Below are 57671 nucleotides of genomic sequence, written 5' to 3' on the forward strand. Positions count from 1 at the left end.
CAGGATAAACTGACTTTCGCTACCCTGTTGCGCTCAAAAGTTTACCGCGGAAACGTGCTGATTTATGCCGCCTGCTCCGCGAGCTTCTTCGCGTGGCTGACGGGTTCCCCGTTCATCCTCAGCGAAATGGGCTACAGTCCGGCGGTGATTGGCCTGAGCTATGTTCCACAAACCATCGCTTTCTTAATTGGTGGTTACGGCTGCCGCGCTGCGCTGCAAAAATGGCAGGGCCGTCAGTTGCTGCCCTGGTTACTCATTCTGTATGCCTTTAGCGTAGTGGCCACCTGGGCAACCGGCTTTATTCACCATGTTGCGCTGGCTGAAATCCTCATTCCATTCTGCGTTATGGCGATTGCCAATGGAGCAATCTACCCTATTGTTGTGGCTCAGGCGTTACGTCCTTTCCCACAAGCTACGGGACGCGCAGCGGCATTGCAGAACACACTGCAACTGGGTTTATGCTTCCTGGCAAGTCTTGTGGTTTCCTGGTTGATCGCCACCCCGCTGCTCACCACCACCAGCGTGATGCTGACAACGGTGCTGCTGGCGGCCGCGGGTTACAAAATGCAGTCGCAGAAGGCTAACGCCCCGCACACAGATGATCGGGCGCAAATTGCCCACGGTGAGTCTCACTAGTAATCATCTTTGATAATTAATTAGCCTGCTAATGTTTATTGGTTGAATCATCAAAAATTCAGGCCTATACTGATTTCCGGTTGTTAAAAAAACGATAATTGTTATGTGTTAACGGGGACAAGAACGTTCCCGTTTTCCCATGGATGGTCTTTTCGGCAAGGGTTCCTCCCTTCCTCTGTTCTACGTCGGATTATAGATTCGCGGATTAATTCCGTGAGAGTTCTCACAAAGCCCAAAAAAGCGTCTACGCTATTTTAAGGTTCTGATCACCGACCAGTGATGGAGAAGCTATGAGTTCATCGTGTATAGAAGACGTCAGCGTACCGGATGATGACTGGTACCGCATCACCAATGAATTATTAAGCCGTGCAGGTATTACCATTAATGGTCCGGCACCGGCAGATATTCGCGTAACGAACCCCGATTTTTTCAAACGCGTACTGCAGGAAGGATCGTTAGGGTTGGGCGAAAGTTATATGGATGGCTGGTGGGAATGCGACCGGCTGGACATGTTTTTTTGTAAAGTCCTGCGCGCCGGTCTTGAAAACCAACTCCCCCGCCACTTTAAAGATACGCTCCGTATCGCCACGGCTCGCCTGTTCAATTTACAGACCAAAAAACGTGCGTGGGTCGTCGGCAAAGAACACTACGATTTGGGCAACGATCTCTTTACCCGCATGCTGGACCCTTATATGCAGTATTCCTGCGCCTACTGGAAAGATGCCGATACCCTGGAATCTGCCCAACAGGCGAAGCTAAAAATGATTGCCGAAAAACTGCAGTTGAAGCCAGGCATGCGGGTGCTCGATATTGGCTGCGGCTGGGGCGGCTTATCCCAGTTTATGGCGTCACAATATGGCGTTAGCGTGGTGGGCGTGACCGTTTCGGCAGAACAGCAGAAAATGGCGCAGGCGCGTTGTGCGGGGCTGGATGTCACAATTTTGCTGCAGGATTATCGCGACCTGAACGACAAATTTGATCGCATTGTCTCTGTCGGCATGTTTGAGCATGTGGGGCCGAAGAACTACGCGACTTATTTTGAGGTGGTTGATCGTAATTTAAAACCCGACGGCCTCTTTTTGCTGCATAGCATCGGCTCTAAAAAGACCGACAATAACGTTGATCCGTGGATCAATAAATATATCTTCCCGAACGGCTGTTTACCGTCAGTTCGCCAGATTGCCAACGCCAGCGAGCCGCATTTTGTGATGGAAGACTGGCATAATTTTGGCGCGGATTACGATACAACGTTGATGGCCTGGCACGAGCGTTTCATGAGATCCTGGCCTGAAATCGCCGATAACTATACCGAACGCTTTAAACGGATGTTCAGCTATTACCTGAACGCGTGCGCCGGTGCGTTTCGTGCTCGCGACATTCAGCTGTGGCAGGTGGTTTTTTCCCGCGGCGTTGAACACGGCCTGCGCGTTCCCCGCTAATCGTTATCACCCCCGTGCCAACGGGGGTTTTACACTCTGGCTTAGGCTCCCGCCTCACCCGTTACGGTACTGATGGCGCTTTCACGCGCCGCCAGTACGCGCTCAACGGTATCAACCACCGCCTGGGTTTGAGGATCGATTTCGATATTGACCCGCGCGCCTAACTTTTTCTTACCCAGCGTCGTACGTTCCAGCGTTTCCGGGATCAAATGCACACAGAAACGCGTCGGAGTCACCTCACCGACCGTCAGACTGATGCCATCAATTCCGATAAATCCTTTGTACAAGATGTATTTCATCAGCGACGGATCCTGAACTTTAAACCACACCTGGCGGTTGTTCTCCGAGGTCAGAATTTTCGACACTTCGGCGGTCGTCATAATATGGCCCGACATTAAATGTCCGCCAATTTCATCACTGAATTTTGCCGCACGCTCAACGTTGACCAAATCCCCAACCTTCAGGTCACCCAGATTGGTGATACGCAGCGTTTCTTTCATCAGATCAAAGCTTATCTGGTTACCGTTGATTTCGGTTACCGTCAGGCAGCACCCATTGTGGGCAACCGATGCGCCGGTCTCCAGCGCATCCAACATATATTCAGGTAACTCCACAACATGCGTACGAAAATTTGGTTTTTCATCAATGGACACCAGTTTCGCGGTGCCCTGCACAATACCCGTAAACATACTTCTAACTCCTGAACTGAATTAAGACATCTCTGCACAGCACAATAGCAGGTGGAAATTCAGGTTGCCAGCAATGCGCCGCTACTGCCTGTTTTTTCACTGGAGAATTACGTATTCCTCGCTACAATAGACTGAAATTTCCCCTGCTTTTTCTCCTTGCTGCCATATAAGGCGGCTTTTTTAGTCTCTCAAATAACAACAATATAGTGGTGTACACGTGCAAAAGTATGTAAGTGAAGCGCGTCAGTTATTAGCTCTGGCAATTCCGGTGATTCTTGCGCAAATCGCTCAAACCGCAATGGGATTCGTTGATACCGTCATGGCGGGCGGATACAGCGCCACGGACATGGCGGCCGTCGCCATTGGCACATCTATCTGGCTGCCGGCCATTCTGTTTGGTCACGGACTGCTGCTGGCCTTGACGCCAGTGATTGCGCAACTCAATGGTTCCGGGCGCCGCGATCGCATTGCCCATCAAATACGCCAGGGTTTCTGGCTGGCGGGCAGCGTCTCCATTCTGATTATGATCGTGCTCTGGAACGCGGGATACATTATTCGCTCCATGCATAACATCGACCCGGCGCTGGCGGATAAAGCCGTCGGCTACCTGCGTGCGTTGCTGTGGGGCGCGCCGGGGTATTTGTTCTTCCAGGTAGCCCGTAACCAGTGTGAAGGTCTGGCCAAAACCAAACCGGCGATGGTGATGGGATTTCTCGGCCTGCTGGTGAACATTCCTGTTAACTATGTTTTCATTTATGGGCATTTTGGCATGCCGGAGCTAGGCGGCGTGGGCTGCGGCGTGGCAACAGCGGCGGTTTACTGGGTGATGTTTATCGCCATGCTGTCATACGTTAAACGCGCACGCTCGATGCGTGATATCCGTAATGAGCGTGGTTTCCAGAAACCGGACACCGCCGTAATGAAGCGCCTGGTACAGCTGGGTTTACCTATCGCGCTGGCGTTATTTTTCGAAGTGACGCTGTTTGCTGTGGTGGCGCTGCTGGTTTCCCCGCTGGGGATTGTCGACGTGGCCGGACACCAGATCGCGCTCAACTTCAGCTCGTTAATGTTCGTCCTGCCGATGTCTCTGGCTGCGGCCGTCACCATTCGAGTCGGTTATCGTCTGGGCCAGGGTTCCACGCTGGATGCGCAAACCGCAGCCAGAACAGGTCTGGGCGTCGGCGTCTGCATGGCGGTTGTGACGGCGATTTTCACCGTGACATTCCGTGAGCACATTGCCCTGCTCTACAACAATAACCCGGAAGTTGTCGCTCTGGCAGCGCAGCTCATGTTACTGGCCGCGGTGTATCAAATATCGGACTCTATCCAGGTTATTGGCAGCGGTATCCTACGTGGTTATAAAGATACGCGTTCCATTTTCTTTATTACCTTTACGGCATACTGGGTACTGGGTCTGCCGAGCGGTTATATTCTGGCGCTGACCGATCTGGTGGTTGACCGGATGGGACCGGCAGGATTCTGGATGGGCTTTATTATCGGCCTGACCTCTGCGGCCGTGTTGATGATGCTGCGGATGCGTTTTCTGCAGCGCCAGCCGTCAGCGGTTATTTTACAACGCGCCGCACGATAATCCCCAAATAGCCGCCATCTGGCGGCTTTTTTATATCCTCAAAACGGGCTGGCGTTTTGGGCCGTCATCCATTCCTGACTGACCGGATGCCTGAAATGCAGTTCACTGGCATGCAGCATCAGTCTCGACGTCCGTTCGGTGCCTGGCAGCAGACGCCCACCATATAAATCGCACCCCAAAATGGGATGCCCCAACTGCTGACAGTGGATCCGCAACTGGTGGGTACGCCCGGTTTCAGGCGTCAGCCGTACCCGCGTCAAAGCGAGTAACATCCCATCTTGCTGGCGATGATGAAAACGCTCAATAACCGGGGTCTGACGCTCAGTGGAACGAAAACTCACGTTAAGCAATTGTGGCTGAGAAAAACCAAAGGATCCGGCGAGGATCCTTTGGTGTGCTGACATGACCAGTTTCTTTTGGGATATTTTTTCCCTGCATGAAGTCCTTTATGTCCTGATCATAATGCCATTAAAAATTCTATGCTATGGCTTCGCTATTTTAGACATTGGGGTCTGAGGGCCAATGGAACGAAAACGTACGCTAAGGAAATAACCAATTGTTATAATTGATATTATTCATTCTTCTCTATGAACTGAAAGCCCGCACTAAGCAATGTTTTAGCCTCAAATGACTTTTTTACCTACCCAACTAACGTAACGATCGCACATCAGGTCGTTTTTCAACCGCATAGTGACACCTGCACTCACATGCGAGAAAACACATATGATTTTGACTTCTTGTTTTGGTGGAGAGACAATACCCATTCATAGCAGGAGTACATAATGCCAGAAATTGCATCCCTACAACTTTTCAAAATACTATCTGATGAAACCCGCCTGGGTATCGTGCTACTGCTCAGGGAGATGGGGGAGCTGTGCGTATGCGATCTCTGCACAGCGCTGGAACAATCACAACCCAAGACCTCCCGCCATCTGGCGATGCTTCGGGAAAGTGGCCTGTTGCTGGATCGCAAGCAGGGGAAATGGGTTCATTATCGCTTATCCCCGCATATTCCTTCCTGGGCTGCCCTGGTGATTGAGCAGGCCTGGTTAAGTCAACAGGACGACGTACAGGCCATCGCCCGTAAGCTGGCATCGGCCAACTGCTCTGGCAGCGGTAAGGCTGTTTGTATCTAAAAATTTTGCCTGTACATATATGTTTTTACGAATATGAGGTGTTAAAGATGAAAATGTTAACGGTGTTTGATCCGGCGATGTGCTGCAGTACCGGCGTTTGTGGTTCAGATGTCGATCAGGTTTTGGTCAATTTTTCTGCTGATGTGCAATGGCTGAAAGGGCGTGGGGTTCAGATCGAACGTTATAACCTGGCGCAGCAGCCTATGAGCTTCGTTGAGAACGAAAAAGCGAAAGCATTCCTTGAGGCTTCTGGAGCTGAAGGGCTTCCGCTGCTGTTGCTTGATGGTGAAACGGTGATGGCCGGGCGATACCCAAAACGCGCTGAACTGGCTCGCTGGTTTGGTATACCGCTGGAAAAGGTGGGTTTAGCTTCCACCAGTTGCTGTGGTGGTAAAACTTCCTGTTGTTGAGTATGTCAGGAGGACATATGAAATTCTTAGAGAATATCCCGTCTTACCTGTTTTTCACCGGTAAGGGAGGTGTAGGCAAAACTTCGATTTCCTGCGCAACGGCTATACGTCTGGCTGAACTGGGAAAGCGTGTTCTGCTTGTCAGTACCGACCCGGCTTCCAATGTCGGTCAGGTATTCGATCAGACTATCGGTAACACTATCCAGCCCGTGACTGCTGTGTCTGGTCTTTCGGCTCTGGAGATTGACCCGCAGGACGCCGCCCAGCAATACCGCGCCAGAATCGTTGACCCTATTAAAGGTCTTTTGCCTGATGACGTTGTTAACAGCATCAGTGAACAGCTTTCAGGAGCTTGTACGACAGAGATCGCTGCATTCGACGAGTTTACTGGCTTACTGACTGACGCTTCTCTGCTGACCCGCTTTGATCACATCATTTTTGATACTGCCCCAACTGGCCACACTATTCGCCTTCTTCAGCTTCCCGGAGCCTGGAGCAGCTTCATCGAAAGTAACCCGGATGGTGCTTCCTGTCTTGGTCCAATGGCTGGGCTGGAAAAACAACGCGAGCAATATGCTCATGCGGTTGAGGCATTATCCGATCCTGAACGAACTCGCCTTGTGCTGGTCGCGCGATTGCAAAAATCAACACTGCAGGAAGTCGCTCGTACTCATGACGAATTATCAGCTATTGGCCTTAAAAATCAGTATTTAGTCATTAACGGTGTCCTGCCTGCGAGCGAAGCAGAACGTGATGCACTGGCCGCTGCAATATGGCAACGGGAGCAAGAGGCGCTGGCAAATCTTCCTGCCGGGTTATCTGATTTGCCGACAGACAACTTATACCTGCAGCCGCTGAACATGGTTGGTGTATCCGCATTGAAAGGCCTGCTCAACGAACACGCTGAGATAACATCGCTTACTGAACAAAGCCCACAGAACAAGCCAGAGAATATGTCGTTGTCTGTCCTGGTTGATGATATCGCCCGCAGTGAACACGGTTTGATTATGCTGATGGGCAAAGGTGGTGTGGGCAAAACCACAATGGCTGCGGCTATCGCCGTCAGTCTGGCGGATAAGGGTTTTGATGTGCATCTCACCACCTCAGATCCTGCTGCACATCTCAGTACAACGCTCAATGGCAGCCTCAAAAATCTGCAGGTCAGCCGAATCAACCCTCACGATGAAACTGAACGCTATCGTCAGCATGTTCTTGAGACGAAAGGCAGGGATCTGGATGAGGCTGGGAAACGGCTGCTCGAAGAGGATTTACGTTCTCCTTGCACAGAAGAGATTGCGGTGTTCCAGGCGTTTTCACGCGTAATTCGTGAAGCTGGCAAACGGTTTGTGGTCATGGATACGGCACCTACCGGGCATACGCTATTACTGCTTGATGCTACCGGGGCTTATCACCGTGAGATTGCCAGGAAGATGGGGGATAAAGGTCATTTTACCACTCCGATGATGCAGCTTCAGGACCAGGAACGTACCAAAGTTTTGCTGGTCACTCTGCCTGAAACCACACCTGTACTGGAAGCGGCAAACCTGCAGTCCGATCTTGAACGTGCGGGGATTCATCCCTGGGGCTGGATTATCAATAACAGCCTTTCGATTGCACAGACGCAATCGCCGCTGCTTTGCCAGCGCGCCCTACAAGAGCGTCCTCAAATCGAGGTTGTGAAAAACCAGCATGCAAGCCGCATAGCGTTAGTACCGGTAATGGCTGCAGAGCCCACTGGCATCGAGAAACTCAGAGAGCTGGTTGTTTAATTTTTTTTGTATATACAGGGCGGCAAAGCCGTCCTGTCTGGAGGATTTATGTTACTGGCAGGCGCTATTTTTGTCCTGACCATCGTTTTGGTTATCTGGCAACCGAAGGGATTAGGGATCGGCTGGAGTGCGACGCTGGGCGCGGTACTGGCGCTGATCTCTGGCGTAGTCCATTTTGGTGATATCCCTGTAGTGTGGAATATTGTCTGGAATGCGACGGCGACCTTTATTGCCGTGATTATTATCAGCCTTCTGCTCGATGAATCGGGCTTTTTCGAATGGGCGGCGCTGCACGTTTCACGTTGGGGTAACGGTCGCGGGCGTTTGCTGTTTACCTATATCGTTTTGCTCGGCGCAGCGGTGGCGGCACTGTTTGCCAACGATGGTGCGGCATTGATTCTGACGCCAATTGTTATCGCCATGCTGCTTGCATTAGGTTTCAGCAAAGGCACTACGCTGGCATTTGTCATGGCCGCCGGGTTTATTGCCGATACGGCCAGTCTGCCGCTTATCGTGTCCAACCTGGTTAACATCGTTTCTGCAGACTTCTTTGGGCTGGGTTTCACTGAGTATGCGTCGGTAATGGTGCCGGTGGATATCGCAGCCATTATCGCCACGCTGGTGATGCTGCATCTGTTCTTCCGCAAAGATATTCCGCCAACTTACGACCTGGCTCTCCTGAAAGCACCGGCAAAAGCGATTAAAGATCTGGCAACCTTCAGAACCGGCTGGATAGTGTTGATCCTTCTTCTGGTTGGCTTTTTCGTCCTTGAGCCGTTGGGTATCCCGGTCAGTGCGATTGCTGCTGTAGGGGCTGTCATTCTGTTTGCGGTGGCGAAGCGAGGTCATGCCATTAACACTGGCAAAGTGCTTCGCGGTGCGCCATGGCAGATCGTCATATTCTCTCTGGGAATGTATCTGGTGATCTATGGTCTGCGTAATGCCGGACTAACAGAATACCTCTCCGGTGTGTTGAACGTGCTGGCAGATAAAGGACTTTGGGCCGCGACGTTTGGTACTGGCTTCCTGACGGCTTTCCTCTCTTCCATCATGAACAATATGCCTACCGTGCTGGTTGGTGCTCTCTCTATTGATGGCAGCACTGCAACAGGCGTTATCAAAGAGGCGATGATTTTTGCCAACGTGATTGGCTGCGATCTTGGACCGAAAATTACACCTATTGGTAGCCTGGCAACGTTGCTCTGGCTGCATGTCCTTTCACAGAAGAACATGACCATCACATGGGGATACTATTTCCGCACCGGGATCGTCATGACTCTGCCTGTGCTGTTTGTAACGCTGGCCGCGCTGGCGCTACGTCTCTCTTTCACTTTGTAATGAGATACTGATATGAGCAACATCACCATTTATCACAACCCAGCCTGCGGCACGTCGCGTAATACGCTGGAGATGATCCGCAACAGCGGTATCGAGCCGACCGTTATTCTTTACCTTGAGACTCCACCTTCACGCGATGAGCTGGTCAAACTCATTGCAGATATGGGCATTTCCGTCCGTACTTTGCTGCGTAAGAACGTCGAGCCGTATGAGGAACTGGGTCTTGCAGAAGATAAATTTACTGACGACCAGCTCATCGACTTTATGCTACAGCATCCGATTCTGATCAACCGTCCGATCGTAGTGACGCCACTGGGAACTAAACTTTGCCGTCCTTCAGAGGTTGTTCTCGATATCCTTCCAGATGCCCAGAAAGCGGCTTTCACCAAGGAAGACGGTGAAAAAGTCGTTGATGATTCAGGTAAAAGACTGAAATAAAGACGAAGGGGGCATTTGCCCCCTTCATTATTACTTCGCCATTTCTTCCAGCAGGTCAATACCAACCGGCTCTTCGCTCTGTAGCGCTGTTAATGCAATACGCTTTGCATACTGCTCTTCCACATCAGAGATGAGAGGCAGCTCGCGGTTCGCCCTGATCTTCAGGAAAGGCGAAGACGGTTGAGCAGCTGCCAGGCTGTTATTAACGACCCATGCCCACGGCTCGATGCCAGCTCGGCGTAGATCCTGCTGCAGGTTAGCGGCTTCCAGTACAGGTGTCGTTTCGGCAAGCGTCACGATAATCACCTTCGTCTTCTCCGGGTCTGCTGCTTTTTCGCTATCACCTGTCTTCGATGTCAGAAAGCGAGAGAATTCGGCTTCATGCTGTCGCCAGAACACACTCATGCAATTGTTGAATGCCTTTACATCACTCATGTTCGTCCTCAAATTTTGCTCAGATTAACCCGGCTCTCATCTTCCAGAATTTTATAAACAGTGGAACGGGCAATACTGAGCCGGCGGGCAATATCTGTTGCACCAGTTCCCTGCTGATGAAGTGCCAGTACACTATTTCTGTCGATGATGCGCTTTCGGCCAAACCGGATACCTTTCAGCCTGGCCTCCTGCCGTCCTTCGTTCGTACGCTCCAGAATCCTCCTGCGTTCGGCCTGGGCTACAGCTGAAAGAATGGTCACAACCATTTTCCCCATTTCACCGTCGGTGCTGATCCCGTCGTCTATGAATCGGACCGCGACTCCCTGAGCGTCGAATTCTTTTATCAGTTGGATCATATCGGCAGTGTCGCGGCCAAGCCGGTCGAGTTTCTTCACCAGGATGACGTCACCTTCCTCCACCTTCATTCGCAGCAGATCCAGTCCTTTCCTGTCGGTAGAACTGCCGGATGCTTTGTCGGTAAATATGCGACTGGCTTTCACCCCCGCCTCTTTAAGCCCCTTGATCTGAATATCGAGGGACTGCTGGCTTGTTGATACCCGTGCGTAACCAAAAAGTCGCATAAAAATGTATCCTAAATCAAATATCGGACAGTGGGTGTCTGTTATAACAAAAAATCGATTTAATAGACACCTAGACAACACCATTTTAGTGTGTCCGAGAATTTATAACATTTCGGACGGTTGCAAAAATGTTACTAAATGCCCGTCAGGCAGGGAGGCCGATATGCCCGTTGACTTTCTGACCACTGAGCAGACTGAAAGCTATGGCAGATTCACCGGTGAACCGGATGAGCTTCAGCTGGCACGATATTTTCATCTTGATGAAGCAGACAAGGAATTTATCGGAAAAAGCAGAGGTGATCACAACCGTCTGGGCATTGCCCTGCAAATTGGATGTGTCCGTTTTCTGGGCACCTTCCTCACCGATATGAATCATATTCCTTCCGGCGTCCGGCATTTTACCGCCAGACAGCTCGGGATTCGTGATATCACCGTTCTTGCAGAATACGGTCAGAGGGAAAATACCCGCCGTGAGCATGCAGCGCTGATACGTCAGCACTATCAGTATCGTGAATTTGCCTGGCCCTGGACATTTCGCCTTACCCGTCTTTTATATACCCGGAGCTGGATAAGCAACGAACGTCCTGGCCTGCTTTTCGATCTGGCGACAGGGTGGCTTATGCAACATCGTATTATTCTCCCCGGAGCCACTACGCTGACCCGGTTGATTTCAGAGGTAAGGGAAAAGGCGACGTTGCGCCTGTGGAACAAACTGGCACTGATACCGTCAGCCGAACAACGTTCACAGCTGGAGATGCTGCTGGGGCCAACTGATTGCAGCCGCCTGTCTTTACTGGAATCACTGAAAAAAGGCCCTGTGACCATCAGTGGTCCGGCGTTTAATGAAGCAATTGAACGCTGGAAAACTCTGAACGATTTTGGCTTGCATGCTGACAACCTGAGTACACTCCCGGCTGTGCGCCTGAAAAATCTCGCACGTTATGCTGGTATGACTTCGGTGTTCAATATTGCCAGGATGTCACCGCAGAAAAGGATGGCGGTTCTGGTTGCCTTTGTCCTTGCATGGGAAACGCTGGCGTTGGATGATGCACTGGACGTTCTGGACGCCATGCTGGCCGTTATCATCCGTGACGCCAGAAAGATTGGGCAGAAAAAACGGCTCCGCTCGCTGAAGGATCTGGATAAATCTGCATTGGCGCTCGCCAGCGCATGTTCGTACCTGCTGAAAGAAGAAACACCGGACGAATCGATTCGTGCTGAGGTGTTCAGCTACATCCCCAGGCAAAAGCTGGCTGAAATCATCACGCTTGTCCGTGAAATTGCCCGGCCCTCAGACGATAATTTTCATGAAGAAATGGTGGAGCAGTACGGGCGCGTTCGTCGTTTCCTGCCCCATCTGCTGAATACCGTTAAATTTTCATCCGCACCTGCCGGGGTTACCACTCTGAATGCCTGTGACTACCTCAGCCGGGAGTTCAGCTCACGGCGGCAGTTTTTTGACGACGCACCAACGGAAATTATCAGTCGGTCATGGAAACGGCTGGTGATTAACAAGGAAAAACATATCACCCGCAGGGGATACACGCTCTGCTTTCTCAGTAAACTGCAGGATAGTCTGAGGCGGAGGGATGTCTACGTTACCGGCAGTAACCGGTGGGGAGATCCCCGAGCAAGATTACTACAGGGTGCTGACTGGCAGGCAAACCGGATTAAGGTTTATCGTTCTCTGGGACACCCGACAGACCCGCAGGAAGCAATAAAATCTCTGGGTCATCAGCTTGATAGTCGTTACAGACAGGTTGCTGCACGTCTTGGCGAAAATGAGGCTGTCGAACTCGATGTTTCTGGCCCGAAGCCCCGGTTGACAATTTCTCCCCTCGCCAGTCTTGATGAGCCGGACAGTCTGAAACGACTGAGCAAAATGATCAGTGATCTGCTCCCTCCGGTGGATTTAACGGAGTTGCTGCTCGAAATTAACGCCCATACCGGATTTGCTGATGAGTTTTTCCATGCTAGTGAAGCCAGTGCCAGAGTTGATGATCTGCCCGTCAGCATCAGCGCCGTGCTGATGGCTGAAGCCTGCAATATCGGTCTGGAACCACTGATCAGATCAAATGTTCCTGCACTGACCCGACACCGGCTGAACTGGACAAAAGCGAACTATCTGCGGGCTGAAACTATCACCAGCGCTAATGCCAGACTGGTTGATTTTCAGGCAACGCTGCCACTGGCACAGATATGGGGTGGCGGAGAAGTGGCATCTGCAGATGGAATGCGCTTTGTTACGCCAGTCAGAACAATCAATGCCGGACCGAACCGCAAATACTTTGGTAATAACAGAGGGATCACCTGGTACAACTTTGTGTCCGATCAGTATTCCGGCTTTCATGGCATCGTTATACCGGGGACGCTGAGGGACTCTATCTTTGTGCTGGAAGGCCTTCTGGAACAGGAGACCGGGCTGAATCCAACCGAAATTATGACCGATACAGCAGGTACCAGCGAACTTGTCTTTGGCCTTTTCTGGCTGCTGGGATACCAGTTTTCTCCACGCCTGGCTGATGCCGGTGCTTCGGTTTTCTGGCGAATGGGCCATGATGCCAACTATGGCGTGCTGAATGATATTGCCAGAGGGCAATCAGATCCCCGAAAAATAGTCCTTCAGTGGGACGAAATGATCCGGACCGCTGGCTCCCTGAAACTGGGCAAAGTACAGGCTTCAGTGCTGGTCCGTTCATTGCTGAAAAGTGAACGTCCTTCCGGACTGACTCAGGCAATCATTGAAGTGGGGCGCATCAACAAAACGCTGTATCTGCTTAATTATATTGATGATGAAGATTACCGCCGGCGCATTCTGACCCAGCTTAATCGGGGAGAAAGCCGCCATGCCGTTGCCAGAGCCATCTGTCACGGTCAAAAAGGTGAGATAAGAAAACGATATACCGACGGTCAGGAAGATCAACTGGGCGCACTGGGGCTGGTCACTAACGCCGTCGTGTTATGGAACACTATGTATATGCAGGCAGCCCTGGATCATCTCCGGGCGCAAGGTGAAACACTGAATGATGAAGATATCGCACGCCTCTCCCCGCTTTGCCACGGACATATCAATATGCTCGGCCATTATTCCTTCACGCTGGCAGAACTGGTGACCAAAGGACATCTGAGACCATTAAAAGAGGCGTCAGAGGTAGAAAACGTTGCTTAACGTGAGTTTTCGTTCCACTGAGCGTCAGACCCCTAACCTGATAGCGCGAGCGCGCGGGTTTACCGTTAATGGCGCAAATCGACATCCGTGGAAACAGCGCCGGGTCCTTGGCAATCGCTGCGTCTATAACGCCTTCATCGTTTTTCAGATGCCCGCACAACAACGCACTATACACCTTGCTTACCGCGCGCTGACTGAACTGCTGGCAAAGCGCGGCGTTGATAGCCTTGTTACGGGCAATCACCATCAGCCCTGACGTCCCAAAATCAAGCCGATGTACCAGCGTACAGCCGGGATAAATTTGTACCAGCCGGTGATGTACCGAATCGAGATTCTGCGGGTTTTTCCCCGACAAACTAAGCAGTCCGGTGGGTTTATTGATAAGCACCAGATGCTCGTCCTGATAGAGGATCGCTATCTCCTCATGACAAGGCGGGGCAATAAAGGTATCAAGGATCGTAGACATGAGCGGCCAGGATGAAGTGTGGAAACGGATGATAGCGAATTTTTACCACGCAGGCGAATCAGGGCGCTTAACCAATGACAATCATTGCATGATAGAGTGTGGGATATCCTGAGTGCGATGAGAGGGTTACACCGTGCAACAAATCGATTTCTACATGGTAGATGCCTTTACCACTACGACGTTTGGCGGTAATGCCGCAGCAGTATGCCCGCTCGATGATTGGTTGCCCGATGAAATATTATTAAAAATGTCACAGCAGCATAACCAGTCGGAAACCGCTTTTTTTGTCGCTAGTGAGAATGGCTTCGAGCTGCGTTGGTTTACCACGCAAGGCGAAATTAATCTGTGTGGGCATGCCACGCTTGCCGCCGCACATGTCATCTTTGAACATCTGGATTACCCGGAAGCGACCATCCATTTTGCCACCCGTTTTGTGGGGCCACTGACGGTCACGCGCAGCGGTGATTGGCTGACGCTTGATTTTCCTGCCTGGCAAAGCGAACCTGCCGAACCGCCCGCCTTATTGCTGGAAACATTGGGCATCACCGAATATAAAGAAGTGCGCGTCGCGCGCGATTACATGGTCGTGATGGAGAATCAACAGCAGGTTGAGGCTGTGCGCCCGAATATCCACGCCTTGATTCCCCTCGGGAAAATGGTATGTATCACCGCGCCGGGTGACGGGGAATACGATTTCGTCAGCCGTTTCTTCTGCCCAAGTGAAGCGGTCGCGGAAGACCCGGTCACCGGTTCGACGCATAGCATGCTGATTCCTTACTGGGCTGCAAAACTGAATAAAACGCAGATGCTGGCGCGCCAGGTCTCTGAACGCGGCGGCGATTTACGCTGCCAACTGACAGGAACGCGTGTTTATATTGGTGGACAAGCAGTAACTTATCTGACGGGTAAAGTGCTGTTACGCTAGCAGCCTTACCCAAATTAACCAATCCATGGAGGATTTATGGCGAACAAACTCGTGCAGATACACTTTGATTTTCCTGGTCCGTTTGGCGCTGAGATGTCACATCAACTTGTTGAACTGGCCGAATCCATCAACCAGGAGCCGGGTTTCATCTGGAAAATCTGGACCGAGAACGCAGCAAACCACGAAGCGGGTGGCATCTACCTGTTTCAGGATGAAGACAGCGCTCTGGCCTATATCAAAAAACACACGGTCCGCCTGAAGCACCTGGGTGTGGATGACGTGACGTGCAAAATCTTCGATATCAATGAACCGTTAAGTAAGATTAACCACGGCCATATCGGCTAATTTTTGGCTTTAACGCCCCGCCCCGGGGCGCTTCTTCACTCCCCTGCTTTCCCCTCATCAAAAGCGTTCCCCTTCTTTCACCGCACCAGGATAGCTATATAACGTGGGTCACGTTTGCCATAGTTCACAAAATCATCACCTGTGAAAACTATCACTAGCCGAACGCGGTTTGAAAGCGTATAAAATAATACAAACAGTATTATTTTATACAAAATGAATTACCACTAACTACAGGAGATTCTCTTATGTCCGTGGACATTACATTGAACTCATCTGCAGGAGGTTTTCCGCCTGCAGGTCATTACTCGCACAGTACAACGGCTGGCGGATTCGTCTTCATTTCTGGTCAGTTGCCGGTCACAAGTGATGGCGAAAAAAAAACCGAGGCCTCTTTTGAAGAGCAGACGCGGCTGGTACTGCAGAATATTGATGCCTGCCTGGCTGGCGCTGGGGTTTCTCGACAGCACCTGGTGTCAGTACGCGTCTATGTAACAGATATCAACCAATGGCCAACGTTTAACAAAATCTATGGGGAGTGGATCGGTGATTTCCGGCCCTCCCGCGCGGTAGCGGGCGTTGCAGAGCTTCATTATGGTTTCGCGCTGGAAGTTGAAGCTATTGCCCTGGCCCCACAAGCATGACGTTTAACGACATACAGGTGAACAACAATGACTGAGATGACACTGCCTGATTATAACGATGTTGCCGCCGCGGCAGAGCGCATCGCCGACTATGCCAACAAAACGCCGGTGATGACCTCCCGAACGGTTAATGACGAATTTGGTGCTGAAGTTTTCTTCAAGTGCGAAAACTTCCAGAGAATGGGCGCGTTTAAATTTCGCGGAGCCATGAATGCGTTACGCCAGTTCACGCCAGAACAACGCGCTGCGGGCGTCGTCACCTTTTCGTCCGGCAACCATGCGCAGGCCATTGCCCTGTCGGCAAAATTGTTGGGGATCCCGGCGACGATTATCATGCCGCATGATGCCCCGGCGGCTAAAGTTGCAGCCACAAAAGGCTATGGTGGAAATGTGGTGATTTACGATCGCTATACCGAAGATCGTGAAAAAATCGGACGGGAGCTGGCAGAGAAACAAGGATTGACGCTGATCCCGCCATACGACCATCCGCACGTGATTGCGGGCCAAGGCACCGCCACAAAAGAGCTGATTGAAGAAGTGGGTCAGCTAGACGTTCTTTTCGTGTGTCTGGGCGGCGGCGGCCTGCTTTCGGGCTCCGCACTGGCAGCCAGACATCTGTCACCTGACTGCATCATCTATGGTGTCGAGCCGGAGGCAGGAAACGATGGTCAACAATCGTTTCGCAGCGGAAAGATTGTTCATATCGATACGCCGAAAACCATTGCTGACGGTGCTCAGACCCAACATCTCGGGAATATTACGTTTCCGATTATCCAGCGAAATGTGCACGATATTCTGACTGTCTCAGACGATGAATTAGTCGCCTCGATGAAATTTATCGCTGAGCGAATGAAAATTGTCGTGGAGCCGACTGGCTGTCTGGGTTTTGCCGCCGCCAGAGCGCGCAAAGCTGAACTTCGCGGCAAAAAAATCGGCATTATCATCAGCGGTGGGAACGTGGATATCAGCCGCTACAGTGAATTCCTTGCCGGGTAATCAAGAAGGTATCTGCCATGCGGATACCTTATTACCGTCTGAACACTCGCGTCTGGAAAAGCGAACCCTGCTCACTGTAAACTGCCCGCAATCATGGCAACAGGCATCACCGCAGGAGACTGGCATGCCAAAAACCGATAACAACTCACTTCTCAGCCAAATTGACACTATCGCCAGGGGCTTGAGCGAGACCTTCTCTCCGTTTTGCGAAGTGGTGGTTCATGATCTCAAAAATCCTGAACATGCCATTTTATCCATCCATAATAACCTGTCCGGGCGAGAACCCGGTCAACCTGCAACAGAACTGGGTCTGGCGCGAATCGCATCGCCTGAATTTCCCAGCATTATAGCCAACTACAGCAACCAGTTTGCCGATGGCCGCCCGGTGAAAAGTACCTCCATCGGCATCAAGGATGATGAAGGCAAATACGTAGCAGCACTCTGTCTGAACGTGGATATGACGCTGTTTCGTGGCATGCAGAGTGCCCTTGCGCGTTTTACTGAAACCGCTGACTCTCCCATTAAGGAACATATCGATCCCGGCAGTAACGAAGTCATCCGCCAGCGTATCGATGACTTTGCCGCTAAATGCGCAACGACGGCCCGCGCCCTGAAACCTGAAGACCGTAAACGACTGATTCAACAATTACGCAAAGACGGTTTGCTGAACGTACGAAAATCTATGGACACAGTGGCGCAGCATCTGGGCGTCTCCAGAGCGACCGCGTATCTGTATGCCCGCCAGTCGGCTCAGGCTGGCGAATAAACCAGGTTATGCGGCGCTCAGCAAGGTATATCCGCCTGGCTCAGGCAGCAAGCCAGCGCGGCATATTCCCCCAATCGCGGTGCATCCAGCCATTGATAAGTTCATTAAGTTGCTGACGATCCCGTAGGTGATTTTGCATATTTTGAATTCCTGATAATTGACTATTTTTGAACGTCTGCTACGCCTGTGTAATCTAATCCCGGGAATAGGCAAAAGTTCGATTTATTCAACAAGGTTACCCGCCGATAAAACAACGATTCCCTGTCGCTGCACAAAAAAATAAACCTTTATGATCGTGTGATTTTTTAACAACCACAGGGTGAGTGTTTTTTGTACAGACACAACAAAAATCACCGTCCGTTAATAACAGACTTCGCCTGATTTAATAAATATTCATAACCATTAAGCATGACAACCCATTGATTTAAATGAATTAAAATGCAAATAGCTTCACATCATCAATAATAGACAGGCGGAATATATAAATAGCGTGATATCTAAATTATAATTCTTTTACATCCGGCTGATTGGTGAGGTTAGAATGCGGTTAATAGTCATGTTGGTAAGCGTTGTGCTCTCCACCCAGCTTTGGGCGGGTGAACTTTCCAGGCCCACCGGTAAAGTTCTTTTAACGTTATCCGGTAATATTGAAAATACAAATGAAGACGGGAAAGCGGTTTTTGATACCGCCAGTCTTGAGAAGCTGGGCATGGTAAGTTTTCAGACCACCTCCCCCTGGTATAATGGACGTACGACCTTTACGGGTATTCCACTACAAAAACTCATGGATTATGTTGGAGCGAGCGGCTCCGTTGTAAAGGTTACTGCGCTTAATGACTACACCACCGTTATCCCTCTCAGTGATTTCAAAAAATACAATGCCATCCTTGCTTTAAAAATCAACGGAAAATATATGCGCATCCGTGATAAAGGCCCATTATTTATTGTGTACCCCTATGACAGCATGCCGGAACTAAATAATCAGATTTATTATTCAAGGTCTGCATGGCAGGTCAGTAGTATGGATATTGAGTAAGCGTTCAGAGGAACATCATGAACAGAATACTGGCTGGCATCATCTTTTTTCTTTTTATATCGACCGGATATATCTCTTTCCTCGTGCATGAAAGGCAACAAGAGCTACAGAAACTGACTCACTACACCGATTCCTGGTCTGCCGCTCAGTTGGTATCACAATATTACCGATTTGAATCGTTGCTTGGTCTTTACACTATCGATGATACGATGAATCTTGATGATGTACGCATGCGTCTCGACATTATGCTCAGCCAGAGTGATTTGATAAAAGAAGGTGATTTGGGGCGCTACATAGAAAGCAATATAGCCCACCGTGAGCTAGCGGTAACACTTGAAAATATCCTTAGTTATCTGGATGATAATCTCGAGAAAATGAACCGTCCAGCACTCCAGGCGTATCTGAAAAAAATGCATACCCTGGATGCACAACTTGGGCGTCTTTCATCCGGCGCATTAAACAAAGATGTTAACTCGATTAATAACGCCAACCAAAAAATTCAAACGCTGTACTATATTTACTCAACGACATCTGTACTGCTAATAATACTGAGTGCGATTCTGGGTGTACTCATTTTTTATCAAAACAGAAATATTCTGCGGGCGCACCTTCAGGTCAAGAGTCTTGCCGAAGAACTGCAAAAATCGAAGGAAAAGCTACAAATTCAGAATGCCAAGCTGGAATATGACGTCTACCATGACTCGCTCACCGAGATGAATAACCGCCAGCTATTCTGGAGCGATTTAAATAAAACAATCGAAATGGCAGAGAAAAATAACGATGCTGTGACGGTGATGTTGTTTGATTTAGATCGATTCAAAGAGGTCAATGATACGTATGGTCATGATGCCGGTGATATGTTACTGCGCCAGATATCGGATCGTCTGATTTCGACAAGCCTTACGTCGGATACGTTGTATCGCTTAGGCGGGGATGAGTTTGCGTTTCTCTCAAGTGGTCTGACAGAAAGTCGGGCCGTTTCGCGAGCCCAGAAAATATGTGAGTTTATCAGCCAGCCCTACACCATTTACAACACAATTATCAACATAACCACCTGTGTTGGCATTGTTATCTCAGAAAATGAGCGCCGCTCCGACTATCTTTATAAATTTGCCGATCTGGCCCTTTATGAAGCCAAAAATGAAGGCTCTGGCAAGATAAAAGTCTTCCGGCAACGAATGTTAGAAAAATTGCAAGAAAGCAGAACGCTTGAGCATGATATGGCATTAGCAATAGTGAACAAAGAGTTCGTGGTGTATTACCAGCCTATTGTCGATTCTTTCAGTCAGAAAATATACAGCTATGAGGCGCTTATTCGTTGGGTCCATCCTCTCAAGGGCCTCCTGTCGCCGGATAGCTTTATTCCTGTTGCTGAAAAAACAGGGATGATTAATGAGATGGGGAAAGCGGTGCTCGAAATTGCCTGCAGGGAAGCCGCGGGTTGGGCGGTTCCGGCTAAAATTTCAGTCAATGTCTCCCCTGTCCAGCTAAGCAGCAAGGCCTTTGCAGGAATCGTGTTAACCATTCTGAAAGAAACTGGACTTCCACCTGACCGCCTCGAACTGGAAGTGACTGAATCCTCTCTCTTTACCGAGAGTGCTACACCGATAAATACGCTTAATAAGCTCCGGACCCTGGGGGTAAAAATCTCCATCGATGATTTTGGTACCGGATACTCTTCTCTTTCGCGCCTCAGCAGACTGGCCTTCGATAAAATCAAAATAGACAAGTCCTTTGTGCATTCGATATCTACGCAGGAAGACGCCCTGACTATCATCAAACTGATCACGGGCATGGCGAAATCTCTCAATATGAAAGCTGTTGCAGAAGGTGTTGAAACGCAGGAGCAACTGACAAGACTTCAGGCTCTGGGCTGCGATTTCGCGCAAGGATATCTGTTTGGCAAACCTCAGCCTTGCATCGATGAAGAAATCAGAAACGGTTAAATCGCGGCCGGCACATTTGCCCGTGGGTGCGGGCCGCATTGTCTCATCGATTACACACCGTTAAAAATTATCCCTGCTTAAACGCATCAGAAATGGCAGGGATAACCTTCGCGAACAACGGATATTTCTGCCCCAGATTTACTCGATATCAGGCTAATTAATCATTAACCGTAGGGCTAAATCCTTCGGATAAGGATCAAAATAGTTCTGGGTAAGTAAATAGCTGTCTGGGTATTCAGCAAGGTAGTGCTTGAGCAGAGTCAGTGGCGCCAATATTGGCAGCAGTCCGCCGCTATAGTTGAGGATAACGTCACGCAACTCTCCGCGCTGGCGGGTGTTCAACCGATCGCGGAAGTAGCCCTGAATATGCATCAGTACGTTGGTGTGATTTTTCCGTGAGGCGGGCTTTTTGAGGATCGCCATTAGCTTTTCGCGATATACCACGAAAAAAGCGTCCAAATCATCCCATTGATGGAGCGAGGCCACGAAAGGGCCAATATCCCGGTAACCCGCCTGGTGATGAGCCAAAAGCTGGAGCTTATAGCGGCTGTGGAAGTTGAGTAAACCGTGGCGAGTAAGACCAGTGGCTCGCAGCATATTAAGTTCATGTAACGCGAACACTCGCTCGACAAAGTTCTCCCTCAGCACCGGATCGTGCAAGCGGCCATCTTCTTCGACCGGCAACCACGGGTAGGTTTCCATTAATGTGCCGGTAAACAGACCGGTTCCCTCTTTTCGCCCACGATTTCCCTTTTCGTCATACAGCCTCACTCTCTCCATTCCGCAGCTCGGTGATTTAGCACAGACGATAAAACCCGACAGACCGCCAAGCCCATTGATATATGAAGCGGTGAAATCGGACATTTTATCGGTGACATCCTCACCAGGCGCATGGCTAAAACACATGCGGATATTCCCCTGGGCGGTTTGAACCAAACGCAACGCGGGGCGTGGTACAGGCAAACCGATGGACATCTCCGGGCAGACAGGTTTAAAAGTCACCCACTGAGCCAGTTCGTCCATCACAAACCCCATCCGTTTATGCCCGCCGTCGAATCGCACGACTGAGCCGGTTAAACATCCACTAATCCCGATGACAGGTTGAGTGTTCATAACGCCCCCTCTTTTTTTGACGCCCTTTTTCGGGAAGAAAAGTATGACTGTTTCACTAATAAATCATAGCGTACGTTATTTATCTGTCGCAGGCTCCCTACGAAAAACAGGTTAACCAATTTAAGTAAATATGCGCAGCGAAAGTTGGTAATTCCCCTGAACGGTTCTATAGTCGGGACTGCTTCTCATTACAGGGTTCACTAATGCGATTTAACGGACTGACTAAAGGTTTCTTCATTTTCATACTTGCCCTCGTGACCTGGGCGTTCTTCGATGTGTTGTCTCCCTATTTCTCTGCCATTTTGTGGGCCGCAATCTTAACCACCATCTTTAACCCGGTGAAAAACAGACTGCGCAGCGCGCTTGGCGAACGTAACGGACTGGCGTCACTGCTCACCATCGGCATCATCTGTCTGATTGTTTTTATCCCACTGATGGTGATCTTCTCCTCGTTGGCTATTGAGCTGAACGTGGTGTATGCCAAATTACAACAAAACGACACTCAGTTCCCGGAAGTGGTCACCGCCATTATTTCGTATCTTCCTGACTGGGCCAGAGGATTCCTCGCAGAACATAATCTGGATAACGTCGCGCAGATCCAGAAAAAACTGTCCGACGTTGTACTGCAGGGTGGACAGTACCTCGCCGGCAGTGCGTTCCTGATTGGTAAAGGGACATTCGGCTTTGCTATTAGCTTTGGCATCATGCTGTATCTGCTGTTTTTCTTACTGAAGGACGGGCCGTACCTGGTGCGCCAGATTCTGGACTCATTACCGCTTTCTGATTTTGCCAAACAGCACCTGTTTGCCAAATTCGTCGGCGTGACGCGGGCAACGGTCAAGGGCACAGCGGTCGTGGCGTTGGTTCAGGGTATTCTTGGCGGCATCGCGTTTGCAATTGTCGACATCGACGGCAGCGTCCTGTGGGGCGCGCTGATGGCGTTTCTCTCCCTCGTGCCCGCGGTCGGCTCAGCGATCGTCTGGGTACCTGCGGCAATCTTCCTCTTCGCCACGCACCAGCTGTGGCAAGGGCTGTTTATCGTTGGCTTCTTCGTGATTATCGTCGGGCTGGTGGACAATATCCTGCGCCCGCTACTGGTGGGTAAAGACACCAAAATGCCGGATTATCTGATTCTGATTTCCACTCTCGGCGGAATGGAGATCTACGGCATTAACGGCTTTGTGATTGGCCCCCTGATTGCCGCACTGTTCATTACCTGCTGGAACCTGTTTTCCGGGCGCGATCATGAAGGTAACGTGGAAGGAATCGACGAAGCCTTTATGGAAGAAGGAAAAAATCCTCCAGATTTATGATGGCAGGACGATAACAGAAGGCGGTCCTGAGACCGCCTTTTTTATTTTCACGCAAAATCATACGTTTCCTATAATTTCAATCATGCTTATTCATTAATCGTCGCAGAAGGAACTAATCAGTGCGAATTGCCACAATCACCAACTGGGCCTACAGCGCGACGGTGTGTCTGACTATTGCCTCCGGCGTTGTCATGTTGATGGCCTCCAGCGCCGATAACACCGAACGCCAGGTGGTGGAGCAGCGTTATCAATTCGATCAACTGACCGAAGAAGTCGAGCTCGATGCCTGGTCGCTGTCCAGTCTGGCACGCGAATATGTTATTGCAAAAGACCCGGAAGCGCTTAACGCCTACCGCCAGAAAGAAGCGTCGCTGAAAGCCGTTGAACAGCGGCTGTCGAAACTAAAAGATATTGGGGCGACGGATGAAGAGCTGGCGCTATTGCATGAAGGGCTGCAGATTGTTGATGCCCTGCAGGATGAGCAAGCTGCGGCGCTTGCCAGCGTCGCGCGCGGAGAAGAGTCGCAGGCCATCGCCCTGCTGTATGGCAAATCCTATGAACAGGAACTGGAGCGAGCCCAGGACCGGATAGATCATTTCCGTCAGTTACTCGACAGCCGCGTACGCAACACCATTGAAGATGCCACTCAGACATCGCGCACGCTACGTACGGCTTCGGAAGTGATGGTCGGGCTGACGGCGCTGTTATTTTTGTTCGTTCTCGGTTTTATTTTAAAACGCCGCGTACTGCGTCCAGTCGTGCGTTTGAGCGATGTGGTTAACCGTCTGGCGTCGCAGGATTACGCCGTTGAGACACCCAGCTTTAATCAGATCGATGAAATCGGCGATATGGCACAGGCGATCCGCATTTTTCGCGAGAACGGCCTGGCACGTCAGCGACTGGAGAAAGAACGAGACGCCGACTGGGCAATCCGCGAGCTGCTCGCACGTATGACTCAACGTTTGCAAGGCTGCGAGAATTTTGCCGATGTCATTAATGTGGCAGAGCTGTTTGCGCCGAATGTTGCTCCCGGTATTGCCGGGCGGCTTTACATACTGGATCGAGAGCCCTGGCAGATGCGCTGCGTTGCGCAATGGCTTTCACCACAGGGCAAAGCGGATGCTTTCCACCCGGACGAGTGCTGGGCAGTGCGCCGCGGTCAGAGCCATCCACCGGTGCAAGGCGAACCCGATATCGCCTGCTACCATCTACCGGAATCATGCCAGCAGCATACCCTGTGCGTGCCACTGATTGCCCAGGGTGAAGCCATCGGCCTGCTCTCATTCCAGAACCTCAGCAATGATTCCGCTCCCTCTCGCGCGTATCTGGAACTGATGGCGGAAGCACTCGGTCTGGCGTTAGCCAACCAGCGCCTGCGTGATGCGCTGCTGGAGAAAGCGCTCTACGACCCGCTAACCGGCCTGCGCAACCGTCACCATCTGGAAGATACGCTGCGCACCCAGATGAGCCAGGCAGTGCGTAACAAAGAGCCAATCAGTTGCCTGATGATCGATATCGATCATTTCAAAAATATTAACGACCGCTTTGGCCATGAGGCGGGCGATAGCGTGATAAAAAGTATCGCCACCACTATTCAGCGCGTTGTCCATGACAGCGGCATGGCCTTCCGCTACGGCGGTGAAGAGTTTCTGGTGTTGCTGGCCAATACGGATGAGCAGGCCGCCAACCGCTTTGCGACAGATATTTATAATGGTGTACGCGAACTGTCGCTGCGCTTTGGACTCTCAGAGATTGGTCACGTTGATGTCTCTATCGGCGTTGCCAGCTATCCGCAGCACGCCCAGAGCGACAATCTTCTGCGCGCCGCAGACGTGGCGCTGTATCGCGCGAAAGAGTTAGGGCGTTCGCGCATCGTGAGCTTTGGCATGCTGGAAGCGAGCTAAGATACGTCAGTACGCCGCGCATTGCTTTACCTCTGCGCCAGGCGGTGATATGTTGACTGGATGAACACAAAACACGATATCACCGCGTTTAATCACAACCTGTGGTGGCTGCCTTCTTAAAGGCGGTCAGAATGAGTTTTCCCCATTTTAAATAACCGCCGAAAGGCGGTTATTTGCATTTAAAGACCCCTTTCGGTTTTTTGATTAAGGAGTCTTACATGAACAACAAAACTATCATCCTCACTGGCGATCGTCCCACTGGCCCGCTGCATCTCGGCCACTATGTTGGCTCTCTGCGCCAGCGCGCCACGCTGCAACATAATTATCAGCAGTTCATATTGGTTGCTGACCTGCAAGGGCTGACCGATAACGGCAGCACACCACAAAAGATCCGCAACAATATTCCCGAAGTGCTGGCTGATTACCTCGCCGCAGGAATCGACCCGTCACTCACCACCATTTGTCTGCAGTCGGCCCTGCCCGCCCTCGCTGAGCTGACCGCGCTTTATATGAACATTGTTACCGTGGCTCGCGTGGAGCGAAATCCTACGGTCAAAAACGAAATTGCGCAGAAAGGATTTGCCCGCTCGTTACCGGTTGGCTTTCTGGTTTATCCCATCAGCCAGGCAGCAGATATTACCGCTTTCAAAGCCGAGGTGGTTCCCGTCGGCGACGATCAGTTGCCCATGATCGAACAGACCAATGAGATCGTGCATAAGATGAATAATCTGTTACCGACCTCTGTCTTGTCGCATTGTAAAGCGCTACTGAGTGAGACCAGCCGTCTTCCAGGGATCGACGGTAATGCCAAAATGTCAAAATCGCTCGGCAACACTCTACTCCTGTCCGCCAGCGAAGAGGCCATTCATCATGCGGTCAGCGCAATGTACACCGATCCCAATCATCTAAAAGTGTCCGATCCGGGGCAGATTGACGGCAATATGGTATTTACTTACCTCGATGCTTTTCATCCGGATAAAGCGAAAGTGGCGGAGATGAAAGCACATTATCAGCGCGGCGGGCTGGGTGATCGGACATGCAAAAACGAGCTGGAGATGTGCTTGCAGGAGCTTATCGCCCCGATGCGCGAGCGGCGGGCAACCTACATCCAGGATAAAGGTATGCTGATGGCGATGCTCAAAAAAGGAAGCGAAGAGGCGCACGAGGTCACGCAGCAGACATTAAAAGAAGTAAAGCAAGGACTGGGTTTGCCGGTGTTCTGAACTCGAAGCACTACAGGTTCGATAATTAAAGATAGCTCCCGACGAATGACAATCGCCGGGAGTGGCGCAGCTATGCGTTGACGCGTAAAGATAACCTCTGTCACAGAGGCTAATTAATTCGCTGTTTAATAATCCGCGCAATACGATATGTCGTTTTTTATGCAGTGTTATTTCTACCCTGCACCTTCAATTATTTCAGCTAATCATTATGAATTACCCATTACATGTACGGGTTCGAAATCCTCACCTTGCCTGAGATATGACTATTTGTTAAATTAACCGCATTAGCGTTAAATACATTGAGCATTACACAGACGCTATTTATACAATAATGAATGATGGAGTTAAAATGAAGTATGCGTTTGCATTAATGTTGAGTATGGTATTGTCAGGTTGTACCGCAAATGATTGGGTGGATGCTGCAAGTGGGATAATGCAGGCAAAAGACCAACACGATAAAGACGCAAGAAACAATCGCATCAAAGAAGCCAACAGGGCTGCAGGCTACTGATATCTAAATGATTAATACATCCCTCTTCTTGTCTTTATAAACAGAAGAGGAATGGTATTTTAAGCAAATTTACTGACTAAATAGCACAATTAAAATTGGTGTATAGCGCATACATATCCTTGCAGAGAATATAATAATCTAACGCTCAGTCCGCTCCGCGCCAGATGCTGGCTTTGCAAGTCCCCTATCCCTATTCCTCATGTAAAAATGGCACTAATTGAAAGATGCCAATCCACCTCCTCATGTATATCTATATCCACACATAGTCATAAAGAAAAGGATGGATGAAGATGCTAAGAGGTAAAAGAGCTGTAATTACGGGTGGAGGCGGAGGATTTGGTCAGGCGCTGTGCGTGTGGCTGGCGCGAGAAGGCGTCGAGGTGGATTTTTGCGCGCGGCGTGCTGATGATATTCAAAAAACTTGCAGTATCATCGCGGCTGAAGGCGGGATTGCAAAAGGATATATCTGTGATTTAACCCAGCCTGAATCCCTTTCGCAGTTTTCTTCACAGTTGTTAACTTCAGACAAGCCCATCGACATTTTAATCCTTAATGCCGCCCAGTGGCTGTCAGGAACGTTAGACGATCAACCAGACGCAGAAATTATCAATACCGTCAGTTCAGGCCTGACAGGTGCGATTTTACTGACTCATGCATTGTTGCCTGGGTTAAGACGTTCAGAAAGCGCGGATGTCGTCTCAATAATATCTTCATGTGGGATTCCGAATTTTACGGATTCAATTGCGCATCCCGCTTTTTTTGCCAGCAAACACGGGCTGAGCGGATTCACAACTAAACTGTCACACCAGTTGTCCGAAGAAAATATACGTGTGACCGGGTTGTATCCACCGGATTTCGAACTTACAGGGTTAGATACGTTTGTTGATAGTCAATCCAGAATGGGGGAACGTTTATTAAATGGACGCTCAGTCTGGGAAACTATTCGTTTTGTACTCGCTCAACCGCGTAGTTGCCATATAGGTAGTATCTACTTTCAAGGTCCAACTCGCGAGAAACTGAGTGCCAGGGGCTGAATTTGGTGACGTTGAACAACGTGCTCAACGTCCGCTCTTGACATAGCAGCTCTTGAGGGGCGCCAGCCAGACTGCTCCGTGCCAGAGGCGGACTTCTCACACTTCGGCTTATGTGGTCAAAATCTGTATGTCACTACACTTTATAGTATTTATATCAATAGTTAAGATAAAATTAAGGTTAACTGGCATTTCATTCGAATACGTAGCCCCACCAGTTAAATGAATGATGGCCTTAGACAGGAGCATTGCCAAGGTTCATGTAAACGATACAGGAAAGAGAACATCAGATGCTATGTAAATACTCACTCAATGACCTGCTCGGACTGCTTGTTTTTTCAAGGAAATATCACTTTCTCTACGATAATCTGGACTGCCTGATCATTGCATGGGCTGAAGATAAAATTACCGAAGGAAATGATTCGGGGACTCTCTTAATTCTCGCTTCACTTGGTCTTGATAATCAACCTGAACGTACTGAGGTTGAATTATATCTGTCACGATACATGATAGAGCAGCGGATTGTACTGCCACCGCTAAAAACAGCAGCATTGGTCTGGATAAAGCTATTTATGAGTCAACTTTCCCAGTGCACATCCATTCATGATGCAGAACAAAAAATGTATTTTCTGGTGTGTCATTGGTTTGAACCTGACGTAAAGATTTTCGAGGCAGCGGTCGATATGCTGAAATCGCTTTACTGGCGTCTCTTTGATGAATGGAAAGGGCCAGGTACAAGCAAAGCGGTAAGGATGGTGGAGTCAGAATTCTTTGATCTGATTAATCGTGCGATGCTGCCCTATTCCCATAAAATTGAGAATCCAGATTGGCAGAATCTGCTTGTTCGGTAATTTTTACCTGCATCCTGAAAGATGTCTTTCATGTGTGAAAAACTCCATCCAATTTGAATTCCTTTTCGCATTTAACTTAAGCATATTCTGCCAAAACCTCATCGTTCCCCCTTTGAACCTGGAAACAAAGTTAAGCAGACTGAATAGCCGCTTTGTGCCAGGAGCGGACATAGAAAACACGATGTTAAAAGATTAGGCGCATCTATCCGATCGTATTCATTGGACGTAATGATCGTACTAAGCCGATCTCAAAGGAAAGCATTAATCAGGTAATTGGGCTATTAGGATAAAAAGGAAGGCTGACGGGGCATGGTTTTCGTCACACAATGAGTACCATTCTGCACGTAGAAGGATACAACTCTGCATGGATCGAAACACTGCTTGCACATGTGGATAAGAACGCTATTCACGGGGCTTACAATCATGCACAATATTTGGAAGGGAGACAACAGATGATGCAGTGGTATAGTGATTACATAGATAGCTTGTCTAGAAATAAACTTCCGCAATTTTTTCTTCAAAAAAGGCTGTATGAACAATAAGTCTTGTTGATGCATACAAAGGTTTATTGTCGATAGCAAGAGGAGCGTCACAATCATGAATGTACAGGAAACCAAATTTTCATCTAAAGAATTTCTAAGGCGCCGTCGCCCTGAAAAATTTTCTGATTCAACAATCAGAGAGACTGGTACTTTAGATAGAGTTGTACTGGAACACTTCCTCTCTACTCTAAATACAAGAAATCAAGAATTACAATTCGAAGATTTTGCAAAAAAAATATGTGAAAAAATAATTTGCCCTAATCTCCTGGAACAGACTGGTCCTGTAGCAGGGGGGGATGGTAAAACTGACACACAAACATTCCCTGTTTCGGAACAGAATAAGCTTCTTTGGTTCGAAGGTGTTAATGAAGCATCAAATAAAGAACGTTGGGCCTTTGCGGTAAGTACACGTAAAGACTGGAAGAAAAAATGTCATGAAGATGTACTTAAGATAAAAGAAACAGAGCGTGGGTATACTAAAGTATTTTGCGTAACGAATCAATCTGCAAAGTCCAATATTCGTTCAGAGGTTGAGGATACACTAAAAACAAAAACTGGAATAGATGTCTGTATATTAGATATTAATTGGCTATTAGATCAAATTTACAAAAACCATTTTGAGCAATTGGTCATTGATTCATTGTCAGTTCCAACACAATATAAAAGAGAAATTATTTTTGGAGAAAATGATTATAAGAAACATAAAAAACATGAAGAATTAACCGAGTATATTAGAGAGAAAATAAACCCTGCTGAAATTTCATATGAACAAGTGGATATAGTTTTAGAAATTGCAGAGTTAAGCGCTGAACTTGAGAAACCACTAATTGAAACACAAGGTCTATTTGAAAGAGCTATAAAAATCTCAAAAAAATTCGGGACTAATCAACAATTGCTAGATGCGTATTATCAATACGCCTGGAAGTCCCATTTTTGGATGGAAGATTTTAATCTCTTCGAAGAAAATCTTCAATTAGCGTATGAAAGTATAGCATCATCAACTAATTCCTCAAAATGGGAAAAAGTTTTAAATTTAGTAACCGTTCATAAAAGTTATATTAGACGTAACAACGCAACATCTACAATCGACATTGAGAATATTGAACGTAACATGCTCGCCAAACTAGATGAGATAGCTGACGATGATTCACGTCCCAGTAATGCGCTAACAGCGAGAACTCACAAAGCCATTTATAAATTGACAACGTTTTCAGATGTAGAAGATGCTTCGGTTGTATTTGAAGAGTTACATGAAATTTTTAAAAATAGTGGGAATTTAATAGGCTATCCTTTTGAGAAAAACTTCCAACTTTTGAACGAACTAGATGACATTTTTTTCGATGTAGATGCATATGAAAATTTATTAGACTATATGACTGAGCAATCTGCTGTTAGAGGTGGTGAAGTTAAAGGGGCATTATTAAATCTACGAAGAGGTATAAAGAGGCTTCAAAATGGTCACCCTTATCAGGCAATCAAGTATTTAGGAAAATCTTTTATTCCACTCTATAAAGAGGAATCACGAGATAAATTTATATTAGCATTAAAAGCTATTGCTTATGCTTACGAATCCATTGGATTGCTATGGAGTTCACGTTCATGCTTGCTTCTATCCGCTTCTTTGATTACAGATAACTTCTGGAAGTATGATGAGATATCATTAAAGCAGGCTGAGATTTATTATAGTTTATGCCTAACAGAAATAAAACTAGGGAAATTAGCACATGCCCTTTTATGGTATGAACTGTTTTTAATAATTAACGAGAATATCAGTGATAGCTCGTTCGGCGATAAAGAAAATCAGCAAGTCGATTTTTACATAAGTCAACTCATTTTGAACACTGACCTAAAGGGAATAAATCGACAGAGTAATATCCCCGATGAACTCGATAGATTAGGCCTTTTTGTATCATCGGGATGTCTTAAATATGCTTTAGGTTATATTGAAGATTTTGAACGTGAGTACGAAGTTACTGCCGATAAAGATCATAATGATTTCTTGCAAAAAATATGTGACTTTGATGCAGGATTTAATAGTAAGGGCATAAAAGATAACCATGACAAACGAGGAGTATATACATCTTTTATTTTTGGATGCACCATAGAAATTAACTTTCCGAATCGGTCACCATTTATAGAATTTTCAACTAATGTCTTATCACTTTTAGAGGGTGCTTTTGCAACCTGTACGATTGACAACATCCATCTTAAAGAAGCATTTTTAATTATTGAAGTAATAGCAGATGACGATGATGACTTATCCTTATCACATGAAATAAATAGCAATAGTGGAAAACTAAATCTTACAATAAATTGCGCTGGTTTTGATGCAAGTGATTTTAGAATCGAGGCTCAACAAAAAATCACTAATGAATTCAAGAAATTAGTATTTGATCTTCTCCCTGAATTATTTTTTATAAAAAATACAGAATACATTGAAAAAATGATCTTCGAAGATGCTGCATTCGACAGAGCAATTAGTTTTGGTGCCTGTATCAAATCTATTGAAAATGTTCTTGGAAATGATATTGATCAACAAATTAAGAAAATTTATTCCACCAGTGCTGAAAAGAAAACTTATCCTCTTTTAAGAGATAAATCCTGGGATAGTGAATTTCCGAAAGTGTTGAAGATCGAGGATATAAAAGCTCCAACACCTGGTAAAGGAAGAATGCCTGAAGAGGAACTTAATCCCGAAAATATAACACATAAAGATTATTCCATACAAAGTCTAATCAAACCTCGTCTTTGGGATAGAACACGCTGGCAAGGAGTAGGCTTCGCTCAATTTAAATCGTGTTATCCAGGGTTATATCTATTATTTAAACACCCCGATATAGGTGAGGATATTTTCAAAGATCTTATATCATCAGTAGGCTTGGTAGATAGTAAAGCCAGATTACGGGTTTGTATTGTCAAGGGTATTTCAGTTAAAAACCCAATTCATTATAGAGTACTAATATCTGAAAATATGATGACAACTCCCTTAACCAAAAGAATGACAATGATCAGTAGAATTAATACGATGACTCCTGATAGCAATGTCAATTTAGAAAGGTTTCTTGCTGAATATCAGGCTTGTGGAAAATTCTATCTTGGATGTGATGCGATGTTAAAAAATATTGTTCCTGAGCATCCACAAAGAGATAGTTTAGGGATAGAAATGAGTACGTTAGATGTTAGGTGGGCTTGGGAAATTGGGTTAAATGATGTTGATTGCATTGGGGTTAATTTAAAAGAAGATGACCCCTATATTCCTAGTGATGTAGCTGAGATCCCATTATTGCAATTGATAAACAGTAAATAAAATGTTTGCCAAGAATACCGCCTCTTAAGGGGGCGGGTTCTAAACAAATCTTTAGCCTCTTCACTAATGCTATTAGTGTTATTGCTTTCACAATAAATTACTGACCTACTCCCCATTGCTTAACACGCATCGAAGTAAGTATGCATTCCGAGGTTTCGCTCCTCGCTCATAGCAGACCTCGCCACGCTTCGGGCGGTCCGCTACGTGCCAGAAGCGGACTTTTCTAAGCCAAGAGCGTAATAATTATTGGAGAGCAGCTCTAAGCCCTTTTCTGCGGTGAGAGACACCTACAGACAATCAAACTACTTCGAATTTTTTATCAGTCCGGGCTGTTCACCATGCCGGACGTAAAGACTATATAAGTTCAAGATGAAGCCTCTCGCCGCAAATGAGAGGCTTTCCACTTTATTTGTATAGTCCCAGATTTACGCAAGCATCAATGGGGAATAGGTCAGGCTTAATTCCCTTTTTTCAAATTCAGGTAGTTACAATTATCAATTTGAATTAATGAGTTCGAATTTTTTTCTCGGCGGAGTCTAACTATGTCCATGATGTTTGGTATTTGTTCTCTAACGAGAACCATTCCGGCTGCTGGGATAAGAGCGGCCAGTAAACCGATAAGTCCTGCACCAACAGTAACCGTCACTCCTGCCACACCAACTCCGGTAGAAATGGCTGTGCTTAGTCCAAGCTGAGACCACTTAATATTTTCTTCAGACTTTAATTTCCAGTATTTATCTCTTAACTCGATTGCTTTATTCTGAATTTCTCTGGGGCTGGCAGAAGGAAATGGGAAAAACGCCCTAGAGCTGTCGATCAGAAAACGTCTGGTTTTATTTATTGCAGGTAGAGTTTCTCTCCTCATCTGGAGAATATCCTGCCAAGGTACATCCTCCAGTTCCTTCTCAAGAAGGGGAATATCTAATAGTTCGTGTTCAATGGCACTATTTACGTAAGTATCCACATCTAACAGAGAGTTCTTGTCTAGTAGTAACCTGCCAATTACCTTACTGTTTATGTCATCTAAAATAACAGGATTTGCGCCTAGAGAGCTTGCCATAGATAGAGATTTCAATGCCCGACCAACCCTTACCTGCGAAAGCATCTGAGTTGAATGAGACATACCCTCAATGTTCTCTGTTTGTTCCGGCTGATACCAGTGATTTGATCGACCCTGACTTGTTGCTATTGCGAGCGGAGAATAAAACCCATCAATTAAACTGACACCGGGTATTTCCGCAGAAGCACTTCGAACTAACTCTTTATCCTTGATAGCCGACTGATATGCTATCCAGTGAAGGGCTGGTGTATAATTATTGATGCTTAATGTATTTATAGGGAAAAGAATCCTTTCATTAATCATTTGTTCAGAATGATTTAAATTTTCGGTAAAAATGCTCTCGTATTCACTATCTCTAGGATACGGACCTGTCTCGCCCATTCTGAACGTAACACCGTTATCAACGCTCGATGTCTCATCATCGCAAATTAATGCTAAATCTCTAAGATCTGAAAAATAGACCACGTCATTCATTAAACTCAATCTTTTCAGATTGGATAAGCTGGGAGGGTGATCGTGGGTTACAATGAATGCGCTGTTTGCATCTTCGGGCGAAGTGGTTTCCATTTAGTTACCTTTTCAAAAATTAATAATAATTTAACATCTTCCAGCTTCAGGTTACCATGCTTCGGCATGGCACTTTAATTAATTTGATAGCTATAACAACGCTACCACTGGAAAGAGCATCATCACCGATTAATTATCATGAATCTAAATATTACCGAAGTTCATGGATTGTTCAAGAAGATATTCAGATAACTTTTAAGGCTTGATACCTTGGTTATGCACTTGTAATTGGACATAGGTTATGTATTGAAACAGAGTAATTTATCAGTTAATGCTTAAGAGATTTATTTTGTGCTAGCCATGAAGTTGATCTGCTCCCCATTGTTTTACACACCACGATTTAAGTAATGCCTTCATCAAATGTGAAAACAACAGCGAACGTCCGCTCCTCGCTCATAAGGGACAACCATACTCAAATCTCCAACATTGCAGGAGATTTGAGTATGAACATGTCACCGTGGAACAAAGACCGTATCATAGGCCAAAAAAGACCACTTCAGATATCTCATATCTGGGGGATCCGAATCCGGCTTGAACTGGAAGGTAAAACGCGTGATTTAGCTCTGTTCAACATGGCCTTAGACAGTAAGCTACGAGGCTGTGATCTGGTGAACCTCAAAGTATCTGATGTTGAATATGGTAGCTCGGTTTCAAGCAGAGCTACGGTGCTGCAACAGAAAACCGGTAGCCCTGTGCAATTTGAGATAACCAAAGGGACAAGAGAAGCTGTTGCTGCATTGACAAAGCTTGGCAATTTGCACAGTAAGGACTTCTTGTTTCGGTCTCGGATCGGAACTAACCGGCACATATCAACCCGGCAATACAGCCGAATTTTTCATGGGTGGGTAGAAAAGCTTGGTCTCGAAGCTTCGCTTTACAGCACACACTCCATGAGAAGAACAAAACCTTACCTGATCTACAAGAAAACCAAGAATCTTCGGGTGATCCAACTTCTGTTGGGCCATAAGAAACTGGAAAGCACAGTCCGTTATCTGGGCATTGAAGTCGATGATGCGTTAGAGATCTCTGAATCGATTGAAGTCTAAGGTTGTCAGGGCTGCAACAGCAGCCATGTGCCAATGGCAGACTGGCAACGAACGAATCAGAGAGCAGATGCCGTTCTTACTACAAAACAGTGGTCAAATTTCTTGACCAATCCCAGGAAAGAAATCTTCAGCAACTCTATTAAATTGTATTAGTCAATCCTGAAACTGAAAGCCTGCATCGATAATAGATCCATATAGAGTATTTACCAGCCCAAAAGCCCTAACGGCACAATATGGTTGTGGAATACCTCAGTGGGATGAAACAAAGGAAACAAAGCAATTCAATACCCGGCTAACCTCACGATTTTTAAGCCATATCATCATAGTATTGACATTACCAATGTGAGGAGTAATAGAGTGGCACCGTATGGGGAAGCTCGTTTCATACTGTTTGACGACGCTCTCAGGCAATAATGCAATGCCCATTCCGGCACTTACGCAACCAAGTATTGCCTGAAAAGAACCAAACTCCAGCGGGTCGTCATAATCGACATTTTGTAGCCGTAACCATTGCCCAAGCCGGGAACGATAATTACATCCTTTCACAAAGACGAGCGGCCTTGTCACCTCCAGATCGGCTCCCGTCACGACATCACCATGCTCTGCGGCCGTAACCAGAACCAGGGTTTCCTGACACAGCACCTGCGTTTGTAGCCTTGAATTGTCTACGTGCAACGCCTTGTGGTCAGCGACGAAGGCAATTTCAAGTTCACTATTCTGGATCTGACGAACTAACACATCTGTCGGTGACGTTTTTAAGTTTAATTCTACGGAGGGCATTTCACGGTGGAAGTTTGCCAGCAAAGCAGGAAGTCGGACGGCGGCAGTGGTTTCCATTGCGCCAATGCGCAGAGGGCCAGCCGCTTTCGTTCCCTGCATAGACAACTCGGCTTCGTCTAAAAGCGCGAGGATTTTGTTAGCGTAACGCAGAAGCAGTTCACCTTCAGGGGTGATGTGAAGACGATTCTTCTCGCGAACAAACAACGAAACATCCAGGCTGGACTCCAGTTGCTTGAGCCGCGTCGTGACGTTTGAAGAAACGCAGTGCAGATTACGGGCTGCTGCGGTGATAGAGCCGGTTTCCGCGACGGTTTTAAACAAATTTAATGAGGTACTGTTCATCGTGTCTGTCACTCAAAGTGAAGGTTTTCGTCATTTTTATTAACTTTTTATTATCATTTCTTTATGTAACATAACAATCAAATCTGATTGACATATTGAGCCTGAAAAATGGATCTTGATCACAATGTTATTGGCCATCGCCAGTTGAGCACGGCTGTCTTCGGTATGATTGTTTTAACGCTGGGGATGGGAATTGGTCGGTTTTTATATACTCCGATGCTGCCGGTCATGTTGCATGAAGGCATTTTTAATTTTTCGCAATTATCGTTAATCGCAAGCGCGAATTACGCCGGATACCTGGTTGGCAGCCTCCTGTTCTCGTTTGGTATTTTTGGTGGCCTGAAGAATATCAAAACGATGTTAATTTGTGCTGCATTAGTCACCGGCCTGCTTATTTTTGCGATGGCAGTAGTCACGCACCCTGATATAGTAATTGTTATTCGATTTATCGCCGGTGTTGCCAGCGCAGGCATGATGATATTCGGGTCGATGCTTATGCTACAGCATACCCATAATCCGTTTGTCATTGCTTCTTTGTTTGCCGGCGTCGGGGTGGGTATTTTTATAGGCAATGAATATGTTATAGCCGGTATCGCATATGCATTAAATTCAAAGCTACTATGGATCGGCGCGTCAATCATTTCAGCTGTACTCTTCATCGCGCTGATTATATTGCTGCCTGCAAATAAACACGTTCTACCTCCTCAGAAAAAAGCTTCGTCATCCGAGCCGAACATCCAGTGGTGGAATTTAGCATTGTTATATGGACTGGCAGGCTTCGGTTATATCATTGTAGCTACTTATCTCCCTTTAATGGCCCGGGGAGTGGGTAATGAATTTCTGGCCAACCATATCTGGTCTATTGTTGGCCTTGCCGTTATCCCAGGATGCTATGGTTGGTTATGGGCTGCACGCAAGTGGAGCATATTGTCCTGCCTGAGTGTTAACTTAATTGTGCAGGCGAGCTGCGTTGTGATGGCCTCGTTTATCCATTCCCCGCTTTTATTGACCTTGAGTTGTATTGGCTTTGGTGCAACTTTCATGGGAACCAGTTCTCTCGTTATGCCACTCGCGAAAAAGATTTCTGCACCACAGAAAATTAATCTTCTGGGTCTGGTGACGTTAACATATGGCATTGGGCAAATTGCCGGGCCATTAATCGTGAGTGCGTTTCAGAACAATAAAAACGGGATGACTATTTCAATATTATCTGGCGCTTGTGCGTTATTTATCGCAGCAGGGATTAGCTATGTTCAACACAGCAAAGTTAAATACTCTCAAAGTTGGAGCAAAGAATGAAAAAGACAACCGTTGCTATTATAGGAATGGGGCCTCGGGGGCTTAGTATTCTGGAAAGGATTTGTGCTCAGCATGCACAACGTAAACAGAATGAACATATTAATATTGTTATCGTTGATAAAAATGCGATGGGTGTAGGTGCGCACAGTTTATCGCAGCCCGACCATTTATTGGTTAACACCGTTGCTTGCCAGATAACATTATTTGGTGATGCGACGGTAAAAAATGCCGGATCTTTCCGTTCAGGGCCATGTTTTCATCAGTGGGCTAATGAGCAGGGCTATAAAAATGTTGATGGCCGTTATTTAAAAGACGTGGCTGGCAAACCAATTGACGCCAACGATTATTTACCTCGTCGATTATTAGGTGAATACTTAAATTGGTTTTATCACGAAATTATCAAAAGTTTGCCTGACAATATCTCGGTTACACAGATAAATCAGCAGGCCAACAACATTCTGATTCAGGACGATGCGAAGTCTATTATTGTCTTGGAAGACAGTCAGCGTGTGGTGGCCGATTACGTCTATTTAACCACTGGTCACAGCGACAACGCCAAAACGTTTGACGATCATCTTGTTGAACGATTTATTGCCAATAATTATAAGAAAAATGAACGCCTGGACTACTATTCGACTCCTTATCCAATAAATAATTTGAATAAAATAACAGCGGAATCAAATGTGATTGTTCAGGGTATTGGTCTGACTGCCTATGATGTCATTTCGCAACTCACTATCGGCAGGGGTGGAAAATTTAGCCGGGAAGATGGTGAGCTTCGCTATCATCCTTCCGGAAAAGAACCGGGTATTTTTATCTATTCACGTAAGGCTCTACCTTTTAGCAGTCGCGGCGCGAATCAAAAAGGCGTTTCTGGGCAGTACTCCCCACGCTTCTTAACGGCAATGGCTATCAGAGAATTGCGGTTGAAAAATGTGTTTGAGAAAGGATCTTCAAAAATCGATTTTCTTGAACAAGTTTTCCCCTTACTGCATAAAGAAATGTGTTATGCCTATCGTTCAACCCTAAATGGGCAGTGGTTAGATGCTGGCTCTTATGAACCGAGCGCTGAAGACATCGCGGTAATTGACAGTGTGCTTTATCCACATCAATCGCAGGAACATCTGAGTTTAAAGGATTATACTCAATGGTTTATGTATTTCCTGCGTAAAGATCTCCAGGAGTCTGAGGAGGGCAATGTCCATGGCCCGATCAAAGCGGCGACAGACATTATTCGTGATGTCAGGGATATTTTACGAGAAGCGATTGATAATTCAGGGCTTGAATCGCGGTCACATCAGTATTTCCTTGAGCATTTTAATCCCATTTTTAACCGCATTGCCGTTGGCCCGCCGAAGTTAAGAAATGAACAACTATTAGCATTAATGGAAGCGAATGTGGTGAGTCTGGCCGGTGGTAAAGATTCAAGGTTAGTATTGAACGACTGCGAAGGAAAATTCGAAGTTCACTCACCTTTTAAAGAAGAGAGTACTGAGATTCAGGCTGATGTTTTAATCAAGGCGAAAATTGCCAGTTTTTCGCCACTACATGACGCTTCACCGTTAATCAGAAATATGACAGCCAATGGTATTGTTCGTCCATTTATGAATGAGGGGTATCACCCGGGTGGGCTGGATATCGATCAATGCCAGCATCCTATTAATCGCATGGGGGAAGCGCAGACGACTTTTTGGGTGCTGGGCAATCCTGCGGAAGGCGCGAATTTTTACACCTACGTCCTGCCACGTCCGCTGGTTAATTCAAGATTCCTGGTTGATGCAGGCCGTTGTGTCGCAGATATGTATCATCAAATGATGGTGCGGCAGGCTCAGCCAGAGGTAGCGATAAATGCAGACTGAGCAAATCCAGGCCCGTGGCAAGGCGTGGCAATCATTGCAACCTGCGTTAGCGATAACATCATTGCTGGTATTTCTGTTCGCTTGTGCGTTGACGGATAAACATGCGGCGATGTCGGCTATTGCGGGAGTTACCGCCGTGCTCTACTTCGCATCGACATTTGCTTTCTGGTCAAAAAAATCATCCGCCAGAAGTGGTGTGATTATTTTTCTCTGCTCGATGATGTTTCTTCTTGCTACAAACAACCTGAAAGGCATTGTGCTCCCTGCAATTTTTTCGCGATATTTTGATGTGATTTTACTGCTTGTTGGTATTGCCTTATTACGACAAGTCATGGCCTCTCTTAATTTTACAGCTGTTCTGGGAGGATATTTTTCGCGTAGAAAAACATCGAACATGACTTTTGGGGTTACGTTATTGACGGCGTTCTTAACATGGCCAATGAGTCTGGGGGCAATATCATTGCTGCTCGATGGCCTCAAGTCAGTTATTGGGCCAAGATTCAACCTGGCAAAGATTATTACGCGCACCGTATGCATTACGATGGTACTGATGCCAACCACCATCGGCGCTGCTGCCGTTTGGGCGGCAATGCCTGACGTACCGCATCTTAAGGCGATGCTGGTGGGTATCCCTCTCTTTTTATTCAGTATCTTGTTCAACCAAAGCGCAAAAGTGACGGTAATCGCTGAAAACGAGACGGTGACACCCAGCCGTGATGGGATGCGGTATATCCTGCTATGTGTAGGTCTGTTCTGGGGAGTATTCATTTTTTCATTAACGGTACTGAATCTTAATTCACTGCAAAGTATTGCCTTTACAGCAGTCGTGCTCTTTGTTGTCGATCATCTGGTTAAAAAGGATAAACCCTGGGCTGAGCAATTAACTGAATCAGCACAGAATATATCCGGTGAGGTATTGTTGCTTTTAAGCTGTAGTGTGTTGACCTCAGTTTGTTGGCTGCTTTTTTCCCATGTACCTGAGGGTATCACTGCTTATGTTGGCGGGCTGACAACGTTGCAGATCTACGCGATTATTTTGTTCATCGTACCGCTTTTTGGTTTATTAGGTATCCATCCACTGATTATCTTTAGTATCGCATGGTCGATATTTTCTGATTATCTTACGGGGGGGATGGTTGATTATCAGATATGGATTTGCTTATTTATTGCAACTCAGCTTATTTCTCCCGTATCGATCAATGCTATTTTCGCCGCAAACAGTCTGAATGTATCACCCAGTAACACCAGTTTTAAAATGCACTACGGTTATGTTCTATCGTTTAATCTCTTTGCACTTGTTTATCTTGGTGCAATGTCAAAAATTATCTAATAAAAGGAGTTCATATGCCCTACGTAAATATTAAAATTACTAATGAAGGTGCTACCGATCAGCAAAAGAAAAAATTAATGGAGGGAGTGACACAACTATTGGTTGATGTCCTTAATAAAAACCCCAGCACAACCATCGTGGTCATTGATGAAGTGGAGACTGATAACTGGGGAATTGGTGGCGTGCCAGTGACGGAGTTACGTAAAAAAAGCAAGTAGAGTTATTTAAAAAGTAAGGAGCCTGCCTCCTTACTTTTGCCCATAGATTATCAGTATAAAAGAGTCTGCAATATTATTTATTGTTGGATATGCATTTCATATCTTATAAGTAGACTGCTCAAACTACCGTATTAAGGACGTTATCTATGCACGCCTATCATCATATTCGACTGGGGAAGACTTCAGCGAAAGTCAAAAATAGTTTTGATGAATTACTACCCGATCCATGGCTTAAGGCTGAAGATGGTATTTTTCGGTTCAGAAGTTACATGCAGGCCAGGGCCGGACGTGAAAAGTATTTTGATCTGTGCGCAGTGGGTGAGTTTTTTCAAGCGGAAAAACTGAACAATTACGCTGGTGGCATTGCAAGAAAATACCCAGAAATAAAACAAGACGTTGCTGAAGAAGTGATGAATCTGGTGTTTCGTAAGCTTTTGCCATTGCTTCCAGACACGACTTACAATATTGGCATTCATCAAATAAGAATAACGACAGATGACCGAAGGCCTGGATATCCCGCTCCAGAGGGTATTCATAAAGATGGTTTTAAGTACATTGCAATCTATTGCAGCGAAATTGAGAATGTGACTGGTGGAGAAACCACGCTTATTCCTAATCATGATGGGGGCAATGATGCCTCTACGTTCAAACTGCATGCGGGCGATGCAGTAATATTCAATGATGTGAATTATCAGCATTATACCGCGGCAGTGGTTCCTTTGTTGCCAGGAAAAGGTTATCGGGATGTATTTGTCATTACATTTGATATTGAATGAGAAAAACAATGAATATCTTGCTGTGTCCACCAAAAATTATTTTTCAGCACTCACGTGAAGAGTGGCAGTCATTGCAATCAGTGGCCCCGGTTCTGATTGCAACGTGCGCAAGCCAGATCGATAATATTCTTGATCATATGGGGGCAGGTTTTTCTTTCCTTTTTTATGAAAACTTTAATGATAATCCCTTCGTGGAAATGGATATTTACCACTACGCCCAAGACAATAAAGCAACGGGTATCTTTTACCTCGCCGAAATCGATGTTCTGAGGGCCGCGCGAATCAGCGATCGTCTGGGTTTGACACACGACCGTGAAAAAAAGGCCATGTTCTTCCGTGATAAATTTATGATGAAATCGCTTGTTCAGTCTCATCAGTTAGCGGTTCCTGCTATGGCACGCGTCGACAGTGCGACTGCGATGGCGCGATTCATTGCCGAACAGGGATATCCCTGCGTCATCAAACCTAATGATGGGCGTGGATCACAGGGCGTGGTGGTTCTTAAAAATGAAGGCCAGCTTTATAAATATCTGGCGCAGGTTAAGCCGCCAGAGTATCACAATCTGCTCATTGAAAAATTTATCGAAGGCGAAGCTTATCAAATTAATGCGTTGTATTTAAAAGGAAAGGCAATATTTGTTTCTGCATCTCGTGCAACCGTCTCCTGCCTGGATTTTCTATCCGGGAAAACATTAGGTCTGGTTATGGAAGATGACACGCCGCTGCATCGTAAACTGATTGCCTACACCAAATATCTTGCTGAAGAGGTTTTTCCAACGGAAGAAAACGCATTGCTTCACCTTGAAGTTTTTGTTGATAAAGATAACAACATTATTTTTGGCGAGCTTGCTTGCCGATTAGGTGGCTGCTTTGTCAATGAAGAATTAGGGGCCGCTTTTGGTCTTGATCCTCGAATGACCTGGCTTAAAGCCAGTTTATGCGAAATCTATCCGCAGGATTTATCGCAAAGACAACCCGTTTTACGGGTTGGCCAATTAAATGTGCCGCCTGCACAGGGCACGCTCCTCTCTATTGCGGAAAAATGTCCATTGCCTTTTGTGGTTAAATATCGGGCAACAGGTGTCGTCGGCCGCCAATATGACGCGATGAAATTAACAAATGGCGAGATCGTGAGTGCTATTGTTCAAGCGGAGTCCAGCCGGGAAATACACGAACGTCTTGATGCATTGACCCAATGGGTTGCTGAAAATACCCTTTGGGTTAACGAAACCGTTCACTGAGTATTTAACACTCCCGGTAGCCAGGAGAAAGGTGTATGAAATTATTGTTAGGTTTTGCTCTTTGTATCCTGGCTGGGTTGGGTTTTACCTATTGCAACGTTCCGTTAGGTATGATGTTTGGCCCCCTTATTACCGTGCTGGTGTTAAAACGTACCGGTCTTTCTGTGCCAGTACTGCCGGGCAGCCTGACGGTGATTCAACTCTCTCTTGGTACGTCAATTGGTCTTTTATTTCGCGATTTTTCTTTTGGGGCGCAAGGAAATATCGCATTTTTACTGGTGTTGTTATTAGTATGCTTATCCCTGCAATTCACCGCATGCTACTTGTGGTGTATTCACCGATTACGCTGGAGTAAGGAAGAGGCGTTATTGGGCGCCGTTCCGGGGGCAATGGCAGCGGTATTAGCGCTAGCGTCCCATGTTAAAACGCCGCCGCAAAACATTATCATTTCGCACTCGCTACGGCTCATCACATTGACCTTATTTGCCGGATATATTACCGGCGGTGCGCAAACCCATATGGCCATGCCGCCTGTATTGTTTGCAACGACTAATGTGCTGCTCTGGCTATTGGGTATTGTCTTTGCGGGCTATGTGTTGGGCAAATGCCTTGAACGCTTCCACTTTCCTGCGCCCTTTATGATCACGTCGTTGCTTTGTGCAGCACTCCTGCACCCTTTGTCATCTCAGACTGTGTTTTTTCCCGATATTTTCAATCAGTTCAGTATGATCCTGATGGGCATATTACTGGGGCATCATTTTATTGCGTTTACGTTGACTGCATTTTTGCGTCATCTTTGGTCTTCAATACAGCTCATTGCTATTGGACTGGGTGTGACGGTCATGATGGCATTTACAGCGGCGCATCTTCTGGATTATCCATTTTATGTATTGATGCTCTCCTGGGTTCCCGGGAGCGTGGAATCAATGTCCTTTGCGGCACTGGCGCTTAACGCGAATGCGAGTTTTGTGATGGCAAGCCATATTATACGCATGTTGCTCATCCAAACGATCCCTGCAATAGTTATCTACCGCAAAAGAGAGGTTATAGAAGGTAATAGCGCTAAAACCAGTAAGCCGACGAGGCCGCTGTAGGGGGTTATGACCTCCGTTATGAGCATAACGTTCGTTGCGAATTTTATACAGCTCATCATGAACAGCCCGTAGGTGGACAGGGAGATCATTCCGCTGGAGAACGCAAGTGCCATTGTTTTTGGCGAACAAACGTGCGTAGCTGACCACAAAAGCGGTTGTTAACATCTCCTGTTCCATCATCGATTCAGTAGTGATTTCAAACTTGGTCGTACGAAGCCGACGATAAATGTAACTAAGGCTTGTTGTAGTAGGTATTACCTTTATAAGTCTAATCAGACTTTCAATCTCTTTATCGCAACCGCTAATAATCTCCGCCCCTTTCTTCATTATTTGTTCAAAAGGCGCTCTTAGATCAGCTGGTAATTTGCTAAAAAATTCTTCAGAGACGCTGTAATAGTCGTTGCCTTCAAAAATAGGAGGTGGTGACATAGCCATCTGGGTAAACCCTGTGTTGAGAAATTGCACCATTTTCAAACTAACTGGCGGTGTAAGTATCCCTGCAAAACGAATCATTCACTTTTATAGAGCTTCCGACAGACTGCTTTTGTGCTTACGAGACTAACTTCCGCTCCTCGCCCACAACGGACATTCGCTCAGTTAGCTTATCCGTTCAGTACCAGAAACAGACGAGCTTGTCCTTACAGAACTTAAACGCGGTTCAGAGCATGTCCCATCCCGTCAACAAAGCATCTGTCGATGCTCAGCTAGTGGCGATGCATGAAAACCACAAAATCAACAAATGTTTAAAATAATAATTTTGTTTAATTTAAAATAAAGTCATGCTACCGTGCCACTACACTTTCTTTAGGGCAAATCTGACACATGTCTATCGTACGCTACCCCACGACCAAGCCTTTTCCCTTTTCAGACGCCGTGCAGGTGAACGGGTTTGTTTTTCTTTCAGGCCATGTCGCCATGGGCCCCGAAGGTGAACCGTTGTATGGATCTGTCACCCAGCAGACCCGGCATATCATGCACGCCATCCGGGAAACTCTGGCGCGGGCGCATACGACGCTGAACCACATTGTGAAAGTCCAGGTTTGGTTAAGCAGCATGGAGCACTTTAGCGAATTCAATGTTGCTTACAGCGCGTTCTTCCCGGAAGGTTTCCCCGCAAGGAGCGTCGTCACCAGTCACCTTGCATTTGATTTAGACGTCGAAATAGAAGTCCAGGCCGTTGTCTGATGGAGAGAGCAAAATGAAAGACGAACGTGAACGTTTAATCACTATTTTGACGGCTTCGCTTGAGGCATTGAGAACCACGCTTCCCTTAAACACAGAAGCGGTTCTGCATGACCTTACCCGCCCCGAATCGTCCGTGATAAACATCATTAATGGACACGTCAGCGGCAGGAAAGTCGGTGATGCACTGTTGTCCGGCCCGGAAAATGACACGGGATTCTTAGGTTTACTGGATGCTTCGCAGCGTGTTCCCAGTCAGGTATTTAGTGGATATACCACCACCACTCTCTCTGGCACCACGTTGAATAGCGCATCAACGATTTATTACAGCAAGGACGGCGTGCCGTTAGTGGCTTTTTGCATTAACGTCGATATGGATGTGGTATCAAAACTCAAACGCGACCTGGACTATTTACTCCATCCGGCCGCCGCGGCTGAAACGCCGGAAAATCCGCTAGGTGATATTCAGGATAAATCTCTGGATGACGTTATTTCGAAATTCAGACCCACGGGTTCAGAAAATAAAATTGATTTCAGAAAACGGGTTATTTCTGAAATACATGCTCAGGGCTTTTTCAAGATTAAAGGCAGCGTTAATCATGTTGCTAAAGCGCTGGGCGTCACCCGATACACCGTTTACAACTATCTGGATAAATTAAATGACAAAGTCTGACACCACAGTAATTCCTTTTTATCAGGTTGATGCTTTCACCTCTCAACCTTTTGGCGGCAACCCGGCGGGCGTTTGTCCGTTAACTGTGTGGCTGCCTGACGCTGTTCTGCAAGCCATCGCCACGGAGAATAATCTTTCTGAAACCGCGTTTTTTGTGCCGTTCGAGGAGGGTTATCACCTGCGCTGGTGCACGCCTGCGGTTGAAGTGGATTTGTGCGGTCATGCCACTCTCGCTGCATCCTGGGTGCTGTTCAACAAGCTTGGCTACCAACAAGAAACTATCAGCTTCCACACCCGCAGCGGCCTGTTGACGGTGAGTAAGAATGGGGACGAACTCTGCATGGACTTCCCGGCTAAATCGGCCATAAAGATTGATACTCCTGATGGACTGCTGGCGGCCCTTGGCATTACCGACGGTGCTATCGGGGTGTGGAAATCGGACGATCTGATTGTACTGGTCGATGACAAAACCATCATCGACGGGCTTAATCCTGACTTCAACAAGCTGGCGGTATTCGACACCCGCGGCGTGATCGTAACCGCCGCTGATAACCAGTTTGATTTTGTGTCCCGTTGGTTCGGTCCGCAGGTCGGCGTGAACGAAGATCCAGTCACCGGGTCGGCACACACTTTCCTCGCCCCGTTCTGGGCGGCGCGTACGGGTAAAAATGTCCTGACCGCTCAACAAGGCGGGAAGCGTAAAGGGGCGTTGCGCTGTGTAGTTCGGGATGACGGGCGCGTGGAATTGCATGGCTTCGCTCGTATGACCATCGAAGGAATATTCCAGTTGTAATGACGATGTATGACCGGAACGGTAACCAGGCATATAATGACCACGCCTTCCAAAGCATGATGTTTATATAAAATAAGAGTTAATAATGACAGCAAACACCAGACTTTCATTGCCAGAGACAATGGCTCTTGGCGGGATGACACTTGCGCTTTTTTTGGGTGCAGGCAATATTATATTCCCGCCGCTGGTCGGCATGCAGGCGGGCGCAAACGCCTTTAATGCAGGCTTTGGCTTTATCATCACAGCGGTTCTGTTCCCGGCGCTGGCGATTATTTCCCTTGCCATTAATGGCGGAGATATCGCGGAATTAACGAAACCCTTAGGCAAATGGCCGAGCCTGATTTTTATTGGCATTTGCTTTTTAACGCTGGGGGTTTTATTTGGTACGCCACGCACCGCGACGATTAGCTACGAGGTCATCACCGATGGCGCAGCTAGTTCCCTGATGCAGAAGATTATATTTTCCGCCGCGTTCTTTGGCCTTGCTGGCGCGACGCTGGCTAAACCCGGAAAACTGCTGGAAATCGTCGGTTTCTTCCTTTCGCCCATTAAAATTAGTGCCCTGATTTTTATCGGCATATGTGCCTGGTTACATCCGATTGGTGACCTCACGACCGCCACAACCGCGTATCAAACTCGCGCATTCGATACAGGGTTTGTCAACGGTTATCAGACCCTGGATGTGATCAGTGCGCTGTGCTTTGGCGCCATTATCACCCACACGCTTAAGCAGCGCGGGATCCACCATCCGCGGGGCATCTTCACCCATTCCACCGCCGCAGCCTTTATCGCCGCTGCAGGTCTGACCGTGATTTATATCTGCTATCTGTCGATGGGGTCCCACAGCCCGGTGCGGGGCGCAACGAACGGTATGCAGGTGATGAGCGCCTATGTCGAGACTGTTTTTGGCGTTTATGGCCGGGTGTTGTTGGCGGCGATCATTACCCTCGCCTGTCTGGTCACGGCCATTGGTCTGACGACCGGAACAGCGCGCTATTTCAACCAGACGACCGGTGCGTCTTATGGGCTGCTGGTGACGCTCTCCCTGATGGTGTCAGCAGCACTTGCCGTGCTGGGATTGAATTCCCTCACCGCAATGGCGGTTCCCGTGCTGTGCGCCATTTACCCGGCTGCGCTGGTCGTGGTCGCGCTGGGCATCGTTAGAAAATGGACAGACGTGCCGACGAATCTATATCAGTTGCTTTTCTATAGCGCCCTGGCAGTGGGAATAATGAGCTTGTTTGTAAAATCCTGAATGAACAGCCGCAAGTTCGGAAGATGTCTTTTCATTTTCGCTCAAAGCAGACCAGGCAATCAGTTGGCCTGTCTGCTTCGAGCCAGAAGCTAACATCGATAAAAAATAACTTAATGGTCGAGCTCCACCAACTTCAGACCTTAGATTGCGTATTCAAAGTTTGAGGGTAAGACTGTCACAACGGACATGTAGACTTAACAGGCCGTATATATTACAAATTTAATATCACTTTTCTCTCATAAAGTAAGGGCCTCTCCCATGTCTTTAATCATACGACAAGCAACATCAGCCGATTCGGGATTACTAAATGAGCTTGGCTACCGCTTCTATACTGCGCACTTTAAGCATATGTGGAAGTCAGAATCAGAATTTGATAATTATTTGGAGGGTGAATATTCACTTCCTGTTATTGAGCAGAGTATTAATGATAAAAACATTAGCTGGTATATAGTTGAAATCGAGCAGCCGATTGGTTTTGTGAAGCTGACATGGCAAGCAACTGTCCCGAATACAGACATCAGCGGTGTTTTACTTAATAAACTCTACCTTGCCCCAACCAAAACAAATCAGCATTACGGTCAACTAATGTTTAATAAAGTCATAGATCTTGCCCGAAGTCAGGGGAAAAAATATTTATGGCTGGAGGTTCTTGAACAAAATGAACGTGCTCAAAAATTCTATAAAAAGCAGGGAATGAAACACATCAGCGACATCATTTTCGAAACAAATTCACAGAGGAGCATACTCAAGTTAATGGGGATGTGTATATAAGGCCCGCACCTCGCTCAGACCCGTTACCCTGACACGTGTGCAGCCTGGCCTTCATTCATAAATTCTCAGTGTATCGATAACTGCTCGCAGAGCGGGAGACACATTGCGGTGCGGATAATAGAGAAATGAGCCTTCCAGGCGTTGACTGTAGCGTTGTAAAACTCTGATGAGCGAACCCTCTTCTAAATCATCGGACACCAGTTCTTCCGGAACATAAGCCAGCCCCAGCCCCAGTCTGGCGGCTTTGGCTTCCATATAACTGTCAGCAAAAGCCCATTGTCCCTGCGGCTGATGAGTTATTTTTTTACCATCCTGTTGAAGCTCCCATGTATAGAGGCTTCCATCGCCAAATTGATAAGCGATGCAGGGATGAACCGCCAAATCTGCCGGGACTTGTGGAAAGCCATAGCGGCGAAAGTGTTCTGGCGTACCAACAATGGCCATCTCCATGTCGGGGGAAATACGGACCGCTATCATGCCACCGCCAACTTCCGGTCCGAGACGTACACCGGCATCGAATCTTTCCGCAATAATATCGACAAACCGACTTTCGCTAATGAGTTCCAGCCGGATGTCAGGGTAGCGTTGCTTAAACACCGCAAGCTTTGGCAGGAGCAGTTTATCAATAGCGTGCTGACTGGCATTAATCCGTACCGTACCTGACGGGGACTGGCGATAATGGGCCAGCGTGGCAAGCCCCATATCTAAAGCGTCGAATCCTGACTCAATAGTCCGGTAGAGTTGTTCGCCGGCATGGGTGAGCGATAGCCTACGCGTAGTGCGAGCCAGAAGCTGAACGCCCAGTCTTTCTTCAAGTTCGCGTACGGAACGGCTTATACCTGATTGTGCCAGGCCGAGTCGTTGCGCCGCAGCGGTAAAACTCCCTTCCCGCACCACCTGCATGAACAGGTATAAATCATTATAGTTTTCCCGTTTCGCCATCACGTTTCCCTCGCTATCGCATCACTATTTAGAACAATATGGTATTAATTCTAGCAATTTTACCCCTCTAATAAGCACTATTACTGCTCACTATAATGCTCGCATTGCAACAAAGCACAGCAGTGTTGTCCGTATGAAACCTGTATCTATCACGTTTTATGAGGGGATTTTGATGACTGCCTTCACCAAAAAACTGACAGCCGCGATACCAGCCATGCTGCTCTGCGCATCATTAAGTGGAGTTACAACGATGAGTTATGCCAATACAACCAATCCGAACGCGCCAGTTTCACTGGTCGAGACATGGGATAAAACCTTCGCTAAAAGTACGAAAGTTAATCACCGTAAAGTGACCTTTCAGAACCGCTTCGGGATCACCCTGGTCGGTGATCTCTACATTCCAAAGGATCGCGGCGAGCGCAAACTGGCGGCCATTGCCATCAGCGGGCCTTTCGGCGCGGTGAAAGAGCAGTCCAGCGGTCTGTATGCGCAGACGTTGGCTGAGCAGGGATTTGTTACCCTGGCTTTTGACCCTTCATATACGGGGGAAAGCGGTGGCTATCCACGTAACGTTGCCTCTCCGGATATCAACACCGAGGATTTCAGCGCGGCTGTTGATTTCCTTGGCCTGCAAAATGAGGTTGATCGAAATCGTATCGGATTACTGGGTATCTGCGGATGGGGCGGGATGGCCTTAAACGACGCCGCGATGGATACCCGCGTGAAAGCGGTGGCGACCAGCGTGATGTATGACATGAGCCGTGCGATGGGGCATGGCGTAGGTGATGGTAAAGACCGTTATACCACTGCGGATCGTCGCGCCGTATTACAGTATCTGAACGCACAGCGCTGGGAAGATGCGAAGAACGGAGCTTTCGCGCCCGGCGGGCATGACATTTATGTTGATGAAAAGGGGAACGTCAGTACGTCGAAACGTATTCTGCCAGAAACGTTACCCGCAAATCCTAATCCGGTTCTGAAAGAATTCTTTGATTATTATCGCATGCCGCGTGGTTTCCATGCGCGTTCGGTCAACTCAACCGGGGCCTGGAATGCGACGATGCCGCTGTCATTTATGAATATGCCACTGCTGAGCTACGCCAATGAAGTCACTATCCCCACGCTTATCGTGACCGGCGAAAAAGCCCATTCACGCTATTTTGCTGAAGATGCCTTTAGGGCGATCGGCAGCAATGAGAAAGAGCTGGTGATTGTCCCGGGGGCAAATCATGTTGATCTGTACGACAACATTGCGGGTAAGATTCCGTTTGCTAAATTTGAGCAGTTTTTCAATACCAACCTAAGATAACCGCCCCAAGCCGCCTGATATTTGCAGGCGGCTGTAAATCGCCTGCAGATCATTTTCATCCATGTTTTGACGTGATTTCCTGAATGACGTCTGTCCGGACTGCGCCTGAACCTGGCCGATTCGATATTAAGAGATCTGATAATGTCCACAGTAAGACTAAAACCGCATTACGAAAAAAAGCATGCGCATTGGGGGGGCGTGTTTGCCATGACGCTGTGCGTGTTTGTGGTGATCGCTTCCGAGTTTATGCCGGTCAGCCTGCTTACGCTTATTGCCAGTGATTTACACATTACCGAAGGGCTGGCTGGCCAGGGAATTGCAATCTCTGGCGCGCTGGCGGTCATTACCAGCCTGACTATCTCCCATATTGCCGGAGATCTGAACCGAAAACATCTCCTGCAGGGGCTGACGGTTTTAATGGCCATATCGGGGATAGTCGTCGCCCTGGCACCCAGCTACCCGGTTTATATCCTGGGGAGGGCCCTGCTTGGGGTGGTCATTGGTGGATTCTGGTCCATGTCTGCTGCAACCGCCATTCGGCTCGTTCCGCAGCATCAGGTTCCCCGCGCGCTGGCGATTTTTAACGGTGGGAACGCGCTGGCTACCGTTGTAGCGGCACCGCTTGGCAGCTATCTGGGGACGACCGTGGGCTGGCGAGGGGCTTTTTTATGCCTCGTTCCCCTGGCTATAGCCGCATTCATCTGGCAGTGGGTCAGCCTGCCATCAATGGAAAGCGATAAAAAACAAAAATCCCAGAGATCTATGCATCGTCTGTTCCGCATCACCATTGTCCCTGCGGGACTTCTGGCCTGCGGATTCTTCTTCATGGGGCAATTTGCCTTATTTACCTACGTGCGCCCCTTTCTTGAGACCGTAACCCGCGTAGGCCCTTCTGGTCTCTCTCTGATTTTGCTCGCAATAGGCGTGGCTGGTTTTGTCGGCACACTGGCCGTATCAATATTCCTGAACACAAGTTTTTATCAGACTTTAATCATGATCCCCCTGCTTATGGCAGCAACTGCCGGGGCGTTACTACTGGTTGGACACAGCATCTGGGCTGTTGCCGTATTGCTCAGCCTGTGGGGACTACTAGCAACGGCTGCGCCAACGGGATGGTGGACATGGATAGCGCGGGCACTACCCGAAGATGCAGAGGCGGGTGGTGGCTTAATGGTTGCGGTGATCCAGCTATCAATTGCCCTGGGTTCAACGGCAGGTGGGTTGGTATTCGACACTCTGGGATGGCGCAGTACTTTTGGCTTGAGTGGTTTCTTACTTCTGGCGGCGGCAGCAATGACGATTGTCACATCCCGTCAAAACAGCAAAGCAAACTAGAACTATCCATTCATTTCTGGCGTGCTCTCTGTCATGGCATACGGCAGAGAGCCGAGTGTCCGCCCTCGCTGATCGCGGACCTTTAGCCCAGTTATCTTCTATTTTTTCACCAAATATTTTCGCATCAGTGCATTTTGTAATGTCACTCCGCGACAGGCAGGAAACCCACGTTCCACAACATGAAAGCCGTGTCGTAGAAAGAACGCCTCCGCAGCCTTACTGACATTTGAAGTCAGTTCGCCAATTCCACGTTGTCTGGCTTCTTCATGAATGCGATTCATCAGTAGTGTCCCTACTCCCTGTCTCGGGTAGGTTCCCGAGACAAAGAAATGGTCAATGTACCCATTTGGCTGAACATCTGCATATCCAGCTATTTCACCATCCACTTCAACAACAAAGGGGCGTAATTCCTTCATGTGATTGGCCCATTGTTCCGGGTCGATATCCGTTGGGGCCCACGCATCTATTTGTTCCTGTGTGTAGTAGTGTGATGCGAGGGTATGTACAGAAGATAAAAAGACGCTGAACAACGAAATTTCATCTCCATTACTAAACCTTCTGATTTTCATAAGACCTCGTCAGGAGAGTGACTTGTAGAACAAGTCCATTTTTGGTGCAGCGGAGCGTCAGCTCCTCGCGGTGAGTTTAATGGGTCAATGCAACGCTATTCTTAATCAAGGGAGATGCTCAGGCAACGCCGTTGAGTCAACATCAAACCATCGACCAGTGGCGGTAATGTCGCTACGCCACGGGTAAGGCTTTTTCCAGTTGAGTATGTAATATTGACTTATTGTGTAAAAAGATTACTTTTCAGGACATGAAGAAGATACTCATTATTGTTCCCGATGGCGGTATGCTGTTTGAGTCCGCCGGTATTGCCGACATTCTGATGCAGGCCAACCGCCTGCATCCCAAAGGCGCTACGGAGACGTGTTACCAGGTTCAGTTAGCGACAACGCAACCGCATCAGGTGAACCATGGTCAGTCCGGCCTAAATCTACTGGCAGATCATCGCCTACATGAGATAGACCCTCGCGAACCTCTCGATACCATCATCATCACTGGCAGAGGTCAAAACCCGCAGGAAGGGATTGCGGTGGTTGACTGGCTACGCCTTGCCGCTCCCCACGCCCGCCGCATTGCATCCATTTGCGGCGGCGCGATGCTGCTGGCAGAAACCGGGCTGCTGGACGGCAGACGAGCCACCACCCACTGGAAGCTACTGGAAACCATGCAGGCAGAATTCCCAAAGGTGCGCGTCGAAAGCGGTCCGCTCTATATTCAGGACGAACACATCTGGACATCAGGTGGTGTCAGTTCCGGCTTTGACCTGACGTTAGCGTTAGTTGAAGAGGATTACGGCTTCAGTCTGGCGCGCGACGTCGCTCAGGATTTCGTCATGTACCTGCGCCGTCCCGGGGGACAACTCCAGTTTAGCCGCTACAACCTTCAGCAGACCAGCACCCTGGGCCCGATTAACGATCTGCTCACCTGGCTGCTTGAGAACCTCACCGCCGATCTCAGTGTGGATAAACTGGCGGAAAAAGTAGCCATGAGCCCACGTAATTTCACCCGCGTGTTTACCCGAGAAACGGGCGCATCACCGGCACGCTATGTGGCCGAAGCCCGTCTGGCCGCTGCACGACAGCGCCTGGAGCAGACCAACGAGACGCTGGAGCGTATCGCCGAACAAACAGGATTTGGCAGCAGCATTAACCTGCGACGGCTGTTTGAAAAACAGCTTCACCTGACGCCTGGTGAATATCGCCAACGCTTTCATTGTCGTAAAATGGCGTAAAGTGATCCTTATTTGTCATTTACGCCAATCCGTGACCGGCCTAAATTGACTCCAGAGACAACAGATAAGGAGTTCATCATGGTAAAGGTCGGTATTAACGGTTTTGGCCGTATCGGACGTAACGTACTGCGTGCTGCACTGGGTAACCCGGAGATCCAGATCGTGGCAATCAACGATCTGACAGACAGTAAAACGCTGGCACATCTGCTGAAATACGACTCGCTGCTTGGTAAACTCGACGCCGACGTCACCGCCGGCGAGGGGCAGTTTGTGGTTAACGGTAAATCCATCACCGTGTTCAGCGAACGCGACCCAGCCAACATCCCATGGCGTCAGCGTGAAGTCGATATTGTCATTGAAGCAACCGGCTTCTTCACTGAACGTGACAAGGCGGCGGTGCATATCCACAGCGGTGGCGCAAAACGAGTGATTATCTCCGCCCCCGGTAAGAACGATGATTTAACCATCGTGATGGGCGTTAACGATCACCTCTACTCCGCGGATAAACACTTTGTCGTCAGCAACGGTAGCTGCACCACTAACGGTCTGGCACCTGCCGCACAGGTTTTGCACCAACATTTCGGCATTAGGCATGGTTTGATGAATACCACCCACGCCTATACCAACAGCCAGGCGCTGCACGACCAGCCGGAAAAAGATCTTCGTGGTGCCCGCGCCGCTGCATTGTCGATTGTGCCCTACTCCAGCGGTGCCGCGAAGGCGCTTGGCAAAGTCATCCCGGAGCTGGATGGTCGCTTAACCGGTTACTCGCTGCGCGTACCGGTTCCGGTGGTCTCCATTGTCGACCTGACCGTAACGCTTGAGCGGGATGTTACAGCAGAGGAGGTCAATAATGCGTTTCGTGACGCCGCCGCGACAGGGCCACTGAAAGGGATCCTCGGCTATAGCGATGAACCGCTTGTCTCAAGCGATTACCAGGGTGACCCGCGCTCATCCATCATCGACGGCCTGTCAACGCTGGTGATTGGCGGCAATATGGTCAAAATTCTGGCGTGGTACGACAACGAATGGGGATTCTCTAATCGCCTCGTCGACCTGGCACTGCTAATGGCAAGGCACGAACGTTAATCCCCTGCTCTCACACTCTCTCTAAATCCACGCCAGGCGTGGATTTTTTATATCTGTTACGTGTTTGTCGCAGTGAGAATCGCGCACAACGTCACGTCCCCCATTTTTAGTCGTCACCTAACGATGACGCTAGGGTGACGCGTTTAAAAACGTTAGCGATAACCCGACAAAATAATAAATCGCCAGCACTTCAACGGTCAGTTTATTAATCAGACAGTTGCGACCATAATAAAATGAGTAATGCGATCTTATTTGAGGATTCCGGCATGATCACCTTTTATCAACTTACAGCCACCCGTCTGCATGGTGAGCCCGTCTCTATGGCCGACTACGCTGGCAAACTGGTTCTGGTGGTCAATACTGCCAGCCATTGTGGCTTCACGTCGCAATATGCAGGCCTCGAAGCGCTTTACAAGAAGTACGCCGCGCAGGGTCTGGTGGTGCTTGGTTTCCCCTGCAACCAGTTCGGTAATCAGGAGCCCGGCGGGGCCGACGACATCTCGCAAACCTGTCACATCAACTACGGTGTGAGCTTCCCGATATTTGAGAAAGTGGAAGTCAACGGTGCGGCTACGCATCCGGTGTTTCGTTACCTGAAAAACGAATTACCCGGCCTGCTGGGTGGGCGTATCAAGTGGAATTTCACTAAGTTCCTGATCGGGCGTGACGGCAAACCGCTCAAGCGTTTTGCGCCGTTCACTACCCCTGAGAAAATAGAAACCGCGATCCTTGCTGCGCTTAAAGTCTGAGCGCACCTGTCATTCAAACCGTCCCCATTATGCCCCTGCGCACTGTCTGAATAAAAAACACGCTGCAAAATCAACAAAATATAATCAACTTGCTTAATTACTCTGCAATCGCGTGAGTTCAGGAAGAAAAATGCTATTTCCCTCTTGCCTCATTCGGTCTGTGCCGCTAATATTCGTCCCCGTTGTCACCTACAACGTTGCGTTCATAGCTCAGTTGGTTAGAGCACCACCTTGACATGGTGGGGGTCGTTGGTTCGAGTCCAATTGAACGCACCATCTTGCGTCCGTAGCTCAGTTGGTTAGAGCACCACCTTGACATGGTGGGGGTCGGTGGTTCGAGTCCACTCGGACGCACCAAATTATTTCTATGATTTGGTGCTATTTCCCTTCGTTACACCTCATAATTTCTTTTTATTGTCTCCTGTTCGTAACCTTAAGCTTAATCATTACTCCGTATGATGCTGGCACAAAGCGATAGGCCAAAACCTTCTAAACGCTATGCTCAGCGCGTATCATTTATCCTCTTCGCAAACCCTTTTTCGTCAGAGATCGGATACCATGCCCTCTTCCATTATTCTGTTTGCCGCGGGCAGTTTACGCCTGGCATTTGCCCCTTTGATAAGCCAGTTCTCGCGCCATAGCAGAATAGACGTGAAGGTGGAATATGGTCCGGCCGGTTTATTACGCGAGCGTATTGAAGCCGGTGAACCGTGTGCGCTCTTTGCCTCAGCCAATCGGGAGCACCCGCAACGCCTGCTGGCTTTGCAAAAAGCTGTCCTCACGCAAACCTTTAGCTGGAATCAACTGAGTCTGGTCAGCAACCGAAACGGCGCCTGGCTGGATTTGCTCCGCGACCCAACGCTACGAATAGGTACATCCACGCCCGGCTGCGACCCTTCCGGAGACTATACCTGGGCATTTTTCGACAATATGGATGTACTGGAGCCAGGACTCGGACAACAGCTTCGGGCGCGCGCCATCCCGCTGGTTGGTGGGCGTGATACGGTGAAAATCCCGTCTGGAGAACTGGCGAGCGCCTGGATCCTTCGCCAGGGACTGGCCGATCTGTTTATCGGCTACGCGCATTACGCGAAAACGCTGCACGCCCAACCCGACGTGCATTATGTAGCTATCCCTGATGAGCACAATATTCGCTGCGAATACCAACTGGCGGTGCTCGACGCATCCAACGAGGTGATGGCGCTGGTTAAATTCATGCTCTCCAACGGCGGTCAGGCGTTTCTTACCGCCGCCGGGTTTTTACCTCTTAACGACGAATAGAAAACAGCGGTGCGATAAACGGCGTCGGGTGGTTCTCTACACTGAGTTTTCGCAGCGGTAAGCCAAAGGCCAGGAACAGATTCTCTTCCGTCACAATGCTGTCCGTTGGCCCTGCCCGCCATTTTCCTTCGGGGAGCAGCAGCAAAGTATGGGTGGCTATTTGTAACGCATGCAGCGGATCGTGGGTCGAAAAAAGAATGCTGCATCCCTGTAGATGGGCCAGATCGCTGATGAGCTGAAGCACCACCTGCTGATTGGCGAGATCCAGCGCGGAGCACGGCTCATCAAGCAGCAGCGTCTGACACTCCGTCACCAGCGCCCGGGCTATCATCACC

The 57671-nt window shown here is 48.0% G+C and carries 50 protein-coding genes, 2 tRNA genes and 5 pseudogenes (2 of these 57 only partly in view); 45 read left to right on the top strand and 12 right to left on the bottom strand.

What is annotated here, in order from left to right:
• Together punC and cfa are read left to right on the top strand one after the other, a co-directional pair.
• On the top strand, positions 1 to 636 hold the 3' portion of the coding sequence (punC, locus tag HV314_RS13725) for a purine nucleoside transporter PunC (protein ID WP_016156423.1). The gene continues 570 nt to the left of window position 1, outside the view; the window shows 636 of its 1206 coding nt (coding positions 571-1206); the start codon falls outside the window, past its left edge; it ends in the stop codon at positions 634 to 636.
• 290 nt (positions 637 to 926) lie between these two features.
• Positions 927 to 2075, top strand: a complete 1149-nt coding sequence (cfa, locus tag HV314_RS13730; RefSeq protein WP_016152983.1) for a cyclopropane fatty acyl phospholipid synthase — start codon at positions 927 to 929, stop codon at positions 2073 to 2075.
• A gap of 41 nt (positions 2076 to 2116) precedes the next feature.
• Here cfa and HV314_RS13735 read toward each other — a convergent pair whose 3' ends face one another.
• On the bottom strand, positions 2117 to 2764 hold the full coding sequence (locus tag HV314_RS13735; RefSeq protein ID WP_115190610.1) for a riboflavin synthase subunit alpha: 648 nt from the start codon (positions 2762 to 2764) through the stop codon (positions 2117 to 2119).
• 217 nt (positions 2765 to 2981) lie between these two features.
• Between HV314_RS13735 and mdtK the strand changes: the two genes are divergently transcribed.
• Positions 2982 to 4355 carry a multidrug efflux MATE transporter MdtK gene (gene mdtK / locus HV314_RS13740; protein WP_016152981.1) on the top strand — a complete coding sequence of 458 codons (1374 nt, stop codon included), beginning with the start codon at positions 2982 to 2984 and terminating at the stop codon, positions 4353 to 4355.
• 38 nt (positions 4356 to 4393) lie between these two features.
• Here the strand turns inward: mdtK and HV314_RS13745 are convergent.
• Positions 4394 to 4663, bottom strand: a pseudogene (locus tag HV314_RS13745) (RluA family pseudouridine synthase); the annotation flags it as partial.
• 474 nt (positions 4664 to 5137) lie between these two features.
• Between HV314_RS13745 and arsR the strand changes: the two are divergent.
• Genes arsR through arsC form a run of 5 tightly spaced genes read left to right on the top strand, consistent with a single transcriptional unit; the run spans position 5138 to position 9446 of the window.
• A complete protein-coding gene (gene arsR, locus HV314_RS13750) occupies positions 5138 to 5491 on the top strand; it encodes an As(III)-sensing metalloregulatory transcriptional repressor ArsR (RefSeq protein WP_001114073.1) in 354 nt (117 codons plus the stop codon).
• A gap of 47 nt (positions 5492 to 5538) precedes the next feature.
• Positions 5539 to 5901, top strand: a complete 363-nt coding sequence (arsD, locus tag HV314_RS13755) for an arsenite efflux transporter metallochaperone ArsD (protein ID WP_000783215.1) — start codon at positions 5539 to 5541, stop codon at positions 5899 to 5901.
• A gap of 17 nt (positions 5902 to 5918) precedes the next feature.
• Positions 5919 to 7670 (top strand): arsenite efflux transporter ATPase subunit ArsA, encoded by a 1752-nt coding sequence (gene arsA / locus HV314_RS13760; RefSeq protein ID WP_181545835.1) that lies wholly within the window; start codon positions 5919 to 5921, stop codon positions 7668 to 7670.
• Between the two features lie 48 nt (positions 7671 to 7718).
• On the top strand, positions 7719 to 9008 hold the full coding sequence (arsB, locus tag HV314_RS13765) for an arsenite efflux transporter membrane subunit ArsB (protein ID WP_003026002.1): 1290 nt from the start codon (positions 7719 to 7721) through the stop codon (positions 9006 to 9008).
• 12 nt (positions 9009 to 9020) lie between these two features.
• The gene (gene arsC / locus HV314_RS13770) at positions 9021 to 9446 is read left to right on the top strand and encodes a glutaredoxin-dependent arsenate reductase (RefSeq protein WP_000065759.1); all 426 of its coding nucleotides are present in this window, start codon (positions 9021 to 9023) and stop codon (positions 9444 to 9446) included.
• A 30-nt stretch (positions 9447 to 9476) separates the two neighbouring features.
• Here the strand turns inward: arsC and HV314_RS13775 are convergent.
• The 3 genes and pseudogenes from HV314_RS13775 to HV314_RS13780 all read right to left on the bottom strand — a co-directional run.
• Positions 9477 to 9770, bottom strand: a pseudogene (locus tag HV314_RS13775) (ArsA-related P-loop ATPase); the annotation flags it as partial.
• Positions 9768 to 9881, bottom strand: a pseudogene (locus tag HV314_RS27385) (ArsA-related P-loop ATPase); the annotation flags it as partial. The pseudogenes HV314_RS13775 and HV314_RS27385, both read right to left, overlap by 3 nt.
• An 8-nt stretch (positions 9882 to 9889) precedes the next feature.
• A complete protein-coding gene (locus HV314_RS13780; protein ID WP_001556711.1) occupies positions 9890 to 10462 on the bottom strand; it encodes a recombinase family protein in 573 nt (190 codons plus the stop codon).
• Positions 10463 to 10625: 163 nt separating this feature from the next.
• Here HV314_RS13780 and HV314_RS13785 point away from each other — a divergent pair, with 163 nt between their 5' ends.
• Positions 10626 to 13631, top strand: a complete 3006-nt coding sequence (locus HV314_RS13785) for a Tn3-like element Tn3 family transposase (RefSeq protein WP_001143757.1) — start codon at positions 10626 to 10628, stop codon at positions 13629 to 13631.
• A 34-nt stretch (positions 13632 to 13665) separates the two neighbouring features.
• Here HV314_RS13785 and HV314_RS13790 read toward each other — a convergent pair.
• A pseudogene (locus tag HV314_RS13790) lies at positions 13666 to 14097 on the bottom strand (pseudouridine synthase); the annotation flags it as partial.
• A 133-nt stretch (positions 14098 to 14230) separates the two neighbouring features.
• Between HV314_RS13790 and HV314_RS13795 the strand changes: the two are divergent.
• The 7 genes from HV314_RS13795 (at position 14231) to HV314_RS13825 (ending at position 20752) form a co-directional block, all read left to right on the top strand.
• The gene (locus HV314_RS13795) at positions 14231 to 15022 is read left to right on the top strand and encodes a PhzF family phenazine biosynthesis protein (RefSeq protein ID WP_181545837.1); all 792 of its coding nucleotides are present in this window, start codon (positions 14231 to 14233) and stop codon (positions 15020 to 15022) included.
• Between the two features lie 36 nt (positions 15023 to 15058).
• The gene (locus HV314_RS13800) at positions 15059 to 15367 is read left to right on the top strand and encodes a monooxygenase (RefSeq protein ID WP_181545839.1); all 309 of its coding nucleotides are present in this window, start codon (positions 15059 to 15061) and stop codon (positions 15365 to 15367) included.
• Positions 15368 to 15612: 245 nt separating this feature from the next.
• On the top strand, positions 15613 to 16008 hold the full coding sequence (locus HV314_RS13805; protein WP_019076721.1) for a RidA family protein: 396 nt from the start codon (positions 15613 to 15615) through the stop codon (positions 16006 to 16008).
• 27 nt (positions 16009 to 16035) lie between these two features.
• Entirely contained in the window at positions 16036 to 17004 is a 969-nt protein-coding gene (locus HV314_RS13810) for a threo-3-hydroxy-L-aspartate ammonia-lyase (RefSeq protein ID WP_019076720.1), read from the top strand.
• Between the two features lie 124 nt (positions 17005 to 17128).
• Positions 17129 to 17770, top strand: coding sequence for a helix-turn-helix transcriptional regulator (locus tag HV314_RS13815; protein WP_016152975.1), 642 nt, complete (start codon positions 17129 to 17131; stop codon positions 17768 to 17770).
• 541 nt (positions 17771 to 18311) lie between these two features.
• On the top strand, positions 18312 to 18806 hold the full coding sequence (locus HV314_RS13820) for a molybdopterin-dependent oxidoreductase (RefSeq protein WP_016152974.1): 495 nt from the start codon (positions 18312 to 18314) through the stop codon (positions 18804 to 18806).
• Between the two features lie 17 nt (positions 18807 to 18823).
• The gene (locus HV314_RS13825) at positions 18824 to 20752 is read left to right on the top strand and encodes a putative bifunctional diguanylate cyclase/phosphodiesterase (RefSeq protein WP_181545841.1); all 1929 of its coding nucleotides are present in this window, start codon (positions 18824 to 18826) and stop codon (positions 20750 to 20752) included.
• Positions 20753 to 20905: 153 nt separating this feature from the next.
• Here the strand turns inward: HV314_RS13825 and HV314_RS13830 are convergent, their stop codons facing one another.
• Positions 20906 to 21865: a YbgA family protein gene (locus tag HV314_RS13830; protein WP_181545843.1), complete on the bottom strand. Its 960-nt coding sequence runs from the start codon at positions 21863 to 21865 to the stop codon at positions 20906 to 20908.
• Between the two features lie 203 nt (positions 21866 to 22068).
• Between HV314_RS13830 and HV314_RS13835 the strand changes: the two genes are divergently transcribed.
• From HV314_RS13835 to HV314_RS13865, 8 genes and pseudogenes are all read left to right on the top strand, one after another.
• Entirely contained in the window at positions 22069 to 23178 is a 1110-nt protein-coding gene (locus HV314_RS13835; RefSeq protein WP_016156415.1) for an AI-2E family transporter, read from the top strand.
• A 119-nt stretch (positions 23179 to 23297) separates the two neighbouring features.
• Positions 23298 to 25082: a sensor domain-containing diguanylate cyclase gene (locus HV314_RS13840; RefSeq protein ID WP_019076715.1), complete on the top strand. Its 1785-nt coding sequence runs from the start codon at positions 23298 to 23300 to the stop codon at positions 25080 to 25082.
• A 218-nt stretch (positions 25083 to 25300) separates the two neighbouring features.
• A complete protein-coding gene (trpS, locus tag HV314_RS13845; RefSeq protein WP_181545845.1) occupies positions 25301 to 26305 on the top strand; it encodes a tryptophan--tRNA ligase in 1005 nt (334 codons plus the stop codon).
• 349 nt (positions 26306 to 26654) lie between these two features.
• Positions 26655 to 26816, top strand: coding sequence for a hypothetical protein (locus HV314_RS13850; RefSeq protein WP_016152967.1), 162 nt, complete (start codon positions 26655 to 26657; stop codon positions 26814 to 26816).
• A gap of 290 nt (positions 26817 to 27106) precedes the next feature.
• On the top strand, positions 27107 to 27850 hold the full coding sequence (locus tag HV314_RS13855) for an SDR family oxidoreductase (protein ID WP_181545847.1): 744 nt from the start codon (positions 27107 to 27109) through the stop codon (positions 27848 to 27850).
• Positions 27851 to 28137: 287 nt separating this feature from the next.
• A complete protein-coding gene (locus HV314_RS13860) occupies positions 28138 to 28698 on the top strand; it encodes a hypothetical protein (protein ID WP_181545849.1) in 561 nt (186 codons plus the stop codon).
• Between the two features lie 206 nt (positions 28699 to 28904).
• A pseudogene (locus HV314_RS27390) lies at positions 28905 to 29240 on the top strand (tyrosine-type recombinase/integrase); the annotation flags it as partial.
• 55 nt (positions 29241 to 29295) lie between these two features.
• On the top strand, positions 29296 to 32547 hold the full coding sequence (locus HV314_RS13865) for a hypothetical protein (RefSeq protein ID WP_181545851.1): 3252 nt from the start codon (positions 29296 to 29298) through the stop codon (positions 32545 to 32547).
• Between the two features lie 457 nt (positions 32548 to 33004).
• Here the strand turns inward: HV314_RS13865 and HV314_RS13870 are convergent, their stop codons facing one another.
• Positions 33005 to 34174 (bottom strand): hypothetical protein, encoded by a 1170-nt coding sequence (locus HV314_RS13870; RefSeq protein WP_181545853.1) that lies wholly within the window; start codon positions 34172 to 34174, stop codon positions 33005 to 33007.
• A 443-nt stretch (positions 34175 to 34617) separates the two neighbouring features.
• Here HV314_RS13870 and HV314_RS13875 point away from each other — a divergent pair, with 443 nt between their 5' ends.
• Positions 34618 to 35220 carry a site-specific integrase gene (locus tag HV314_RS13875; protein WP_181545855.1) on the top strand — a complete coding sequence of 201 codons (603 nt, stop codon included), beginning with the start codon at positions 34618 to 34620 and terminating at the stop codon, positions 35218 to 35220.
• A gap of 249 nt (positions 35221 to 35469) precedes the next feature.
• Here HV314_RS13875 and HV314_RS13880 read toward each other — a convergent pair whose 3' ends face one another.
• Positions 35470 to 36342 carry a LysR family transcriptional regulator gene (locus HV314_RS13880; RefSeq protein ID WP_016152964.1) on the bottom strand — a complete coding sequence of 291 codons (873 nt, stop codon included), beginning with the start codon at positions 36340 to 36342 and terminating at the stop codon, positions 35470 to 35472.
• Positions 36343 to 36450: 108 nt separating this feature from the next.
• Here HV314_RS13880 and HV314_RS13885 point away from each other — a divergent pair, with 108 nt between their 5' ends.
• The 12 genes from HV314_RS13885 to HV314_RS13940 all read left to right on the top strand — a co-directional run bounded on the left by HV314_RS13885 (position 36451) and on the right by HV314_RS13940 (position 48833).
• Positions 36451 to 37641 carry an MFS transporter gene (locus HV314_RS13885; RefSeq protein WP_016156407.1) on the top strand — a complete coding sequence of 397 codons (1191 nt, stop codon included), beginning with the start codon at positions 36451 to 36453 and terminating at the stop codon, positions 37639 to 37641.
• Positions 37638 to 39500 (top strand): FAD/NAD(P)-binding protein, encoded by a 1863-nt coding sequence (locus HV314_RS13890; protein ID WP_047417694.1) that lies wholly within the window; start codon positions 37638 to 37640, stop codon positions 39498 to 39500. Before HV314_RS13885 ends, HV314_RS13890 begins: the two co-directional genes overlap by 4 nt.
• Positions 39490 to 40830, top strand: a complete 1341-nt coding sequence (locus tag HV314_RS13895) for a hypothetical protein (protein ID WP_047417697.1) — start codon at positions 39490 to 39492, stop codon at positions 40828 to 40830. Before HV314_RS13890 ends, HV314_RS13895 begins: the two co-directional genes overlap by 11 nt.
• Positions 40831 to 40844: 14 nt before the next feature.
• Positions 40845 to 41048 carry a tautomerase family protein gene (locus tag HV314_RS13900; RefSeq protein ID WP_016152960.1) on the top strand — a complete coding sequence of 68 codons (204 nt, stop codon included), beginning with the start codon at positions 40845 to 40847 and terminating at the stop codon, positions 41046 to 41048.
• 146 nt (positions 41049 to 41194) lie between these two features.
• Positions 41195 to 41824 carry a 2OG-Fe dioxygenase family protein gene (locus HV314_RS13905; protein WP_016156404.1) on the top strand — a complete coding sequence of 210 codons (630 nt, stop codon included), beginning with the start codon at positions 41195 to 41197 and terminating at the stop codon, positions 41822 to 41824.
• A gap of 8 nt (positions 41825 to 41832) precedes the next feature.
• Positions 41833 to 43065: an ATP-grasp domain-containing protein gene (locus HV314_RS13910; RefSeq protein WP_075849150.1), complete on the top strand. Its 1233-nt coding sequence runs from the start codon at positions 41833 to 41835 to the stop codon at positions 43063 to 43065.
• Between the two features lie 35 nt (positions 43066 to 43100).
• A complete protein-coding gene (locus HV314_RS13915; RefSeq protein ID WP_181545857.1) occupies positions 43101 to 44159 on the top strand; it encodes an AbrB family transcriptional regulator in 1059 nt (352 codons plus the stop codon).
• A gap of 822 nt (positions 44160 to 44981) precedes the next feature.
• Positions 44982 to 45344, top strand: a complete 363-nt coding sequence (locus tag HV314_RS13920; protein ID WP_181545859.1) for a RidA family protein — start codon at positions 44982 to 44984, stop codon at positions 45342 to 45344.
• Between the two features lie 13 nt (positions 45345 to 45357).
• Positions 45358 to 46014: a helix-turn-helix transcriptional regulator gene (locus HV314_RS13925; RefSeq protein ID WP_181545861.1), complete on the top strand. Its 657-nt coding sequence runs from the start codon at positions 45358 to 45360 to the stop codon at positions 46012 to 46014.
• Entirely contained in the window at positions 46001 to 46807 is an 807-nt protein-coding gene (locus HV314_RS13930) for a PhzF family phenazine biosynthesis protein (protein WP_181545863.1), read from the top strand. The genes HV314_RS13925 and HV314_RS13930 overlap by 14 nt, the downstream gene beginning before the upstream one ends.
• Before the next feature lie 85 nt (positions 46808 to 46892).
• Positions 46893 to 48062: a branched-chain amino acid transport system II carrier protein gene (gene brnQ / locus HV314_RS13935; protein ID WP_181545865.1), complete on the top strand. Its 1170-nt coding sequence runs from the start codon at positions 46893 to 46895 to the stop codon at positions 48060 to 48062.
• A 258-nt stretch (positions 48063 to 48320) separates the two neighbouring features.
• The gene (locus tag HV314_RS13940; protein ID WP_181545868.1) at positions 48321 to 48833 is read left to right on the top strand and encodes a GNAT family N-acetyltransferase; all 513 of its coding nucleotides are present in this window, start codon (positions 48321 to 48323) and stop codon (positions 48831 to 48833) included.
• A gap of 51 nt (positions 48834 to 48884) precedes the next feature.
• Here the strand turns inward: HV314_RS13940 and HV314_RS13945 are convergent, their stop codons facing one another.
• The gene (locus HV314_RS13945; RefSeq protein ID WP_016152950.1) at positions 48885 to 49775 is read right to left on the bottom strand and encodes a LysR family transcriptional regulator; all 891 of its coding nucleotides are present in this window, start codon (positions 49773 to 49775) and stop codon (positions 48885 to 48887) included.
• A 172-nt stretch (positions 49776 to 49947) separates the two neighbouring features.
• On the opposite strand from HV314_RS13945, the gene HV314_RS13950 reads away from it, so the two are divergent.
• Together HV314_RS13950 and HV314_RS13955 are read left to right on the top strand one after the other, a co-directional pair.
• Positions 49948 to 51084 (top strand): alpha/beta hydrolase, encoded by a 1137-nt coding sequence (locus tag HV314_RS13950; protein WP_181545870.1) that lies wholly within the window; start codon positions 49948 to 49950, stop codon positions 51082 to 51084.
• Between the two features lie 141 nt (positions 51085 to 51225).
• Positions 51226 to 52419, top strand: a complete 1194-nt coding sequence (locus tag HV314_RS13955; RefSeq protein ID WP_047358850.1) for an MFS transporter — start codon at positions 51226 to 51228, stop codon at positions 52417 to 52419.
• Positions 52420 to 52517: 98 nt separating this feature from the next.
• Here HV314_RS13955 and HV314_RS13960 read toward each other — a convergent pair whose 3' ends face one another.
• The gene (locus tag HV314_RS13960) at positions 52518 to 52988 is read right to left on the bottom strand and encodes a GNAT family N-acetyltransferase (RefSeq protein WP_019076706.1); all 471 of its coding nucleotides are present in this window, start codon (positions 52986 to 52988) and stop codon (positions 52518 to 52520) included.
• Positions 52989 to 53236: 248 nt separating this feature from the next.
• Here HV314_RS13960 and HV314_RS13965 point away from each other — a divergent pair, with 248 nt between their 5' ends.
• From HV314_RS13965 to HV314_RS13990, 6 genes are all read left to right on the top strand, one after another.
• Positions 53237 to 54217: a GlxA family transcriptional regulator gene (locus tag HV314_RS13965; RefSeq protein ID WP_181545872.1), complete on the top strand. Its 981-nt coding sequence runs from the start codon at positions 53237 to 53239 to the stop codon at positions 54215 to 54217.
• Positions 54218 to 54295: 78 nt separating this feature from the next.
• Complete coding sequence (gene gap, locus HV314_RS13970) at positions 54296 to 55306, top strand: type I glyceraldehyde-3-phosphate dehydrogenase (RefSeq protein ID WP_181545874.1); 1011 nt, start codon at positions 54296 to 54298, stop codon at positions 55304 to 55306.
• A gap of 266 nt (positions 55307 to 55572) precedes the next feature.
• Complete coding sequence (locus HV314_RS13975) at positions 55573 to 56055, top strand: glutathione peroxidase (protein WP_181545876.1); 483 nt, start codon at positions 55573 to 55575, stop codon at positions 56053 to 56055.
• Between the two features lie 199 nt (positions 56056 to 56254).
• Positions 56255 to 56331, top strand: a tRNA-Val gene (locus HV314_RS13980).
• Between the two features lie 4 nt (positions 56332 to 56335).
• Positions 56336 to 56412 (top strand) — tRNA-Val (locus tag HV314_RS13985).
• Between the two features lie 201 nt (positions 56413 to 56613).
• Entirely contained in the window at positions 56614 to 57336 is a 723-nt protein-coding gene (locus HV314_RS13990) for a substrate-binding domain-containing protein (protein ID WP_181545878.1), read from the top strand.
• Here the strand turns inward: HV314_RS13990 and HV314_RS13995 are convergent.
• A protein-coding gene (locus HV314_RS13995) for an ABC transporter ATP-binding protein (protein WP_181545880.1) crosses the window boundary here: on the bottom strand, positions 57323 to 57671 show its final stretch. 404 nt of this gene lie beyond the right edge of the window; only the last 349 of its 753 coding nucleotides appear in the window; its start codon lies beyond the right edge, outside the window — the gene reads right to left on this strand; its stop codon occupies positions 57323 to 57325. The genes HV314_RS13990 and HV314_RS13995 overlap by 14 nt on opposite strands.

The sequence above is a fragment of the Citrobacter sp. RHBSTW-00887 genome (assembly GCF_013728095.1).
Classification (GTDB): Bacteria; Pseudomonadota; Gammaproteobacteria; order Enterobacterales; family Enterobacteriaceae; genus Citrobacter; species Citrobacter braakii.

Bases quoted from the DNA above. Each gene is read 5' to 3' on its own strand.
- arsD (WP_000783215.1), top strand. From the start codon at position 5,539: ATGAAAATGTTAACGGTGTTTGATCCGGCGATGTGCTGCAGTACCGGC.
- HV314_RS13990 (WP_181545878.1), top strand. From the start codon at position 56,614: ATGCCCTCTTCCATTATTCTGTTTGCCGCGGGCAGTTTACGCCTGGCA.
- HV314_RS13865 (WP_181545851.1), top strand. From the start codon at position 29,296: ATGAATGTACAGGAAACCAAATTTTCATCTAAAGAATTTCTAAGGCGC.
- brnQ (WP_181545865.1), top strand. From the start codon at position 46,893: ATGACAGCAAACACCAGACTTTCATTGCCAGAGACAATGGCTCTTGGC.
- HV314_RS13955 (WP_047358850.1), top strand. From the start codon at position 51,226: ATGTCCACAGTAAGACTAAAACCGCATTACGAAAAAAAGCATGCGCAT.
- HV314_RS13940 (WP_181545868.1), top strand. From the start codon at position 48,321: ATGTCTTTAATCATACGACAAGCAACATCAGCCGATTCGGGATTACTA.
- HV314_RS13735 (WP_115190610.1), bottom strand. From the start codon at position 2,764: ATGTTTACGGGTATTGTGCAGGGCACCGCGAAACTGGTGTCCATTGAT.
- HV314_RS13930 (WP_181545863.1), top strand. From the start codon at position 46,001: ATGACAAAGTCTGACACCACAGTAATTCCTTTTTATCAGGTTGATGCT.
- HV314_RS13810 (WP_019076720.1), top strand. From the start codon at position 16,036: ATGACTGAGATGACACTGCCTGATTATAACGATGTTGCCGCCGCGGCA.
- HV314_RS13925 (WP_181545861.1), top strand. From the start codon at position 45,358: ATGAAAGACGAACGTGAACGTTTAATCACTATTTTGACGGCTTCGCTT.
- HV314_RS13920 (WP_181545859.1), top strand. From the start codon at position 44,982: ATGTCTATCGTACGCTACCCCACGACCAAGCCTTTTCCCTTTTCAGAC.
- HV314_RS13965 (WP_181545872.1), top strand. From the start codon at position 53,237: ATGAAGAAGATACTCATTATTGTTCCCGATGGCGGTATGCTGTTTGAG.
- HV314_RS13945 (WP_016152950.1), bottom strand. From the start codon at position 49,775: ATGGCGAAACGGGAAAACTATAATGATTTATACCTGTTCATGCAGGTG.
- HV314_RS13880 (WP_016152964.1), bottom strand. From the start codon at position 36,342: ATGAACAGTACCTCATTAAATTTGTTTAAAACCGTCGCGGAAACCGGC.
- HV314_RS13785 (WP_001143757.1), top strand. From the start codon at position 10,626: ATGCCCGTTGACTTTCTGACCACTGAGCAGACTGAAAGCTATGGCAGA.
- gap (WP_181545874.1), top strand. From the start codon at position 54,296: ATGGTAAAGGTCGGTATTAACGGTTTTGGCCGTATCGGACGTAACGTA.
- arsA (WP_181545835.1), top strand. From the start codon at position 5,919: ATGAAATTCTTAGAGAATATCCCGTCTTACCTGTTTTTCACCGGTAAG.
- HV314_RS13870 (WP_181545853.1), bottom strand. From the start codon at position 34,174: ATGGAAACCACTTCGCCCGAAGATGCAAACAGCGCATTCATTGTAACC.
- HV314_RS13905 (WP_016156404.1), top strand. From the start codon at position 41,195: ATGCACGCCTATCATCATATTCGACTGGGGAAGACTTCAGCGAAAGTC.
- arsR (WP_001114073.1), top strand. From the start codon at position 5,138: ATGCCAGAAATTGCATCCCTACAACTTTTCAAAATACTATCTGATGAA.
- HV314_RS13975 (WP_181545876.1), top strand. From the start codon at position 55,573: ATGATCACCTTTTATCAACTTACAGCCACCCGTCTGCATGGTGAGCCC.
- HV314_RS13950 (WP_181545870.1), top strand. From the start codon at position 49,948: ATGACTGCCTTCACCAAAAAACTGACAGCCGCGATACCAGCCATGCTG.
- HV314_RS13890 (WP_047417694.1), top strand. From the start codon at position 37,638: ATGAAAAAGACAACCGTTGCTATTATAGGAATGGGGCCTCGGGGGCTT.
- HV314_RS13895 (WP_047417697.1), top strand. From the start codon at position 39,490: ATGCAGACTGAGCAAATCCAGGCCCGTGGCAAGGCGTGGCAATCATTG.
- HV314_RS13805 (WP_019076721.1), top strand. From the start codon at position 15,613: ATGTCCGTGGACATTACATTGAACTCATCTGCAGGAGGTTTTCCGCCT.
- HV314_RS13780 (WP_001556711.1), bottom strand. From the start codon at position 10,462: ATGCGACTTTTTGGTTACGCACGGGTATCAACAAGCCAGCAGTCCCTC.
- HV314_RS13820 (WP_016152974.1), top strand. From the start codon at position 18,312: ATGCGGTTAATAGTCATGTTGGTAAGCGTTGTGCTCTCCACCCAGCTT.
- HV314_RS13860 (WP_181545849.1), top strand. From the start codon at position 28,138: ATGCTATGTAAATACTCACTCAATGACCTGCTCGGACTGCTTGTTTTT.
- HV314_RS13855 (WP_181545847.1), top strand. From the start codon at position 27,107: ATGCTAAGAGGTAAAAGAGCTGTAATTACGGGTGGAGGCGGAGGATTT.
- HV314_RS13960 (WP_019076706.1), bottom strand. From the start codon at position 52,988: ATGAAAATCAGAAGGTTTAGTAATGGAGATGAAATTTCGTTGTTCAGC.
- HV314_RS13850 (WP_016152967.1), top strand. From the start codon at position 26,655: ATGAAGTATGCGTTTGCATTAATGTTGAGTATGGTATTGTCAGGTTGT.
- HV314_RS13900 (WP_016152960.1), top strand. From the start codon at position 40,845: ATGCCCTACGTAAATATTAAAATTACTAATGAAGGTGCTACCGATCAG.
- HV314_RS13875 (WP_181545855.1), top strand. From the start codon at position 34,618: ATGAACATGTCACCGTGGAACAAAGACCGTATCATAGGCCAAAAAAGA.
- HV314_RS13915 (WP_181545857.1), top strand. From the start codon at position 43,101: ATGAAATTATTGTTAGGTTTTGCTCTTTGTATCCTGGCTGGGTTGGGT.
- cfa (WP_016152983.1), top strand. From the start codon at position 927: ATGAGTTCATCGTGTATAGAAGACGTCAGCGTACCGGATGATGACTGG.
- HV314_RS13815 (WP_016152975.1), top strand. From the start codon at position 17,129: ATGCCAAAAACCGATAACAACTCACTTCTCAGCCAAATTGACACTATC.
- HV314_RS13800 (WP_181545839.1), top strand. From the start codon at position 15,059: ATGGCGAACAAACTCGTGCAGATACACTTTGATTTTCCTGGTCCGTTT.
- arsC (WP_000065759.1), top strand. From the start codon at position 9,021: ATGAGCAACATCACCATTTATCACAACCCAGCCTGCGGCACGTCGCGT.
- arsB (WP_003026002.1), top strand. From the start codon at position 7,719: ATGTTACTGGCAGGCGCTATTTTTGTCCTGACCATCGTTTTGGTTATC.
- HV314_RS13910 (WP_075849150.1), top strand. From the start codon at position 41,833: ATGAATATCTTGCTGTGTCCACCAAAAATTATTTTTCAGCACTCACGT.
- HV314_RS13835 (WP_016156415.1), top strand. From the start codon at position 22,069: ATGCGATTTAACGGACTGACTAAAGGTTTCTTCATTTTCATACTTGCC.
- HV314_RS13885 (WP_016156407.1), top strand. From the start codon at position 36,451: ATGGATCTTGATCACAATGTTATTGGCCATCGCCAGTTGAGCACGGCT.
- HV314_RS13825 (WP_181545841.1), top strand. From the start codon at position 18,824: ATGAACAGAATACTGGCTGGCATCATCTTTTTTCTTTTTATATCGACC.
- HV314_RS13830 (WP_181545843.1), bottom strand. From the start codon at position 21,865: ATGAACACTCAACCTGTCATCGGGATTAGTGGATGTTTAACCGGCTCA.
- trpS (WP_181545845.1), top strand. From the start codon at position 25,301: ATGAACAACAAAACTATCATCCTCACTGGCGATCGTCCCACTGGCCCG.